Raw genomic sequence first — 51,085 nt, forward strand, 5'->3', positions numbered from 1 at the left:
TGATGGGCCCGGCAGGACGTCGAGTCGACGCCGACCATCGACCAGTCGATCCGCCCGGCGAGGTCGGCGTCGGCCTGGACCGACTGCAGGATCCGATCCCAGGTGCCGTCCGCCGACCAGCGGCGATGCCGCTCGTAGATGGTCTTCCACGAGCCATAGCGTTCCGGCAGATCACGCCACGGAACACCGGTCCGGACCCGGAACAGGATCCCGTTGACCACGGTGCGGTGGTCGTTCCACCGGCCGCCCCGGCCACCCAAAGGTGGCAGATGCGGCTCAAGCAACGACCACTCGCGATTCGTCAGATCCCCCCGGCCCATGACCCAACCAACGAGCGACCGGTCGGAAAGTCACATGATCCGCCGGACAGTGCCTAGAGTGGCATGGCTCTTCGTCGCTCATGCCTGCAACGGGTGAGCACCACCAGTCGGTACCGACGAGGTCACCGCACCTGCGCCGCTGGCTCCCAGACGGCGAGGCCCAAAACTGGCGCTCCCCCGCAGATCGTCAGTGGTCGTGTCAGGCGCCGATGCCGATGTAGGAGACGTAGGTGTAGGCGCCCCAGTCGGAGTCAAGTTCGGCGATGACATCGTCCCAGAGGTCTTCCATGGTGGCCAGGTCGCTGGCGACGAGGGCGTCGACGGCGTCGTCCCAGATGTAGCGGACCTGCCGGTGCTGGATCCTCAGGTTGTCGCGGCGGCGTGGCTCGTGGACGGCTGTCTGATTGACGGGGTGGATTTCGATGCGGGTGCCGCGGCCGCCTCGGTTGAGGTGCTGCTTGAGGGCGCCGGGGTTGGTGAGCACGTTGTGGGCTCGTAGGTTCCAGTAGGCGGTGTCGATCGCTTCGAGGTTGGCTGGGCGGGGGCGCTGGGTGCCGCGGGTCCAGGCTCGGATCGTTGTGGGGGTGGCGTGGATGCCGGCGTCGGCCAGGGCTTGGGGGCCGCCTTTGGTGGTGGTGAGGTAGCGCATGCGGGCTTTCAGGCCGCGGCGGGTGTCGACTGGGGATTTGATTCCGCCGTCGATGATCATGCGTTCGAGGGCGTCTTCGAGGGCGCGGGCGAGGGCGATTTTTCCGTGGACGTTTCCGGGGTCGCGGTCTGCGCCGTAGTTGCCGAAGTTTTTCCATCCGTCGGTCGACATCTATCGGGCGCTCTTCCTCGGCAGGGTGTATTGGTCTTTTTGTTTCATCTGGGTGGTGAGGCGGCCTTCGGTGAATACGGTGCGCCAGTCGCCGGTGACGTGGAGTTCGTCGGTGCCGCGGACGCGGACGACGGTCAGGCCGTTGCTGTGGGCGCGGTGGGATTTGTACCAGAGGTTGGCGAATGCCTGGGAGCGGATGATGTGCATCCAGTCGGGTCGGCGGATGTCGCGGTTGACGCTTGATTCTCCGATGGTTGAGGTGAATTTCGAGTACATGGCTTTGATGTATTCGACGGTGACCGTGTCGTCGGTTTCGAGGGCGTTGGTGCGGGCCTCGGTCAGGACGCGGCGGAATTTTTCCAGGAGGCCTTCGCTGGTGCCGGAGGTCCAGCATTCGGTGATGTGTGGGGCCTCGCACAGTCCGAGGCGGGCGCAGCGGATGAGGAGGCGGATGGTGGCGTCGTCGAGGAGGACGGGGCCGTCTTCGCGGCGGTTGCCGATGGGGTCGGGCAGGTCGGGGTGGTGCCAGGTGGGACGGGTGGGGAGGTGGTAGATGCCGGAGCGTTTGGGGTCGAAGCCGCCGTGGGGGTCGTGGATGAGGGCGCCGATGGGCAGGTGGGTCTTGAAGGCGGACAGGAAGCTGGCGTTGGTGTCGAGGGCGTTGACGGTGATCGGGGGGTGGGTGCCGTTTTTGAGTTCTTCCGTGAGGTGGGTGTTGGTCCAGTTGTGGCGGCCTTCCCAGATTTCGTCGGCGCCGTCCTTGGTTTTCTTCCGGAGGAATTCGAGGGTTTCCGGGTAGACGGTGTGTTCGTAATTTCCGCCGACGCGGGTCGCTTCGAACAGAGCCATTGCGTTCGGTACGGCCTTTTTCACCAGGGCTTCGGTCGCGGCGGTGAGGTCGCCGTCGCAGTCATGGAGGGCTTCGTCGACGGCGCGGGTGATCATGCCGGTGAAGTAGCTGTAGTCCCGGTTTGCGTAGCCGCCTTGGGGCGAGGGTGAGGCGGTGGTGCGGCGGGGTGATGGCCTGCGTGGGGCGGCGGTGTGGGCCGTCGGGGCGGGCTGGGTGGCCATGGGGTCCGGGGATGGGCTGGTGGGGGCTTGGAGAGGCGTCTGCGGGGTCGGTGCGGGGTCTTGCGGGGGCGTAGTCGGGGGCGTTTGGGGTGTTGAAGTGAGGGTGACGGGACTGGCGTAGGGGTCGGTGATGCGGGCGTGGGCGAGGTCGGCGTGGAGGGTGAGGGTGGCCTGCGGGCCGAGGTCGCGCTCGGTGACGGTGGCGTGGATCTGGTCGGCGTCGCGGGTCAGAGTGACGGTGATGTCGAGGCTGAGCGCGGCGATCACCTGGGGGTCGTCGGTGTCGACGGCAGCGAGGACCGGGAATTCGTGCGTGCGGGCCAGGTGGACGAGTGCCTGGGCGGCGTCGGTGATCTGGGCCGGGCCGGACAGCGGCAGCCGGGGGTCCTCGGTGGTCTGCAGGCGGTCGACCACGACAAGGGCCAGGCCCGGCAGGTCCGGGACGCTTTCGGTGATCGCGTCGGTGGTCAGGTCGGTGCCGTCGTCGATGTAGAGCGGGGCTTGGGCCAGGTGGTGGTGGAGGGCTGCGGTGTCGTCCTGTTCGGTGGGGGTGAGGCGGCCGGCTCGCAGGCGGCGGTAGTCGACGGGCAGGTGCGCGGCGACGATGCGTGCGGCGATGTCGGCGCGGGTGAGTCCGGAGGCGGCGTACAGGACGGGCTGGTGCTGGTCGAGGGCGCTGGTGCGGGCGGCGGCGGTGGCGATCAGGCTGGATCCGGCGCCCGGGGCGGCGGCGACGAGGTAGAAGCGGCCGGGCTGGAGTCCGCCGAGGACGTCGTCCAGGGCGCGGATGCCGGTCGACAGGCCCATCAGAGGCGTGGGCGTGGTGGTTTCACCGGTGGGGGCGGTGGTCGGGAGGACGGTGTCGAGGGCTTGGGCGAGTGCGGCCAGGCGTCGCGGGGTGCGCGGCGCAGCGATGGCTGGTGGGCCGCCGGCCGGGAGGGCGGGCTCGTGGCCGGTTCCGGGCATCGCGGGAGCGGGGGCCGGCGGGCTCGGCTCGGGCGGGGTCGAGGGGGGTTTGGGGAGGGCGGTCGGCGGTGTGACCGGGTGCTGGAGTACGGGATCGGCGGGGGTTGGAGCGGTAGCGGCCGGCGAGCCGGTGGGGGCGGTCGATGGGGCTGGGGTGGTGCCGGGTGAGGCGGGGGGCGTATGGGCAGGTGCAGGCGTGTCGTGGGCTGTCGGCGCCGGTTCCGGATGCGGTGCCGAGGACGTGGTGGGGGCAATGGCCGCTTTGGCAGGGGTAGTTGTCGGCGCGGGTGTGAGGTCTTTGGCGGCCTCGACTTCGGCTGCTGTGGTCGGGAGGGGGTTTTGGACTGCTTGCTGGCCCTCAGGGGGTGTTGCGGCGGAGTCTGGGGCTGCCGTTGCAGTCGGAGCCACGGTGTCGGGTGCGGGCTCGGCTTGAAGTGCGGGCGGCACGGGAGTGCCGTCCGCGGCTGCGGCGAGCAGGACGGCGACGGGGGTCTTGTGGCGGCGCAGTACCTGGGGGTGGCCCTCGGCGCTGTACTGGATCAGGTCTCCGAGCTTTTTGCGGGCGTCCGCGAAGCTGTGGGTCGGGGCTTGGGTGAGGTTCCAGCCCAGCTTGGCTGCGTGGGCGGGGGTGGTGAGCAGTGCGTGGTGCGGGCCGCGCGTCAGGGGCGTGGGTTGCCCTTGGATGGCTGCGTCGATCAACTGTTTGAGTGCGTTGCGGGCCCCGTGCAGCGTCGCCGGGCGGGTGCGCGCCATGGCGTGTGGTGTTTCCGCGTCAGGGGCGGTGGATGTTGTTCCCGGGTCCTCCACCATGCCTTCAACTGGCTTGGGAGTGTTCTCGCCGTGTCGGCGGCCGGCGTCTTCGGGGTAGCTCAGGGGCCAGTGGCCCGCCCAGCGCGGAGCGGGGTCGGACGGTTCCGTCGAGGCTGCGGGCGGAGCAGCGGGGGCGGAATTGTCCGGCATGGCAGCGCCGGAAGACGCCTCACTGGCAGTGCGGGATGAATGCGAGGAGGACATTCCGGGACTCCAAGAACAGACGCGGCAAGGGTTGCGAGGGGCAGGTCGGGCAGTCGGCTCGGGAGCGGCCGCCAGCGGCTGCGGAACGACCGAACGCCAAAAAATGTAACGCTGCTGCCCAGTCTAGCTGACGGTACATAATATTCACTGGAATTATGTACCGCCGGGGTGGGAGTCGCGGGTGATCACGGAACTGGTCCTGCTCAGGAGGATGGGTGGCGATGGGCGGAAACGGTAAGCCGGCTGTCCGGCGTGATCGGCAACCTGCCCTGTGGGGTGGCGCGCTCTACCAAAGCCTTCAACTGGGTTCGGAGGCGGCCTGCTCAGCGGCCCGCGCTTGTCTCTGTGCCTCGTCCTCCGGCTCGTCGTAGTCCTCGTACAGCCAGTCGTCCGAGGCCTGCTGCTGGAACAGCCTCTCGCGCATCCGTTCCTCGTAGTCCTCGTACGTCTCGTCCGGATGGATCTGGCCGGTGCGTCGCTTGATCTCCTCGTCGCGCTCGCGGCGTTCGAGGTACTCCTGCACGGCCGGGTCGGCGTCCGCGCACGCGTACCCTCTGCCTCGCCGGGTCGGCTCGGGCGGTCGCCGGCGGTCCTCGATGCGGTCGAGGACCGCGTGCCACTGGGCGGCGTCCACGACGCTCACGTCGAAGGCTTTCAGGAGTGCGGACAGCTGCTCTCGGCTGGGCAGGACCTTCCCGTTGAGGATCAGGTGGGCTGTCGAACGCGGTACACGGTGCCCGTCGGCTTTGGTCGCCTTCTCGATGGCGCTGTAAGAGGGCCGGCCGGCCCTCAGGCGCAGTCGCGTCAGTTCCCGGCCCAGGGAGGCGGGGGTGCGGACCTGCCGGGTGCGTCGGCCACGGCCAACCAGGTGCGGGCGGGCCTTCTCGATCGCGGCTGCCTTCCACAGGCTCAGGGCTGTCGCTTCCCGCCGCTGCGTGGAGTGGCTGCCGGGGTCGCCGGCAGCGCGGGCGTAGGCGAGGACGGTCTCGAGCGGGGGCAGGTGGGTGCCGCGGGCGGCCTGGCTGAGGGTGGAGGCTCCGCGGTACCCGGGCGCGCCCGGTGGGCCGGTGCGCTCGGACAGGGTGGCGTAGGTGGTACGGGTGTCGTCCTTGAGCTGGCGCAGGTAGGCGGCCAGGGCCCGCAGTCGGGGGCTGGTGCCGGCGGCGACGGGTTTGGTGGGGCGGCCCATCGTCACCGGCTGCGGCGGCGGGAGGGCTTGGCGACGTTGCTGGAGCGGCGGCCGGTGATCAGGTCGGCCACTGCGGCGGCCACCACGACCAGCGCGGCCGGGACGGGCCGGTTGCCGGCGGCCAGTCCGGCCGATGCCAGGACGACCACGACGATGACCACGACCTCGGGGATGCCCAGCCGACTCGGCTGGGTGCGGGCGGGGAGGTGGCTGGCGCAGAACGCCGGCGGCTCGGGGCTGGCGGCGGGCAGGGGAAGGGCGGACATGAGCAGCTCCAGGAAGGTAGGGGTGAGGCACCCAACCCGGGTGATTCGGGAAGGGATTGGTGCGAGGCGTATCCCGCCGTCGATGCCTCAAGGTTCCCTCGCCGACGCTCTCAAGGCCAGTCTGATCGGCGCCCGTTCAGGCTGACGTGTTCACCGTCGTGAAACGCAGGTACGTCGTTCGTCCCTGCTCAGACCACCTGGAAAATCGGGTTGACCCGAACCCGTCCAGGGCCTGCACCGTCCCTGGTGCAGCTGGCCGAGAGGCGTGTGAAGCGAAATTCCCGACTCAGGACACGAGGTCGAGTGGGCAACAAGGGCGTCTGGTTCCCGTTCTTTGGCTGGCAGCAGCCCGCCGGGGTGGGTGACGGAGAGCGGAGTACATATCCGCTTTCGGGGTGCAGAGAGTGTGTGGCTGCGACAATGAAGTACCGCAGGGGGCGGGTGGGGCGACTTCGCTGTAGGTGAGGGTGCAGGCCTCTTTGTGTGAAGGGGGAACGTGGGGGCGTGGTTTGAGCGCATGGCGGCTGTCCCTGGCCTTGCCTTTGCCGGGAGCCCGGGTGTCATGCGGGAGGCGCTGCCGGGCGCAGGGGTTCGTCCGGACGAGTCGTACGGCTCGCCGATGTGGCCGACCGCCGAGGGGAGTACGTCTGCGACACCGGCCAGCCGGCATGTGCCGTTCGACGCGCGCGGCGCTGAGCTGATCGCCCGTGTCTGGGAGGCGCTGGAGCTTCCGGGCTCGGCCAGGGACTACCACTTTGTTCTGCAGAGCGCGGTCGATCGGCTGTGGAGTACACGTCGTGCGGAGCCTGGGGCCCTCGCCGCGCTTGAGGTGTTCGCCCTGCTGGACTTGGAGTTGATGGAAGCAATCCCGCACGCGGTGTCCTTCGACACCACTGATGCTCCGGCGGCGTTTGTGCGGGTGTCCTCGGTGCCACGGTTGATCGGCCTGCTGGAGCGCGAGGGCGCCTTCACGGAAGCACTTGAGCTGGCGCGGCGGTTGGCCCGTTTCGGGCAGGGCGAGGATGTGGCGGCCCGGCTGTCGGAGAAAGCCCAGGCGCTGGTTGCCGAGGCTGCGGCACAGGGTGGATCGTCATGAGTGCGGGTCTTGAGCGACTGATCCCAGCTGCCTCCTACTTGGAGGAGGCGTTCTTGCGGTGGGTGCTCACGCCGGCCGTGGACGCGTCGATCGTTGCGCGGGTGCACAGTCAGCACCCGGTCACCGTCAACGAGCGCACTTACCGGCTGGACTACCTGATCGCGGGTGAGGCGCTGCAGTTGGCCGTCGAGCTCGACGGGTTCGCCTTCCACAGTGACCGGGCCGCGTTCACCTACGACCGGCTGCGACAGAACGATCTGGCCGCGACCGGTCTGACGGTGCTGCGGTTCTCCTACGACGCGGTGCGTACGGACACGGCGCGCTGCGTGGCCCAGTTGCAGGCGATGCTGAGGCAGGATCCGCTCCTGGCGCCGCTGGTGACTACCGTGCCGCGTATCGAGATCCCGGACATGGCCGGCGATCCGATGCGGGCGGCCGATCCGCCTGGCGGTGCCGAACTGCCTTCAGGCGGGACGTACTTCGCCGGTGTACAGGCCAGGGTGGACCGGGCGCCGCTGCGGGCGTGCCAGGACGAGGCATTGGCCGCGTTGGCGAACTACTACGCCTCCGGCGGCCGGCATACGGCTGCGGTGATGGCGGTGGGGTCGGGCAAGACGGCCTTGGGGGTGGCGGCCGCGTTGTCGTTCAGCAGACGGCGGGCGCTGGTGGTGACCCCAGGCTCGGTTATCCGCGGCACCTTCGCCAAGGCCCTCGATCCGGGGATGCCGGGCAACGTCCTGTATGGGCTGGCGGGCGGGCCGCTGCTGCCCGGCGCTCGCCCGCCGGCCACGCTCGTCCTGGACGCGGACGACGGGCAGATCAGCCAGGTCAGCCGTGAGCGGCTTCTGGACGCGGACATCCTGGTCACCAACTTCCATGCGCTGGGCACGGGCGACAGTGACGGAGACCTGCTGGCCAAGCTGGAGCCGGAGGACATCGACTTCATCGTCGTCGACGAGGCGCACATCGCGGCCAGCGCCTCCTACCAGCGGCTGTTCGCCCACTTCCAGGGTGCACGCACACTGCTGATGTCGGCGTGCTTCCAGCGTTTGGACGGCAAGCCGATCGACGCCGATGTCGTCTACCGCTACCGGCTGGTGGACTCCGTCGCGGACGGGTCGGCGAAGAACCTGCGGGTGCACCGGTTCGCTCCCGAGGTGGCGTCGACGGTGTATGAGGCGGTGTGGCCGGACGGGCGGCGCGAGCAGATCGTGGGCCGTGATGCTTTGCTGGCCACGCTGGGCGACGAGCGGAGGATGGCACGCATCACCGCACAGTCCGAGGCGCCGATCCGCCAGGTGATGGCCGTGACGCGGGCGTGTCTGGATGCGCAGGCCAAGCTGCTGGCGCCCGTCAAGCCGAGGGTGCTGTTCGCGGCGATGGGCCAGGCGCATGCTGAACAGGTCGCGCGGATCGCCGAGGAGTACGGGATTCCCAGTGCCACGCTGCACCACAGCATGCCCGCCTCCGCGATCGCCTCCACCCGGCGGCGCTTCGAGTCCGACGCCGGGGATCTGCAGGGCATCGTGCAGTTGCGGATGCTCGGCCAGGGCTACGACTTCCCGCCCATCACCGTGGTCGTGCCGCTGCGCCCCTATGGCAGCTTCGGCGAGTTCTACCAGTTCGTCGGCCGCGGTGTCCGCGTCCTGCGCCAGACCGCGGTGGCTGCCGACCAGCAGTACCTGGACGTGGTCTGCCATGCCGAACTCGGCCTGGAGGAGCATCTGGAGGCCATGTGCGCGGACAACGACATGGATCCCGCTGTGCTCCTGGATGTCCCGCTGATCGACGCCACCACCATGGAAGGGGATCTCCCCGGCCCCGGCGGCGCCGCGGAGGGGGCCGGTGGGGGTCTGGGCGGGGTGGACGCGTTCGTGCTGTACGAGCGGGGACGCGTCGAGCAGCGCGTGGTGCACGAGCTGGACCGTGTGGAGGCCCGAAGGACGGAGCGGGAAATGCAGCTGATGGCCCAGCGCTACGCCGTCTATGCGCAGAACACCGCTGCGCCGGTGCCGTTTGAGCAGTTCGTCGAGTACATGCGGAGGCTGACCGGTGGCCAGTGACCCGACACGCTGGTGGCAGCCGGCCGTGGAATGCAGTCCCGAGCAGGCGCTCGCCCTGGAGCGGGCGGCCGGGCAGCAGCAACGGTTCGCCGACATCGACGCCCTGGCGGCCAGACTGCTGGCCACAGGACTCGCCGGACGGCCGGTGGCCACCGTCGTCCCCGGCCGGGGACGCCACACGCCGGACACCGCCAAGGTGACGGCCCTCACCCGGGAAGAGGAAGTCTTCTGCGCCAACGCCTTCGGGGTCCAGGAGCAGCAGCGGCTCGGCGCGTGGTACCTGCCCCAGAAACTCTCGGTCAAGGCAGGGGCAGTCAATCTGCCGTATCTGCTGCGGGAACGCCCTGGCCACGCTCTGACGCTGGCCGCCGATGAGACCGCCCGCCTCACCGCTGTGGAGGACTGGGACACGGTGTTGCTGTGGGCGCTGCTGGTGCCGCTGTTCGAGACACTGCTTCAGCCCATCCGGCTGCGGGCGGCAGGAGAGATCTTCCCTCGCACAGAACAGCAGCGGTTCTGGACACTCATCGAGGAGCGTTACCGGCTGCTGGGCATCGACGAGAGCGCGCTGGAAGCCTTCCGCTTCGGCGGCGGCTGGCACCAGCTGGACCGTGCGGGACAGCAGCAGGCCCGCCTTCGTTTGCTGGACACCCTTGCCGCCGCCGACCTCGTGCAGCTTGCCGCACGTCACCGGATCCAGCGGTTGCAAGGGCTGATGGCTGGTTTCGCCAAGAAGGCCAGGACGGGAACAGCCCTGGCGCGCCGGGTGCTCACCAAAGAGCTGCAGCCGGTCGTCTCCGCGTACTTCGGGGGTGACTGGCTGGCTGTGCTGGATTACCTTCGGGCTCCCCCTCACCCGGATGAGGAGATCATCACCGCTCTGCCCGAGCCGCGTCTGTACGTCGGCATGGCCACGCAGACGGCCGGCATGGCGGCCGAGGCGGGCATCGCGGAGGACGAGGTCCATGCGATGCTCGCGGCCTTCCTCGGCGGCGGCAGTTCTCTGTCTCCAGTGGAGGAGCGGGCTGCGGCCCTGCGCGGCTGGTGGGCGGGCTTCGACCAGGCGCATGCCGGCCAGTCACGGGGAATGCCGTCGTTGTGGGGGCTGGTCGATCAGGATCTGATGAGTCTGAACCGGACCGAGCAGGGGCTGACCCCCCAGTTGTATCGGCAGCGTCTGCCCGCCGATGTCCTCGAACGGGTGGGGCGGCTGTGGGAGACGGTGACGCTCCCGCGGTATCCCGGCAGCATCGTCAGCAACCCGCGCCCGCACCAGACCATGGCCGAAGCCCTCGGTCCCGCGGCCGAGTTCTGGCACGGCGTGGGCCTGACCGCCTGGTTCGTGTGCGAAGGCCCCTACTCCCGCACCACCTTGGACCGCGTCGACCGCTACTACAGCAGGCCGCTGGCCGCCCTGCGCGCGGCCGGATGCCCGGTCGACACCGCCTTCTTCCGCGAACTGCAAGCCGCCGAACAACTCCTGGGGCCGGAGGAGGAGATCACGGACAGCGAGGACAGCACGGTCGAGACCCCGTACGGGCAGATGACGTTCACCTCCAGCATGAGTCACGGCGCCCGCCGGGACGGCTTCGAGCGGGTACGGGACCTCATCACACGACACCGGCGGGCCTGGGCCGAGCAGTATCTCGGTGCCTTCGTGGAGGGCCGCTGGCGCTCCCAGTTGGAGGAGGTCGCCCACCAGCATCACCGCTTCGTCGCCGCCAAGGGGCGTCCCCCCACGCTGCCCCAGTTCGCCCGGTTCGCGACCACGGCAGCCAACCACTGGACGGGCGGCGACCTGGGGGCGCTGTACACGGCCATCGGCGAGCCGGCGTCTTCCCCGCAGGAGCGGCCCGCCCGCCTGCTGGCCGGCGACGGCTACGACTTCGCCCGCCGGGTGTACCAGGAGCTGGGCGGCAAGCCCGTCGACCACGACACCTGGGTGAACAGCCCAGAGGAAACCCAACGGCAGTGGCAGCTCAGCCGCCTGGCCACCGAAAGCCTGCGCCACCTTCAACTACAGGAAGCACTCGGGCGGCCGCCGACCGCCAAGGAGTTCGGCACCCAGCGGCTGACCTGGCCCTGGCCTGGCGAGGAAACCGAAGGCTGGCCCATCCTCCAGCATGTCATCGCGGCTCTTACTGGTACCAGCCTGCCGCCGATCGCACCCCCCTCCCCCGCCGTCCCGGCCCGCAACGGCGAAAACCCTGCGGGGCAGTTGCTGGCCAAGGGTGCCAACACGGCCGTGGCCACGGAGCCGACGACGGTCCGCATCACCTGCACCGGCGCACCCGTCGATGTCTCCGCTGTACTTCTCACCCGCAACGGCAAGGTACGCAACGACCACGACCTCGTCTTCTACAACCACCCCAGTCACGACGGGGTCAGCGTCGGAGGAGACACCGTCACCGCCGATCTGAACCTCATCCCCGACGACATCACCTCCATCGCCGTCATCGTCAGCATTGACGTCGAGGCCCGGCCCACCGCCGTCTTCGACCAGCACACTCAGTGGCGAGCAGACATCATCCAGCCCTCCAGAACCCAACTGGCCTTCGCACCTGGGCCGTTCTCTTCGGGCGAGACCGTCACCATCGCGGTGGATCTCTACCGCCATACGACCGGCTGGAAGGCCCGTGGCGTCGGACAGGGCTACGACACCGGCCTCGCCGGCCTGGCCAGCGACTACGGCATCAACGTCGAAGCCTGACGCCCCCGGTCTGGTACTGGAGTTGGAACAGTGCTGGGATACGGGCGACGGTGCAACGCTCGCGAGCTCCACGATGGTCACGGCCTCCGCGGCGTTCGCGGCCGGTCGCGTCAACCAGCTACCAGCGTCGCGTTCCTCGACTCTTCAAGTACCGTCCTCGGCCCGCACAAGGCAGGATGGTCTTCGCACAGTAAGGCCGGGGGAGGCTCGTAGTGGGGACGGCGAATCCGCAGCTCGTATTCGTTCACGGGATCGGCGGACTCCGCAACGCGGAGACGGAACGACAGCAATGGCTCCGAGCGTTGGCCACCGGCGTGCGGGCCGCCGGACGGGCAGAGTTGGTCTCGGCACTCACCCAAGGCTGGCTGGCGGGTGTGCGTTTCGCCGACTACAGCGATCTGTTCAACACCCGAGGGGTCCAGGGAGGCGCGCCGGGTGGTGAGTTGGACTCGTCCGAAGAGCAGGTGCTCTCCGGCTTGTTGGAGGCGATGGTGGATGAGCTCGCCGAGCAGTATCCACCGGATACCGGTACACGCGACGCCAGGGTCATCGAACAGGCCCGGCACCATATCGATGCGCTCTCATCCGGCAGCCGCGCGCAGGGCGTGGGCGAGTTCGCACGGCGACTGGTCTGGGTGACCACGACGCTGCTCCAGCTGCCCGGTCTTCGCCAAGGTGCGCAATGGGCAAATGGTCAGGCGTTCGCGCTGCATCTCTCCCAAGTCGCACGCTACTTGAACCGACACGGTGACAGGGCCGCGCTGGGCTCGGCCATCCGCTCCCGGGTGCTGGAGGGACTGGATCCCGCGCGTCCCCTCGTCGTGGTCTCACACTCTCTGGGCACCGTCGTGGCCTACGAAGCCCTGCACGAGTACGAGGGCCCGGTGGCCTTGTGGGTGACGCTCGGCTCTCCTCTGGCGCTCGGCGGCGTGGTCCTGCAGCGGTTGGTGCCGCGTCCGCCGTCCTGCCCGGAAGGGGTGGGGGCGTGGCACAACTTCTGGGACCGAAACGACGTCGTGGTCGGACGTCCACGGCTGGCGGAGTGGATCGCGCCGAGCAGCAGGGGGGTGAAGGCTCAGACCGCGCCCGTGAAGTCCGGTGGGGTGTGGACCCATACAGCTACCAAGTACCTGGAACACGCGGAGGTGGCCGGGCCGATCGTTAAGGCTCTTGTGCCGTGACAGGCCTCGTCGCATCGGCGGCACCCCGCCATGTGCTGGTGGTCGGCGCCCAGTGCACCGGCGTGGAGGAACTGCCGGGTTTGGAAGGCGCGGCACGCCGTCTCCACAGGGCGCTGGTGGACCCGGATCTCGGTGCCTGTCTGGACCGGGGTGAGGGCGAAACAGGGTCATTGCTCGTGGGCACCGCCCTGGGCAGAGAGGTTGTCGGAAAGGCGATCGCCGCTGCAGCCGACCGGGCGAAGGAGGACCGCGGCCCGCTCGTCCTGGCGTTGCTGGGCCATGGAACAGGCGGCTGCGGTGGCCCGCTGTACTTCGTCGCCTCGGGCAGCACGCAGGACGGAGCGATCCGCCAACTGGATGTGGCGTCCACGATCGGTGCGGTGGCGAACGAGACAGGAGTCGATGGTGTGATAGCCATCGTCGACACCTGCCACGCGGCCGCCGCGCTCGTGAATCCGCAGTCCGCGACCGCCGGGCTCCAGCAGGGCAGTCTGCATCTGTCGGTTCTCTTCGCTGCTTCCGCTCATCTGCCGGCATGGGACATGAATCTGAGTGTCCAGCTTGCCGAGCTGCTGGAGAACGGGGTGGCGAATGCCGGGGAGCTCTTGGCCGTCGACGCCCAGTTGATCAAGGAGCTGCGCAGCCGTATCCGCGGCCAGGAGCCCGGCGGCTTCGTGTTCGACGGCGCTCCTGTATCCGGTGAATCACTGTGGCTGGCCCGCAACGCCCTGGCAGCCGTGAGACGCTCCGCCGGCTCTCTCGGTGCCGTGGCGTGCGAGAGGCTACGCAAGCTGCTGCGTCCGCTGGAAGGCACGGAAGGCATCCACAGCAGGGAACAGCTCACGGACTGGCTCGGCGGGCCGGGGCAGGAACATCTCGGCCATCCCGCCGTCCAACGCGTCCTGGAGTTCGATCGCGATCTGGGCATCTGCACGTGCGCCGTCGCCCTCCTTGAGGAGACCTTCGGGGGAGCTCTGACCGACGACTTGCTCCGCAAGGCGGCGGCACGCGCCGGATTCCCCCTGGGGGTGGTGGTCCGGGTGCCCTGCCCTTCCCTGCGTGACCTGGTGGAGCACGCGGTCCTCGACCAATCGGCCGTCACCCCCGCAGGACAGCGCCGGACGCTGGTGCATTTCGTCGCCGCCCTTGTTCACCTGATCAGTCCGCCAGGTGTTCTTCCGCGGCAGTTGGCCGTCTGGGCGTCCAAATCGGGAGCCACCATCGCTCTGAACAGTCGGCTGAAGGAACTGAGCGGGGCAACACCACGCCTGGTCCTGGTGGTCGCCGACGATGGCGGTGAGGATGTCGTCCGTGTGGAGGCATCGCTTCTCTTCGGCTCGGCCGTGGTGCACACCGCAGAATTCCCGTGTGGGCCCGGGCCGGTTGGCCTGGTGTCCGCGCTGGAAGATGCCCGCGGGTGGGCGCTGTCCTGGCTGGGGGCGGCGGGCGAGCGGCTGGTGCGGGTCGATGTGTCGGTCCCGACCTTTCTGCTTCTGGATTCCTCGCCGGAGGAGTGGCGAGTGGTCCGCAAAAGACGGATGTTGGGCGTCGATTACGACGTCACGACCCGCTGGTCAGGTCTGCTGACACCCCCGTCCGGTGTCAGCCTCGACGACATGCTGCACGCCGGGAGTCAGTTGCTGTCCTCCTTGCAGACCAAGGATCAGGCCGGACCGTCGTGGCTCGACTCCGATGACCTCAGCAGCGTTGAGGCGCTACAGGAGTTACTCGACCGTCGTCGTATGGGCGGCTGCGTTTGGGGAGTGAGCACCCTGCCGGAGAAGGACTTCGACCTCATGCTGGAGGAACTCCTCGTCCACACCCCGGCCTTGATTTGGCCCCGGCGTGGGAGTGTCGTCGACACGCAGGCGCTTCAGGATGCGGTCGCGGAGCACTGGGAGTCGCTGCCGGAGAAACTCGTCCACGCCTTCCAGGAGCAGCCGGAGAACAGCCTTGGCGAGGGCGTCCCCGGTCATCTGGCTGATATCCGCACGACATGGCACGACGCGCACTGGCAGGGCTTCTGCCAACGACGCGCCGGCCGAGCGGTCGTCGCCCCACAAGACGTGACGCCGAAGGAGCAGGCATGAACTGGACGCCGTATTACACGGGTACGGGGAGCATCCCCGAGCAGTCTCAGACGCTGCCTCCCCCGCCTCCGTGGCGCGCGACGACGGGCAAGGCCGACACGGCAGACGCAGCGCAGTCGCCTTCCCCGGCGAGCACCTACCGGGCAGACCCCGGACTGGTCGACGCGGTCAACGCCGCGCTTCATCTGCGTCGGCCCCTGCTGCTGACCGGGCCGGCCGGCTCCGGGAAGTCATCCGTCATCGAGCAGATCGCCGCCGAACTCGGGCTCGGGAGCGTGCTGCGCTGGCACATCACCTCCCGCAGCGCCCTCGCCGACGCGCTGTACCGCTACGACGCCCTGGGCCGCATCCACGCCTACAACCTCCGCGCCATCGACCGTCCCGCCGCCTCCAGGAACGGGCGGGCTGCGCGCCGCGCCACCCGTGCCGCGCGCGACGACATCGGGGACTTCGTCCAACTCGGTCCTCTCGGTACTGCCTTGGTTCCCGGCGGCCTCCCCCGCGCCCTGCTGATCGACGAGATCGACAAGAGCGATCTCGACCTGCCGAGCGACCTCCTCGACGTTCTGGAACGCGGCCGCTTCGAGATTCCCGAACTTGCCCGACACTCAAGGAGGCGAGTCACCGTCCGCACCACCGATCCAGGCATCCAGCATGAAGTCAAAGACGGCCTGGTGGAGTGCGAGGAGTTTCCGGTCATCGTCCTCACCAGCAACGGTGAACGCGACTTTCCCGCCCCGTTTCTGCGGCGCTGTGTGCGGTTCGACATGCCCGTTCTCACGGTCTCGACCCTCACCAGCATCGTCGAGGCCCACTTGGAGAAGGTCGAGGAAGAAACCACCCATACCCTGGTGAACGCATTCGTGGACAGGCTGAACCGCGGTGAGAACCTCGCCGTCGACCAGTTGCTGAGCGCCGTCCATCTCCTGCGCGGCAACCGCATCCAGGACGACGAGCAGCGGACCCGGTTGCAGGAACTGCTGCTTCAAGGGCTCGGGCGTGGCTGAGAACCGGGCCGCACGGCTGCTGGTCGCCCTGGCCCATGCCGGCCTGAGCGACCTCAGCGGCAGCGCGGAGGGCGACATCCGGGAGACCCTCGACGCTCTTCTTCTCGCCGCTGCCAGATCCGGCACCAGCCGGACCGGCGGCATCCCCACCGATCCGCCTCCGGCCGCCGAAGAGCCACCTGCCGACGCGTCCCTGCAACCCGAACCGGGAACCGATGGCTCCTGCGACGATCCGTCTGCCCCTGAACCCGGTCCGGAGGCAAACGCTCCCGGGACCGCCTCGGTCTGGCTGAAGGACGAGAGCAGCAACAACTCGATCCCCGGCCAGCCCTTGAGCATCGGCCGCGCCCCGGCCTTGCCGAACGCTCTCGACATCGGCCGTGCCCTGCGCCCGCTGCGCCACTTTCGGCCGTCCCGCGTTCACCGGCGTCTCGACCTGGACGCCACCGTCGATCACTACACCCGCACCGGTGTGCTCATCCCCCAGCTCACGCCTGCCGCAGAGCCCTGGCTGGAGGTCGTCGTGGTCGTGGACCGCGGCACCTCCATGGCGGTCTGGGACGAGACCTCACTCGCCCTTACCAAGGTGCTACGCACCCTGTCCGCCTTCCGCAGGGTCCACGTATGGCATCTCGAGCATCCGCCAGAGGCCCCGCCCGTACTTTGCAACCATCACGGCCGGCCCCTCCCTATAGACCCGTCCGACCCCCGACATATCCAGCCGGGTCACCGGCTCCTGCTCGTCGTTTCCGACTGCGCCGCTCCCGCCTGGCGCCAGAACGACTTGTGGCAGACGCTCCACACGTGGGGCCTGACGGCCCCCGTGGCCTTGATCAACCCACTTCCCAAACGCCTCTGGCAACGCTCCGGCCTCGACCTGCCCCGGACCACCGCAACCGCCTCCGTCCCGGCATCCCCCGGACGGCTCCTCGCCTACCGCCGTCCCCGCCTCTTCCGCGACGACGCCCCAGGGACACAGCCCTGGCAGGCAATGCCCGTGCTGCAGATGGATGCCCACCAAATCCTCGCCTGGGCACGCGCCATGATGCGTACCGACCCGAGCGGCTGCGAGGCCGTCCTCGTCCCGGCTTCAGGGCGCGTGCCCTCAAGGAGCCGCAGTCCGCGATCGAGTGCTGCCTCGCCCGGTGCGCCGGCGACCGAGACACACATCACAGCCGCGGCAGAAGCCTTCACGGACAACCTGCGCTCCCCCGCCGTCCGACTGGCGATCGCCGCCGCGTCACTTGACATGTTCACCCTCCCCGTTCTCGACGTGATCCGTGAACGCATCGTCCCCGACGCCGCCCTGGCCGACACCGCGGAGTTCCTCACCGCCGGACTGCTCACGGCTGCACGGCACGAGGACACGGACATCGTGTACCGGTTCCACCCGGCCGCGGCGGAACATCTGCGTGGGCTGCTGAGCCGCGACCAGGCGTGGGACACCCACTTCGCCCTCACCGAGCATCTCGCAGCCCACCCTCAGGCGCCGCACGGAATTGTCGCCGCGCTTCACTCGCCCACCAGCCAGGAAATGCTGCCCACTGGGCTCCGGCCTGTCGCCCAAGCGGCTGCGGCAACGGCGCGTCTCCTCGGGATCGAGTCCACCGGGTCTCGCTCCGACAACGTTGAACAGGCCGGCCTCGCGGTCGAGCCCTCCGATGACGAGAAGGACGACGCCCAGCAGACTGCTGCCCCAGATATCCCAGATGATCTCCAAGAGTTGGTATCGGACGTGGAAGTCGCCCCCGACGTCCTCCGGGGCGGCGGGGCAGCCATGCACCTGTACCCCCACCAGCGCGCCATGCTTGATCGTCTGAACACCGAGCGTGAGATCCACGGCCGACACCGTAACCTCCTGGTCGCTCCCCCCAGCACCGGCAAAACCGTCATGGCTGCCTTCGACTACAAGAACCTGTGCGAGCAGCACCAGCGGGACCTGCGCCTCCTTGTCATCGCGGACAGCCAGGAAACGCTGTACCAGGCGCGCCAGGCCTTCCAGCACGTGCTCATGGCCCCAGACTTCGGAGAGCCTTTGCATGGCGGCAGGTTGAATGCCCCGCACTGGAATCATGTCTTCGCGACAGGGCAGGCACTCAGCCAGGTCGTGGACAAACTGTCCCCCGATCACTTCGATGTGATCGTCATCGACGAGTTCCGCGAGGCAGCATGGTCGATGTACCTGAGGATCCTGGAGCGTTTCGTGCCGGAGGAATTGCTCGGCCTCTCGGTAGCGCCCGAACGCGCAGACGGCCTGAGCATCCAGGATGTGTTCTTCGACGGTCGTATCGCTGTGGAGATGCGTCTTAAGGACGCGCTGGAGAATGGCCTCTTGAGTCCTCTGCACTACTTCGGCATTGCGGACGGCACCGACTTCCGGGAGCTGGACTGGCAGCAGGGAACGTACGACCGGGCTTCGCTGAACGCTCTGCTGACTGCCGACCATTCACGAGCACGGCTAGTTATCAACGCCGTCCGGGACAAGATTTCCGACGTGAGGGCCATGCGGGCGGTGGGCTTCTGTGTATCCGTGGCACACGCCGAATTCATGACTCAGTGCTTCCGTGACGCCGGCATCCACGCCATGACCTTCACCACCTCGGCTCACCCAGAAACCCGTCAGGAGGTGCTTGCCTCTCTCAAAAGCGGCGACTTGCAGGTCATCTTCTGCGTTGCCGCGGTCGGTGAAGGCCTCCGCATCCCCGAGGTGGACACCCTGCTCCTGCTGCACCCGGTGTCGACCAGCACACAGTTCCTGCGGCAGGTGGGAGTCGGTCTTGCTCGCGCCCCGGAGAAGGCCGTACTCACCGCGCTCGACTTCATCGGGGCCCATCGTACGGAGTTCAGCCTCGGCAACCCGTTCCGGGCCATGACGAATCTGGCGGGAAGGCAGCTACTCGACCACCTCGAGCACGACTTCCTCCGACTCTCCGACCCCATGATCATCCTTGACGAGATGGCCAAAGTACTCGTCATCGACAGCCTCAGAGAGCAGCTGCGGGGCACCGCCACCGACTCGGCAGACGGCAACCGACAGGCGGATGGGGACCAACAGCCCTTCGGAGAGCGGCCGGTGGCACAGGTCAAGGATCTGCCGACAGACACCGATCTGCCTCCTGGAGCCTCGGCTACGGACCGAGTGCGGGCTTTCGATCCGTCCCTGCGTGTCGTCATGGTGCGGAGGACGCACGGCACGAACACAGACATCAATGCTGGCATCATGCTGACCCCCCGTCTTGTGTTGACGTGCGCCCACATGTCGGATGGAGAACGGCCGCGGATCGTACGCAAGGACGGCGCGGAGATCGCTTACCGAACCGTGTGGAAGGGGACGGGGGCCCTGGACGCCGCCCTGGTAGTCACGGACGAGGACATCCTCGATAGCGAGGATTGGGAACGTCTCCTGCCATCCAAGCTGAAGTGGGGGCGCATGCCCAGGGGGGTTATGTCACCCGTGCGCATCACCAGCTTCGGGCGGTCCGGCAAACGGACTGAGCTACGCGGGCAGGCACAGCCCCCCGCAGTGATGCTCACCATCGAAGTCACAGAGCCCGTCGCAGCAGGGGTGTTGGCTGGAATGTCCGGTGCACTGGTGTCCTGCGACGACTTCTTCGTGGGAGTGGTCGTCCTGCGGCATCTACAACGCCCGCAGCTCATGGCAGTGTCCGCGAGTTTCCTCCTCCAGGACGAGGGATTTCACCGGACACTGGCGGCATTCATGACCAGGCCGTATGAGCTGGAGGACATAGGAAGCGAGCCGCCCGCCGATTCCTCAATGAGGCCCTCTACCGTATGCCTTGCCGTTGAAGCGCATATTGTCAGTGACCGGAGGGGCACCCATGCTCCCCGCACAGGACTCGAGTTGGCGCACGACATCAGGGATTCTCTGACCACGCTCATGCGTCGCGCAGGTATTGACGGGGTAGTCGCCGAGGAAGCGGCGGCTGATACGAGAGCAGACCTGCTGGTGACACTGGACGGCCCGACGGCCGTGCAGGACATGGGCCGAGTGCTCGCCGAACTGCAGACCGCTGTCGCCGGCCACCCTGATGTGACGCTCGGGGTTGGGGCCTCTGTGGGTGAGGTGACAGACACTCACCTTGGTCTTACCGGTGGAGCCGTGTCGGAGGCGGCTCGGCTTGCGAGCAACGCATATTTGAGGGAGCAGCTGCACCAAGCGGCGCGCTTCACCGACTCACCCGTGCACTTCGCCATGTCCAACACCCTGCGCGCCCTGACAGCGAGAAGGCTGGACCCGGCCTTGGAGGGCCGGTTTGTGCCGCTCGAACCAACCTTCCAACCGGATCCCGAAGCCGGCTGGCTGTACGAGGGTTCCACTGAGCAACTGGGTGGAGCGCTCGCCGCTGTTTCGACACCGAAGAGTATGCCCAGCACGGTCAATTACTACAGGAGCCAGCTGGACAAGAAGAACAAGCGCCGCGACGACGCGGAGAAGAAGGCTGGCGAATTCCGAAGAAAGGAAGCCAACCGGCGAGCATTGGCCTCAAGAGAGCGGGCGTCCGCAGACAGGACGAACAACGCTAACACCCGGTCGAACAGACTGCGCAGCGCGCAGCGGCACGAGGACGAAGCGAACAAGGCCAGCCGCGAGGCGGGCACTTGGAGCGCGAAGGTGGCCCAGTACTCCAAGGAGGCGGCGGGCCTGGCGGCCAAGCTCGCCAAGGCGGAACAGGCCGCATGGCGCACTGCTGCCAGTGAGGCCGCGATCGAGGACCGTCTGCCGACGGCCAAGGGAAACGTACGCACCGTGTTCAAGGAGGTTCGGGCCCCAAAACCGGAGAGACTGCGAGTGCTGCTGCTGAGCGCCGCCTCTGACGACGACCTGCGAGTCGAGCGGGAGCAGCAGAGGATCCATGCGGCCGTGAAAAGTGCCACGCACCGCGACCTGATCGAGCTCGAAACCCACACGGCTGCAACCACCGACGTGTTCCTGTACGCACTGAGCCGGTTCCGCCCGCACGTCGTGCACTTCACCGGCCACCGCACACAGGACCTGACCTCCTACGAGCAGGACGAGGACGGCTTCCACGACCAAGCCGTCCTCAGCGCAGACGCCTTCGCACGGACCATCGCAGCCGTCGACGACAAGCCGCTGATCGTGCTGCTCGACACCTCCTACTCCGCAGCCCAGATCACCCGCCTCGTCAACACAGTCCCGTTCGTCATCGGCATGTCCGACTCCATCGGTAACGGCGGCGCCATCACCTACACCGCCCGGTTCTACGCCGCCATCGCTGATGGCCAGTCCGTCCAGGCCGCTCACCTCCTCAGCCGGGCCGCCGTCGAATTGACCGGCCTGCCCGACCACGACCTGCCAGTCCTGAGCCATGCAGCAGACGTCGACTCCCGCGCTACGAAGCTTGTGACGCCACCTCCGGTGTAATGCTGCCGGGACGAAACGAGTCACGCGAGGCGGCGCGCATTGGCTCACCGCGGCGGAAGGGAGGCGAGATGAGACCGCACGCGTCGACTGAGCTGGGCTGCGCAACGGGTGTCGCGTACGAGCGCGGCAAGGTTGTGCCACACAATCTGGCGGATGTTCTCGGGTGTCGTCCGGTGGTGGCGTGCGAGTATCTGCTCCACGAGGGCGACGTTGCCGGGCAGCGGTTGGTCGGAGCTGCGGTCGCCGAAAGGGTGGTCGGTCTCGGTCAGGACACGGTCGAGGGGGATGGCCTCCAGCAGCGCGGTCTTGCGTACGGCGGAGGCGTTGAGGGAGAAGTAGCAGCCGAGGCTGACGGCACGGGTAGTCAGAGCCAGGTCGCCGAGCCACCAGTGGAGGACCATGCCGGGTACCGGGGCCTGTTCCAGTTCGTTGAGGACCTGCTCGCAGGCGGCGTAGCTGTGGATGCTGGCGATGCGCGGGGTGCGGGCGAGGATGTCGAGGACCCGGCGGAGGGTGGCCTGTTGGCGGTCCATCGGGACGCGGCTCTTGCCGTCGAGCCCGATCTCGCTGACCAGGGGGGTGCGGTCGATCAGCTGGGTGAAGGTGTCGGGGTCGAAGCCGGTGTGGCTGCGGGCGAGTCCGGGGTGGATGCCGACTCCCCAGATGATCCGGTCGTCGTGCCGCTGGACGGCTAGGGCGGCCTCGGTCAGGGAGCGGGTGGCGGCGAAGACGACGGCGCCCAGGCCGGCGAGGTCGTCGGCCGGAACGCTGGTGTCGATGTGCGCGTGCAGGTCCAGCGGCGGCAGTGCGCTCGTCCTCATGGGTACAGCAGCTCCAGTTCCGCGATGCCCCGCCTGCACAGCTCGTAGGCCTGGCGGGTGGGGTAGTCGGGGGGCAGGTTCAGGGTGGTGATGTCAGCTGGGCGCAGGCCGCGGGCGAGGAAGGTGCGTAGTGATGGTTCGACCGACTTGCTGTGCAGGTAGGTGTTCAGTTTCTCGTCGTGGCGGGTGTGGAGGTAGTCGGTCGAGTCTTCGAGCTGTGCCGCACGGAAGGAGGCCCGGCGCAGCAGGCAGCCGAAGCACACTCCGCAGTGGGTCCGCACGGGGATGCGGTGGCTGCGGTGTCCGGTGTGGGCGCAGGAGTGGGTGCGGCTGAGCAGCCGTGCGGCTGGGGCGGTGCCGACCAGTTCGGCGGCCTGGGTGAACATCTCGCCTTTGGTGTGGGTGGCGAAGGGGTTGTGGATGACGGCGTGGGCTCCGGCGTCGCTGGCGATGGCGGCCAGGGTCTGCAGGAAGAAGGGGTGGGTGGTGCGGGTGGACAGGGCGCCGCGCTGGTCGGCGGTGAGCGGCACGTTGAGGGATGCGAAGCCGTTCTCCGGGATCCACAGCGGTACCTTCTCCACCGCTGCGGCAGCAAGGCCCAGGGCGAGGAAGAGCAGGGAGCGGGTGCGGGTGGAGTACTCGTTGGGCAGTTTCTTGCCGGTGGGCTGACGGTTTTTGCGGGAGAAGCGCAGGGCTTGGTGGAGCTGCGGGGGTCCGTCGATGAGGTGGGCGATGTCGGCGGCGATGTTCCGCTGGATCGGTGCGAGGGTGGTGGCGCCGACGTGGGAGAGCAGCAGATGCTGGCCTGGGCCGAGGTCGTGGCGGGAGAGCAGGGCTCCGATCGCCGAGTCGGCGCCGCCGCTGAGCAGGACCACGCGCCGTACCCCGGGATGTGGTGTGTCGCGGACCGCTTCTTGCGGGGTGTCGGCGCGGCGGAAGCGGATCGACCACCGGTCGCCGGACAGGAATCCCAGGAGGGTTTCGAGCCGTTCGCTCAGCGCGTTCCAGCGGGCCGGGGCGTAGACGGGTACGTTCAGTTCGAAGGTGCGTTGTGTCCAGTTGGAGCGGGCGGCGCGGCGGGGTGTGGTGCGGTCGGCGGCATAGACCAGGGCGGCCAGGCGGACCAGTTCGATGTTGGGCTCGGGGACCGGGCCCAGTGCTCCCAGGCGTGGTCCGAGGGTGGAGACGAAGGAGCTGCCCGGGCCGGGGGGCCACCAGAACGGGGTGATGCCGGCGGGCTCGGGTCGTGAGGTGTCCGCGGCGTCCAGGTGCAAGGTGTAGGCGGGCATCAGGGCTCCATCCAGATGGACCGCATCGCGTCGATGCCCTCTTCGACGGCTCGGGTGATCTCGGCGGTGCTGGGGCCGGTGATCGTGAGGGAGGCCCGGCCTGCCAGGGCGCGCGCGGTCTCGCGCAGTTGGCGTTCGCCGTCGGCAGTGGCCCAGGCGGGACGGGAACCGTCATTCATCTTCGCTGCGGTCTCGCTGATGACCGCCTCGAAGATGATCAGGGCCAGGGTTTCCCGGACGACTTCTTCGGAGCTGGGGGGTGTGCTGTCGGTGCCGGCCTCCAGGACCCATTGGGCCACCTCGCTGGCGACGAAGCGACGTTCCTGGTCCTCGATGGTGCCGTCGGACAGCGGCCCGCAGGCGGCCTCCACGATCCGGCGGGTCCAGTCGATCGGGTCGCCGGCCGCGGCCCGCAGTTCCGCGTAGTTGAGGCCGAGTTCCTGCAGCGCCTGCACGTCGCCGGTGCGGTAGGCGTAGGCCGCGGCCGCGGCGCGGCCCGCCGTGCGGGAGGACTGGGTGATGGTGCGCTGTGCTCCTCCCCCGGTGCGGCCTCCTCCGGCGCCGCCTGCTCCTCCGCCGGGGCCGTCCGCGTGCCCGCCGGAGGGCCTGAACAGGCCGAGGGCAGGCATCAGTTGATCCGGGTTGAGGTTGTGCGGGGGTCCACCGGGGCCGGAGCCGGCCAGAGCGTTGAGCCACTGTGTGACGTTGTGCTGCAGTTGTTTGCTGGCCGGTGTGCCGTTTCCGGTGTAGGAGCCTTTGGTGCCCATCAGGGACGGCTTCCTGTGTCCAGGGCCATCTCCAGGGTGCGCTTGATCCGGTCCGGGTCGGCCGGGGCATGACTCTTCCAGTGCTCCAGCACACTGCGGAAGGCGGCATTGGCCGGGAGGGCCAGGATGGTGGCCGGTTCCAGTTCACCGGCCGGGATGGACTGCAGGAGCCGGGCGGCCCGGTCGGTGGTGGCCGGGTAGGCGGTGGCGATGCGGATCAGGCCGCGTACGGCTGCGGTCTGTTCGGTTGGGCGGTCCCGGCCTGCCCGGCCGAGGTACTCGACCAGGCTCAGGGCGTCGTCCTCACCGAGCGCGGTGATGTCGGCGTCGGTCACCCGGCGCTGGTCAAAGCGCACCGTGGACAGCAGGTTGGCCGCGATGTCCCGCAGCCTGCCCGGCAGCCCGGCGTCGAGGAGTTGCTCGCCGGAGAACGCTGCCGCCAGGTAGAGGTAGGGGGCCAGGTCCACGGTCTCGAGGCCCGGGGGAAGTTTGGCCCATCGGATCAGTTCGTCCTCGAAGGCCACCGGCTCGGTCTCGTCCGCATCCGGCGCCGGGTTCTGCTCTTCCTCCGAGGATTCGGCGTCATCGGGTGTGGAGGGCTCCGGCGCGGGCCGGCCGGCGGCTGCTTCCAGCTTGGTCATACGTGAACGCAGTTCGCCGCGGGCCAGCCAGCCCAGGACGGTGGTGAAGGCGTCGGGCAGAAGCTTCTCCAGCACCATGAGCTTGGCCACGATGTCCGGTTCGAGCACGATGCCGCGATGGCCGGCGACGGACTGACGTACCCGCAGGTCGTTGAGGAAGCGCTTGATGCGGCGGGGGCTGCCTTGGAGCTTCTCGTAGAGGATCGGCGTCATCCGTGAGGCAAAGGCCAGTTCGGCGGAGATGTCATTGCCGTCCACGGCTGCGGCCAGGTCGTCGAGCAGACCCTTCTCCCGCCGGAGGAGTACACAGGCGTCGATGTAGGGGGTGAGCCCTTCGACAGGCAGGCGCTGGGAGAGCTGCAGCAGGACGAGGAACGCCTCGGTGTCGAAGCGGCTCAGAGTGGGCAGCGGCACCGTTGTCTGCACGATCTTGTGCAGGTAGAGGCCGGCGGGTTCCTCGAAGTACCGCTCGCCTGCACCTTGCTGCCCGTTGCCGGGATCGGGGAAGCGGACCCGCAGAGCATCGGCCACCCGGTGCTCGTCGGCGGCAACGACGAACGCCATCTTCGGCACCGCCAGAAACAGCCGGATGGTCTCCAGCGTGTCTACGACCGTTTCGGGCAAGCAGCGATCGAGATCGTCGACGAGCACGACCACCCGCCTGAGATGTCTGAGCTCCGCAGACTCCATCAGTGTGCGGAACTCGCTGCGGAACTCCTCAAGCCCTCGTGAAGGAGGGTCTGTTGCGTCGGCGTCCTGGTTGTCCGGCTCGGTGTTGATCAGGCTGGTGAGATCGTCGACGGACGGCAGTTGCAGGGTCAGTGACGTCCTTGCCGCCAGTTGGAGCGCCTTGGCCCAGTCGACCCGCTTCCTCAGCTTGGTCAGTAGTACCCTGGTGCGGCTCGGGGGCTGGTCCGGTTCTTCTCTGCTGGCGAGTTCGGCGGCGACGGCGGTGAGCACCTCGCCGATCAGCGTTTCCTTGGCGCCGACCCCAGGGTCGTAGCGCCACGGATCCGTACTGATCACGAGAACGGTCGTGTCTGTCTCGGGGGGCTGCGGGGCAAGCGCATCCTCGATCAGGCGGAGCACCGTGGTCTTGCCGCTCCCCCAGGCACCCGATACCCCCACGGTCACCGGATCAAGGGCGTCATCGAGCACAGCCTGGACCACGGTCTTGGCCACCGCGTCGAAGGACAGCAGATCCAGGCGTGTCGGCTCGTCCGACCACAGCCGTGAAGACACACCGCTCATGCCATCCCCCAGCCTGCGACGCCTTCGTCGCAGTCAGCCCTCTTGCCGAATCACCACGCACCCGACTGATCCCGAATGTGTAGCGAACGCACACGATAACTCTCGAATCCCCCTCAACAACAGCAACAGACACATTCGTTGCCGGCATCTGCCGGGACACCAAGAACGTCCCCCCGCTCCGCAGGCGCATCCCAGCGCCCTGATGAACCGCCGGCCCCCAGGGGTTGGGTGGACCCACCCGTGCTAGTCAGCCGTCCCGGCGCGCACCACCACGCGCCCTCCTCGCGGCGGTGTGCCTTGGTCCCTGGAGGGCCTCACGGACCGCCGCTGAGGCGACCGGCAGCCCTCTCCCGCGCTCCGGAGAACAGCACCAGCGTCTCAAGGTGGCCGGCGCGCAATACCTGCACACACGCACCGGCCGGTCAGATCGTGTCGCCCTCCGCGGCCTGCCAGCCGAACGGGTCCGTGTGCTCGATGTCGTCCGTCCAGTAGCCGTACCGGTCGCCGAGTACCGACAGCAGTGCCTGAGGGTCGAGCGCGCCGGGGCGGACGGCGAGGCCTAGGCTGCGCGCGGTGCTCACGGCAGCTGCGGACAGGTGTGAGCGCAGGGCTTGTTCGGTGAATGCCTGGGCAGGAACAGGCGGGTCGTCGGGGTGCTCGGGGGCCTGCATGGCGGCGAGGATGCGGGCTCGGTGTTTCTTGAAATCGCCCGGGGAGGGGCGCAGGCCCTGCTGCTGGGCGCGATGGTTTCCGGCGGCGTTGGCGATGGCGGTCAGCAGGTGCCAGTCGCGCCACCCTTCCTGCCTCAACTGCGTGGCCGTACGCCGGAAGCCGGGGTCCGCGGCCAGGCGGGGAAGGGTGTAGCGCACGATGGGGAGCAGGTTGGCATAGCGGTTGCGGACGGTGCCGAGGGCTGTCTCGTGCTCGTAGCCGGGCCCAGGCCCGGTCCGGGCCGGCAGGGCAGCCGGTTTCGCCTGGCCGCGCGGCGTGCCTGCTCCGACGGCCGGGTCGGCGAGCGCAGCCATCGTCTGGTAGTCGCCGACTCTCAGGAAGTCGGCCAGTTCGTCGTAGGGGCGGCCGACGAAGAGCTTGTGCCAGAGGCCGCCGGCGAGCGTCTCTTCGACGAGGTGCATGAATGCCTCATCGGAGAGCAGTGACTGGGAGAGCACCACCTTGACGAGGGCGGTAAGGAGACGGGACGGTTCTGTTTCCAGGTCCGCGGGGGCGGTTGTGGGCAGGCGCAGCCTCCACCGGTTGGTGTCACGGTCGGTGCTCTGGTCGCAGACGGCGGGCTGGTCGTGGGGCAGGGTGGCGTCTGCGCGGATCTCGACGCTCAGGCTGCCGGGCAGGAACAGCGGGTCCCCTATGGCGAGTTCACCGAGGAACACCTGGAGTGCTGCGGTGTAGCGTTCCGCGGCCAGCACCGACAGCCGTTCGTTCGGGCAGATGATCTCCCAGTCGACGCCGAGCGCCTTCCAGACATGGCGGCGTGTGCGGCCTGCGTCGCTAAAGGGCCGTCCCACGCCGTGGGTGTCGGCCTCCTCGGCGTACGCCTCTTCGGTTGCTGTGGGGTCGTCGGCGGTCGGGGCGAGCAGGTCGTCGATGACGGTGTCGATGCCCACCGAGGCGGTAATCTCGCGGAGCAGGGGGACGAAGCCGGGCCGCACTGCGCCAGCTATGCGCAGGGTGAGCGCCTGGTCGGCCATCATCTCCCAGACGTACGGGTAGCGTTCGTTGTTGTACGGCTCGTCGCAGTAGGCGTTCTGTGCCATGAGGCCGATGCAGGACAGGTGGGTGGCGGAGATCCAGTTTCCGGCCTGGCGGTCGTACTGGGCGGCGAGGATGATGCCGCGGGGGATGAATCGGCTGAGCTCCGGGGCGGGTGCGGACTTTGCGGCGGTGGCGGCTGCGAGCGCGTACTGCTTGGCGGCGATGGGCAGGCCGAGTTCGCTGTAGAGGCGCGCGCACAGCAGCAGCATGATCAGGCCGCCCTCGAGGGTGTCGCCGCGCAGCCAGTTGGCCTTGGCTTCGTGGATCTCCTGAAGTGCGTGCGGAATGCGACCGCTCTTGATCAGGGCGTGGCCCCGGGACTGGGCGCGTTCGCCTCGTGCGGTCTGGCCGGTGACCCGGTCGGTTGCCTGATCGAGCAGGTCACGGACCTCCCGGTACAGCGGGTGGTCCACCAGCACGGGGGTGAGGTAGTCGAAGAGGTCGGCAGTGTGCTCGATGGGGAACAGCGGCGCATTGTCCAGGTGGCGGCCCAGCCGCAGCAGGATACGCATGCCGGTGTCGAGGTCCGTGAGCGGTGGCCCCGTCTGCAGGGCAGGTATCGGTTCACCGGCTTCCACCGCTTCGACGACGGATGCGGTGACCTCCGCGACGGTCTGCAGGTCCTCGGGCACGGATTCGAGGTGGGCGGTCGTCATGTCGGTGTGCAGGGCCAGGCGGGCCCGCATGGCCAGCAGATGAGCCATGGCGTTGGCGGGCGGGTCCGCGTCCAGCAGGCGGTCGATCTTGTCTGCCAGCAGGCGCTGCCAGCCGCACAGGTCCTCTACGGTCAGCGCGGTGAGGCGGCGCACCAACGCCCCGAATCCGTATCCGAGGAGCACAACGGCGTCCTCGAGGATTCCGGGGTCGGTGAGGGTGTCGTCGGCGGTGACCGTGTCGAAGAAGTCGCGGGCCAGTTGGTCCGTCGGGTGCATGTCGCCGAGGCCGCGCAGAGTGGCCACGACAATCTCGTAGCGGGCGCGCAGGGCGGTGTGCTCTCCCGCTGCGGCGGCCAGCAGGGCACGTGCGTGGCCGATCCATTCCGGCAGATCGGCCCGGGCCTCGTCGTGGAAGGTGGCGTGGCGCAGCGGGCCCCGCAGGTCCACCAGGTCGCCCAGGGTGCGGGCCGGCTCGTCGTTGGCCTGCCATCGCTGGCGGGCTTCGACATACCAGTCGGGCAGTTCACCGGCTCCGTCCGGGCGCGGTGGAGCGAGGTCGGAGGGCAGGTGGAGGTACTGGACGGCGAGGTAGAACAGGTCGTAGTCAGCGAGGTGGAGGGCGAGGGCGGCCGCGTCCCAGATCTCCAGTTCGACCTGGTGTGTCCGGGTGGCTTCGTCGATCAGGTCGTGCCGCTTCCTGGTGGGCACGGCGGTCACCGTGAAGTAGATGACGCGATCAACGGGGGTGCCCTGCTCGCAGATCGATGCCAGGTCCTTTCGGATCTTGCCGGGGATGTCGGCAGCCTGGATGGTGCAGGCCATCACCACCCGCTGGGTGGAGGCCAGCGACGCGAACAGGGACGTGCCGGGCAGCTCCCGGGGAATGTTGCTCCAGTGGCTTTCGGCGTCCCGGCCCTGGTCTCCGCCACTACTGACGGGGCCGGTCGCCGGCAGCAGATTGCTGGTGATCCTCCGGCGGGCCAGGCCCAGGCACAGGGCCTCGAACTCGTGGTGGCTGTTGCTCTCGCCGAGGATGCTCAAGGCGAAGCGGATACGCTTCTCGAGCTGGACGGCATCGTCACTCACGTCGTTCCCCCTGGTCTCGCTGCCGCAGTTACGCACGACCAGTGTCCAGTACCCCACTGACATCCCGGGGCCATGCACGCGTCTGCCGGTGCTGAGCGAACATGGGTTCAGCCGCCGGGCGCGTGCTCATGCGCGTCACGTACCGGCACCCGCGTGGGCTGAGTCTCAGCACCGCGCGGTGCGCAAGGATGGAGCAATGGCTGAGGACCCCGCTGACCCTGTTGCGCGCCCGGTACAGATCCCCGCGCGGATCCACGCAGTGGGGCCGGGCTGGCGGGGGCTGCTTGGAGCGTCTGCATGAACAGATCCGCGCGGTTTTCCCGGCTACCGTCTCCTCGATCTCAAGGAGAAGCTCGGCGGCCTGCGCGTCTACGTGGAAGGGCCGCCGGGCAGCGGCGACAGGCTGAGGAGCCTGATCCCTCTTGCCGAGGTGGAGGCGGAGCGCACCTGTGAGTTCTGCGGCGCACCCGGCCGCATCCGCACCCGCGACGACTGGCCGGGAGGATGGCGCAAGAGCGTGTGCGACAGCTGCCACAGCGACTGGTCGGCACGCCGCATCGTGATCGTTTGTGGTGTGGTGCGCAACCGCGGGTGAGGGCAGGCCGCTGCGGGCGCGTGCCGGTGACTGCTCATTCGCGTTGGCGGCCGGGCTGTGCCCGGGCGTGGACGGTGTGCTCGGTCAGGTGGGCGAGGACGGCGTGGTTGGCCTCCCAGCCGTCGGCGACCTTGGAGGCGGCTCCGGGGTGTGCGGGGTCGTTGGAGGGGTGGGCGTCGAGGAGTTCGGCGATGCCGGCGCGGGCCACGACGATGCAGGCGTGGCGGTGTCGTGAGGTGAGGACGCACAGGCGGCCGGCTTCCAGGTGGAAGGCGGAGGCGTCGCCTCGGCCGGAGAGTGGGTGCAGGACGATGGTGAGCCTGAATTCGCAGCCTTGGAGTCGGTTGGCGGTGTCGACGGTGACGCCGTGGAGTCGGGGGTACTGGCGGGCCAGGAGGGCGCGGATGTGGTGGGCCTGGCTGCGGTGGGCGGTGCCGATGGCGATGTCCCCCGGCTGCAGGACGTGGCCTTCGGGGTTTTCCTCGCAGGTGGTGGTGGCGCGCCGGGCCAGCAGCCGCTCGGCGATGCCGAGGACGGCCTGGAAGGCTTCGATGTCGTGCTGGCCGGTGATGCGGGCTGGTAGTTCGAACAGTGCCCATCCGGTTCGGGCGGCGTGTTCGATGACCTCGTCGGTAGGGGTACGCATGCCGCGGATGGAGAACGTGAGGGTGCGGTCGGCTTCACGGCTTCCGGCGTGGAAGGGCGTGAAGGGGTAGAAGGCGTCGCTGATCGGGGGGACGGCTGTGGGCGGCAGGCGCCAGGACACGGGCAGAAAGTGGACGGGCAGGTCGCGGTTGTTGCCGAGCAGGACGGCGACCGCGCTCTTCATGGGGTCGTGGGGCAGGCCTTGGAAGCGGTCGGTTTCGACTGCGGAGAAGGGGTCGAGTTGGCCGGGATCTCCGACGAAGAGGGCCCGGTCAAAGAGGCCGGCGGTCCACAAAAGCATGTCGGAACGCATCTGGTAGGCCTCGTCGATGATCGCCCATGGCCATCGGCGGTCGGTGACCGTGGCCCATTTCATGGCGGTTCCCACGATGACGTCGGCCGTCTTCTCGAGGGTTTCGATGCGGGTAGCGATACGGATGCCAGGATGTGCCTGCAGATCGTGCGGGACTGAGTGTTCCGTTGCGGTGAGCCGTGCGGTGCGCAGATGCGGGTGGTGCCGGGCGAGTCGTCGTACGAGTTGGTCGACCTGGCTGTTGGTCTGGGCGATGACGGGGCAGGGGGCGTTGGACTGCGCGAGGGCGTCGGCGGCTCGGGCGACCAGGGTGGATTTGCCGGCGCCGGGCGGGGAGTGCACGACGATTCCGCGGTGGGTGAGCGTGGGCAGTTGCTCCAGGATGGCGCGGGCGGCCGTATCCATCTGCTGCTGCGGCGAGGGCTGGTGGGGAGGGGTCACTGTGCTTCCTCGCCCTCGTCCGCGTCCTCGTCCGCGTCCTCGTCGCTGTCGTTCGGATGGTCGGCAGGAGGCCCGCCATGGGTCCAGGGGGTCTGTTCTCGTGAGGGAAATTCCGGCATCCGGTAGAAATCCGGTGCGATGGTGAACACGAGGAAGGCACCGGCTTCGGGCAGGACGTCGTAGGTGGGACGGTCGGCGTGGCCCATGCCTGCGGTGATCTCGAGTTCGACAAGAGTGTCGCCGTCGGCGGGAGCGATCTCGCAGACCTTATAGCCGGCCTTGCGGTAGGCGTGGCAGGTCAGGAGCTGGCCGGGTTCCATGCGCAGCGGGTCGGAGGTGGACACGGTGAACCGCGGCCGCCATTGTGGCCGTCCGGTGGGCCCTCGCAGGGTGTGCTTCGAGTCGATCGCGGTGACGGTGCCGCCGAAGGCTTCGCCGGTGGTGCGCAGTTCGGCTCGTGCGAAGGGGTCGTCGGCGGTGCGTTCGGCGGCGAAGACGGCTGCTGCGTGTTCCATGTGGGCCAGGCGGACGGCGGCGGCGACGGCTTGGTCGCGGGCCGGCCGGGGTCGTCCGTCCTGGGCCAGGTGCAGGCATTCGTCGGTGAATGCGGTGCGTTCGTGGTCCCAGCGGCGTGCGGTGCTCTTGGCTTCGGGAAGGGCCTGCAGGAGTGCGTAGGCCTGCCACATGAGGTCCCAGGTGGGCTGCAGGTAGGTGGCCAGCAGACGGTTGAGTTCTTGCAGGGTGCGGGTCTGCTCCTGGGCCAGGGCTTGTCGCCGGGCGCGGGCGTAGGCGTCGAACAGGGGCGCCATGTGGTCGTTGTCGAAGGCGGCGTCGGTGACCGGTCCCGCCGGGCGGTGGGTGGCCGGGTCTTCTGCTGCCAGTGCGGCGTCGCGTCCGGAGGCGGTGTGGCGGGGCGGGTCGATCCAGGCCAGCAGGGTGGCCAGGTCCTCGTCCTCGAGGGGGCTTTGGCCGCTGATCCAGTGCATGCCGAGGAGGCTGGTCATGGGGATGAGTGCGGCTGAGCCGGCCAGGTCGGCGCGGTCGGTGAGATAGGTGAGCCAGTGTCCCAGGCGCTGGACGGCCCGGGAGTCGGGATGGTGGTCGTCGGTGCTGCGGAACCTCAGGTCGGCTCCGAGGTCTTTCAGGTGCTGCACGGTCTGGGGGTTGGGGACGAGGATCTGGGGGGCGTCGGTGTAGCGGCGGCGGGCCGGCTTGCTGGAGGTGGCGGGCAGGTGTTCGCTGTGCCGCTGGCAGGCGTCGATGTAGGCGGTGACGGCGTCTGCCAGGGAAGCGAGCATGGGAGTGGTGCTGCCTGAGGGCGGGACGAGCAGGAGTTGGGGGCGGTGCGGGTCGGTGCCAAGCATGACGGCCAGCGGTCGTGCGGCGGGCCCGGTCTGTTTCAGCGCCAGCAGCATCAGCGGCTGGTCGCTGAGGTGGAGGTGGCGCAGTTGGCTGGCGCGTTGGGCGTTGCCGGTGGAGGCGGCGCGCATGCGCAGGAGTGAGGTGAGGCGGATCATGCGGTGTCCGTCTGGAGGTCTGCGTGGATGCGCTGTGCGTGGCGCAGGGCCTGGGTGAGGTCTTTCTGGCTCCGTGAGGGGTGCAGGTACCCGTCGGTGAGGGCCAGGGCCGTGGCGATGGTGTCGATTCCCGCGAGGTCGTCGCGGACTGCGGTGCCCAGGGCGGCGGGCTTGCCCTGGTTGCGGGCTTCGGTGCGGCAGTGGAAGGCCAGGTCGCAGTGGTGGCGGCAGCCGGGGGTGTAGTTGGGCCGCACGGTGGCGAGCGCGGCAACGAGTTCACCGCGGGGCCGGGTCGGTTTCTGGTCGAGGCCGGGCGCCAGGTCGAAGGTGGTCTCGAGGGGAACTTTGTCCAGCAGTTCGGGCAGGCGCCGCAGTCTGCCGAGGTGGCGGCTCAGGTTCTTGATCTGCTTGTGGGCGCTGAAGGGCGTGGCGGTGGGGTGGCGGGTGAAGTTGCGCGGGTTGACCAGGACCACGGTGTCGGAGACGCGCTCTGGCGGGAGACCGTCCTCGGCAAGGAGTTCACGCAGGGCCAGGACGTAGGCGGCGGCCTGGGTCAGCGCTGCGGTGGCCTTGATGGGGTCGGGCTGTCCGTGGATGACGGGGAAGGATTTGATCTCTACGACATAGAAGACGCCCTCGCGCTGGAAGGCGATGATGTCGGGTTCGAGGTAGGCCTGGTGGCCGGCGACAGTCAGACGCAGTACGGGGTGGTCGAGCAGGGTGCGGGGGTCCGACCTGCCGTGTGCTGCTCTGCGGATGCGGGAGCGGGTGTGGACGCGGCGCAGCCGCAGAGGGGACTTGTCGTCATCGCTGCCGACGCTGTTGACGTCCTCGTAGGACACCTCCGGCACGCTCAGGCCCAAGGCTTGGCGAAGCAGCGGCACCAGCGGGGCTCCGCCTTGGGCAGTGACCTTGCGTTCGAAGGCGAGGCCGTAGTCGAGGGCGAGCTGGGATTTTCTCAGCGGCCGCGGGAGGCTCAGATGGGCGGCGAGGGCGTCTTTGTCGATACCGGCCGCATCCAGCAGGGAGCGGCGCTCGCAGCTCGGATTGGCGGTCAGCGCCGCCAGGGTGCGTGCATTGTGCGGGATGGGCGCAGCGGTTCCGCGTAATACGCCCAGTCGTGCGTCGAGCGAGCTCACTGATTTCCTTGGCGGGACAGGGCAGCCGTGCTGGTTGCAGAGGCGGGTTTACGAAGTACGGCGCAAGCGGGCGGTGTTGCGCAGGATGTTGCCGAAGATCTGCTCCGCGTCGCCGAGTTGCTGCCGTGCGCGCTGGGCCGCTTCGGCGCGGGTGTCGGCGTCGTCGTCGGCGTGGATCTCCAGTTCCGCTGCGGCGGCCCGGCGCAGCGCGTCCAGGTCGAGCGGGCCCCGGGGGGCGTCGCCGTGGATGTTGCGGCTGTAGTGCAGCAGCAGCTGCTGGACAGGCTGCGGCATCCCGGCCTCGCCGGCGAGGTGTTCGGCAGCGTCCGCGAGCCGCAGGGCCGAGGTGAGGAAGTGGACGCGCTGGGTGAGCGGTCCCACCAGGCGCTGCTCCAGTGGCCAGGTGCTCAGGGCGAGCAGCGCGCGGGCCGGTGAGAGCAGATCGGAGGTCAGCGCAGGACAGATGTAGTAGGCGCGGCCGTAGGGGGCGGAGCGGAAGGAGCGTTCCTCGTCACGGCGCAGGGTGGTCATGCGTGCCGTGTTCAGCGGGGTGGAGAAGAACGCTTGGTGGACCTGGCTGAGCAGTTTGGGCGAGGCGGGGACGGTGAGCAGGGCGAGCGCCTGGTGGACCTGGTCGCGTACGGGCACGTCCTGGTTCGGCTCGACGACTGCCAGCGCGGGCTCCGGCCGGACCCCTGGCTGCACCTCCGGCTGGCCCGTGTCCGGGACCTCACTGATCCCGCACAGAACGTTCCACGCGTGTCGAGTGCGCGTCAACTCCTTGCCCAGGGAGTTCACTTGGGCGGTGTCGTGTTGTGTGAGCGCCTGCCGGAGCGCCTCTTGCAGCTGCTGCATGCGCTTCTCGAGTGCGACCAGATGCTCATCCATGCCCGCATGCTAGCAGCCACTCGGATATCCCAGTTTTACTCCAGGAAAATGTGAAGGCCGGCACCTGATGGATCTGGTCGCACACAGGCGGGAGCAGGTGGGGGCTCGGGCGACCGGAGGAGTGACCGTCGGCTGGGCCGCGTCCCGGGACATCGCGAGCTGCACAGAACGTCCCAGGCGTGCCGGGTGCGTGTCAAATCCGGACAGAGAAGGCGCACTTGGAAAGTATCGTGTGGCGTGAGCGCCCGCCGGACCGTCTCGTGCAGCTGCTGCATGCGCCCCTCGAGAGCGGTCATGCGTTCATCCATGCCCGGGACGCCAGCAGCAACTCGGGGCGCCCAGTTTTATTCCAGGGAATTTGGTGTACAGTCCCGGGCTCATAAGGCACCACCGGTGCCCTCCTACGCCTCGCTTCCCCAGAAGGGCGCACGACGGCATGAGACTGCTCCACACTTCCGACTGGCATTTAGGCCACGTCTTTCACGGGCACCCGCGCGAAGAGGACTTCGACGCCGTCCTGGCCGAGATCGTGGCCATCGCCCAGGAAAGCCGGCCGGATCTGATCGTCCACAGCGGCGATCTGTTCCACCATTCCCGTCCCACCATCCGGGCCATGTCGCGCGCCATGGACACCCTGATCGAACTCGCCGCCATCGCCCCCACCGTGGTCCTGGCCGGCAACCACGACTCCCCCGCGTACTTCGAGTTCTTCGGCTCCATGAACGGCCCCTTGCGGGGCCGGGGCCTGTTCTTCGCCGACCGGTTCCGCCCCGCGGACGACGGCGGTGTCCTCACCTTCGACGCCTGCGGCGGTCAGCAGCGAATCCGCCTGGCAGTCCTGCCGTTCGTGCATCCGAACCGCTTCTGGCAGCACTCCGCGACCGGCACGTCGTACGCCGACTACGCCGAGGGGATGCGCGAGCTGCAGGCGGAGCTGATGAGGGCCATGCACGAGGGGTACGACCCCGACCGGGACATCCTGCTGTTCGCAGCCCACGTGTACGTCACCGGCGCCAAACGCTCCCCGAGCGAACGGGCCGTGGACGACGGCTTCGAAACCGGCCCCGAGAATCTTCCGGAGGTTTCCTACGCCGCCCTCGGGCACATCCATCGCCCGCAAATAGTACGGGGCGCCAAGTCCACCGCCCGCTACGCCGGGAGTCCGCTCGCCATGGACTTCGGCGAAGCCGACGAATCCAAGAGCGTTGTGATCGTCGACGCCGACCCCGGACGACCGGTCCGGGCCCTGCCTCGCCGGCTCTCGAGCGGACGGCGCCTGACGCAGTTCACCGGAACCCTCGACGAACTCAGGACCTTCTCTGCCGAGTACGACGGGACCTTCCTCAAACCGGTGATCACCGGCGAGGAACCCGACGCGTTCCTCAGCCACAAGATCGCCGAGATCGTCCCGGACGCGATCCTCGTCAATCCCGCACCGGCACGGGAGGCGGCCGCCGACGCTGTCATGGACGGTGATCCCGGCGAGGAGCCGGGGCTCCCCGACGCCTTCCGCGCCTACCTGGCATCCGAGGGGCTGAGCGGCGCTGCCGCGGAGTCCACCGTCACTGCATTCACCCACCTGCTCAACGAGCTCGACGACGAGACGCTGCCCCCGGTCCTGGCCGAGGAAATGCTCCGCGCTGCGCTGGAAAACACCTGGACGGAGGCGTCGTGAAGCCCAGCCGGCTCATCGTCAGCGGAATGCGCAGTTACCCCGGCACCTGCACCATCGACTTCACCGGGAAGCGCCGGTTCGCCATCCTGGGCCGTACCGGCGCCGGCAAGTCCACTGTCCTTGAGGGGTTCACCTTCGGCTTGTACGGGGCGAGTTCGTGGTCGAGCAAACCCGAGGAAGCCTACGAGCTGATCAGCACCGGCAGCCCCAGCATGCACGTGACGTTCGAGTTCTCCGTGAACGGCCGCCCGTGGCGGGTGCGGCGCACCCTGTATGCAAACCGCAGGAAGCCGCAGGCTGTTCTGGAGTCCATGGCCGAAGGCGGCGCCGACCTGCGGGTCGACAACATGCGCGCGGTGACAGAAGCCGTCACCCAGCTCATCGGGCTGGACTGGAGGGGCTTTGTCAGTACGGTCCTGCTGCCCCAGGGGAAGTTCGACAACCTGCTCAAGGCGAACAGGGGCGACCGCGCCGACATCCTGCGGCATGTCTTCGGCATCAACGAACTGGAACGTGTCCGCAAGCACGCCGGCGTTCGACTGGAGCGCTTGAGCGCGGGCATCCTCGACGCCAGGAGTGCCCGGGCGGACCTCCTGCGAGACCCCCATGCCGTCGCCACACAGGCGGCGCTGGGTGTGGAGCGTACGCGTGGCATCGTGGCCAGCCGGCGCGAGCGGCTGGCCGCTCTGCGCGCGGCACAAGGGCGGGCCGTCGCACATAAGCACCGCAAGGCCGCTCTGGACAAGGCGGCACGGCTGCTGCGTGAGCGCAGCGTCCCGGATGCGGCTGTCACCCTGGCCACGCTGGCCAAGGTGAAGACGGAGATCGATGCCGAAGCCGCAGCGCAGGAGGCGGCCGGACGCGATCTGAGCCTGAAGCTGGACGCGGCGCAGGCCGCGCTGGAGGCGGCCACGCAGGCCGGTGACACGGTCCGGTCCCTGTCCGGTGCGGTGACTGTGCTGTCCGGCCTACCGCGCCGTACAGCCGGTTTGGACACCCTGATGCAGCGGCTTGAACAGGAGCAGCTGCAGCACGGCGAACATGAGCAGGAGCACACGCAAGCACAGCAGGGGCTGGCCGAACACGAGCAGCGCCTGGCGGTTCTCGTCGAGGAAGCCGATCTGGCACAGCATGCCGTCACCCAGGCCCGCGCACACACCGACCAGATCCAGGAGGTCGTCCGGGGCCCGCTGCAGGAGGCCACCGCCGCGGCGGCACATCTGCAGTCGGCCAACACGGCGCTCGCAACAGTCGAGGAGCAGCGTGGCCGCGTCGACAGGCTCGAAACTGAGCTACGTCAACTGCGCGGGGCACGGGAAGAAGCCGAGGAGGCACTTGCTGCGGCGCAGCGCGGCGAAGCCGCCCACACGGCGGGTTCCGCTCTGGCGCCAGGGGACGCCTGCCCGGTCTGCATCCGGCCCCTCCCGACCGACTTCACTCCCCCCTCCCCCCTGGACGGCAAGGCGCTTGGCAAAGCCAGAGGTCGGCTCACCAAATCCTCGAAAGCCGTGAACACAGCCGTAACCGCCGCGGCGGAGGCAACAGCCCAGCTGAGCGCAACCGAGCAGACGGCCCAGAAGCACCAGCTTGCACATCTGGCCGCCCTCGAGCGCATGGACACTTCACTGCTTCAGCTGCAGGAGTTGGTCGACACGATGCGGCCGAACGTCGTGCCGGGCGTGGCCACGACTCTGGACACGCTGAGCCGGCAGACGGCCGCGCAGGCGCGTTCCCTCGCGGGCAGCGACCCCAAGAACCGGGCCCAGATCACCCGTGCGGTCAAGACACTCGTCAAGCCGCTGCGCGACACGGAAGCAGAAACGCTCGCAGCCCACACGAGCGCCCAGGCAGAGCTGGCGACCGCGCAGGCCGAGCAGGAGGCGGCCGGGGCCGACCTCAAACGCCAGCGCGGCCGCTTGCAGCGCGAACGCAAACGGCTGGAGAAGACCCAACTTCAGTACGAGAGCGACCTGCAGACACTACTGACCGAGGTCACCGGCCTCCCGGCCTCGATACGCCCCACCCAGGACACATCACAGGACCTCCCCTCCCCGAAGGACATCGCCTCAGCGCTGGAGACAGCCGGTCAGCGCCTCGCACAGATCGAACAGACAGCACAGGCACGTGACGAAGCACAGCAGGCCCTCACCGAGCACACCGAGCACCGGCAGGCCCTGGACGGACGCCGCCGGCGCAAGGTGGAGACTCCCACCCGCAATCTCATCAAGAAGCTGGAGCGTTGGGCGGACGCCGCCACTGACGCCGAAAGTCTCCTTGCCAGCGAGGCGCCCAAGGAACTGCCTCCTGCCCCGGACGGATCCGACCTGGCCTTCGTCGACGCCTACTACCAGGCCCTCGTCGCCCTGAGCTGGCATCTGGCGGGCGCACTGAAACAATCCGGGCAGCGAGCCACGGACGCAATCCACGCGTTCGAGAAGGACCTCACCCTCCAAGCCGGGGCCGCCGCCGACGCAACCGATCACGACCCGGGCTTCCCGGTGCCGGAGAAGAGCGACCTGCTGGCACCCGCCCTTCTCGACCCGCTCAGCCGCAAGACGAGCGACGCGGAAGCAGCGCACGACAAGGCCAAGTCCGACCTGCGTACCGCGCAGTCCCAAATCCCCTACGCCGAGGCACTGGATGCTGCCATCACCGCCGCGGATGAACAGGCCGCAGTGTGGAGGAGAGTGAGGGACCAGCTCACCGACACGAAGTTCCTCACCTATCTCACAGATCAGCGCACCCATGCGCTGCTCCGCTACGGGAGCCGGATCCTCCAGCAGATCTCCACCGGGCTCTATGGGTTCACCGAGGACTTCAAGATCGTGGAGTCCGCCACGAATCTCACGCGCGGCCGAGAAACTCTCTCCGGCGGGGAGAAATTCCAGACCTCCCTCGCGCTGGCACTGGCATTCGTGGAACTTCACAACCGCAGCAACAGCAAGCTGGAGAGCCTGTTTTTGGACGAAGGGTTCGGCTCGCTGGACTCCGACCGCCTGGAGGCCACCCTTCCCGTCCTGAGCAACGCTGCAATCCAGGACAAGACCCTCGCGGTCATCAGCCACCTGTATCCGGTAGCCGACGCCGTCGAAGACGTGCTGTTCGTCGAAAAGACCGCCCAGGGCTCCACAGCCACCTGGCTCACGGCGCAAGAACGCGCCACGATCATCCGCGACGGGATCCGGCGCATGCTGGAACACGCCTGAGCAACACCGGGCCGGCCAGCAGTGGCGCCAAGGAGCCCTCCGCCCCCAGGGCAGCACCTTGGGACACCGGTGGCTCTGCTCCCTTCCTGCGCCCGGCCAATCCGGTACTTCCTCCCGGCGCATGCAGGCGCCCCAGAAAGCCCTGCGGTCGGCGCTGACAAGCATTCAGCTCAGCGCCGACCGCGGCCTTCCACCCCAGGTGCCGCAACAGGACCGGCCAGCGCCGGGCCGCCCCCGATGCCCCGGCATAAGCCTGCACCTTGGAGCAGCCGGGCCTTCGAGAAGCACGCCCCCCTCCCAGCGAAGTTGCCGACGCTCGCAGCCGGTTCGGGCTGACGGCTCCGCGCCGTACCCGCCCTCCCCCGGCATGACGCCGCCTCACGGCCCTGACAAACAGCCGGGAATGCCAGTGCCGTTCCCCCTCTGGCACCGCCAACACCCAGCGCAAGCACAGCACTTCCGGTCCTTTCCACGATTCCTATCCATGTAGGGAGCAGACCGCATGAGTGACTCTTCTGCCGGCCCGCAGGGTGCCGGCAAAGCGGTGTTCACCGCCCGCTCGGGGCGGCTGGCCGCGCTGCCGCGGTTGCTGTCGCTGGACCAGAGCGGCGAGCTGACCAGCGCGCACGTGAAGCTGGTGGCCACGGCTGTGGGCCGCTCGGAGCGGGCGGTGTGGCGGTGGGTCGCCGAGGCGCGCGCCACCGGGCACGTCGATGCGGCGTCCCGGGCACGGTTCAGCGTCACCCCGGAGCTGCGGCGGCTGCTGGTGGTGTGGGGAGGCAACGCCTCCGCCGTGCACCGTGAGCTTAAGCAGCGGGCCCTCGCCGATCCCCGGCTGCCTGCGGCTCCGTCGCTGTCGACGATCCATCGGGCGCTGCGCCGGGATCTGACGCCCGGGGAGCGGGCCGGGCTCGCCAAGGGGGAGGCCGCCCGGCGGGCCTTCGATGTGTTCGGGCAGCGTCCGCCCGCGCACCGCAACGCCGCCTGGGAGGGCGACCACAAGTGTGTGCCCGTGCGGGTGTTGCTCGAGGACCAGCTCATGCAGCCCTGGGTGACCTGGTTCATCGACTGCCACACCAAGGTCATCACGGGGGTGGCTGTGACGCCCCATGCGCCCAGCGCGGATGCGGTGCTGGCGGCCCTGCGGATGGCCCTGGACCGTGCCGATCCCTTCGGGCCGGCCGGCGGCCTGCCGGGCCTGATCCGGGTGGACCGCGGCAAAGAGTTCCTGTGTGCCACCGTCGCCTCGGCCCTGGGCGCCTTCGCCGTGCCCGTCGTCGATCTCCCGGCATACAGCCCGCATCTGAAGGGCACCATCGAGGCGCTCAACGGTGCGGTCGAGGACATGCTGTTCGTCTCCATGCCGCGCTACGTACACCGGCAGACGCTCACCGGCGGGCGCACCGCGGATCCGGACGAGCCCGCTCTCTCTTTCGAGGCGTTCGTGGAACTGCTGCTGAAGTGGGTGCGCTGGTGGAACACCGAGCACCAGCCCAGGGCGCTGGGCGGCCGCACCCCGATGCAGGCGTGGTCGTGCGACCCCACTCCCCTGCACGACGTTGCCGCCGAACAGCTGGCCCATTTCGGGCTCGAGGACGACGGACGCACCCGCACCATCACCACGCAGGGCGTGCGGTGGCGCAACCGCCACTACATCGCCCCCTGGATGGTCGGCCAGGCCGGCGTCCGCGTCGCGGTGCGCCACTTGCCCCACCACGACATGACCATCGAGGTCTTCGGCCTGGACGGCGTGCACTTGGGCAGCGCCGTCCTAGCCGAGGCGGCCAGCGAGGAGCAGGTCAACAAGGTCCGCAAAGCCCGCACCGCCAAGGCGCGGCGGCTTCGCGCGGACATGAAGGCCGCAGCGCGGCTGCGCCGTGAGCGCTTCGAGGCCGTCACCACCGCCATCCCTCCCGAGCGTCTGGGTGCGCTGACCGAGGCGGAGGCCGAGGCAGAACTTGCCGAGTCGGACACCACGGACCTGCGGCGGGCCGATCCCGGCTTCATCCCGCACCAGCCCGTCCCGGACGGGTGGGCACGCCCGGTCCCGCCGGCCGCGGACGGGCCGGACGACGACACCCCTGAGGAGAACGCGTGAGCGGCGACATGGACTGCGGCAGGCTGCCCGCAGAGGACGAGGACCACTTCCACCGCCTCGATGCGCATCTGGTGGCCACCGACACGCTCATGACGACCCTGGACGACGTCCAGGCGACGATCGACGCCAAGGCGATGATGGTCGCCTACGGAGCGGCCGGATACGGCAAGACGATGTCGGTGAACTCGGCGCTGCGCAAGATCGCCCCCGACAACACCTACCGCCTGGAGCTGCGCTCGGGACCGACCCCCCGCGACATCCGCCACGGACTGTTCAACGCCCTGGGGCTGCCCGGGGAACCGCCGACCCGGCCGATCGAATTCGACACGCTCCTGAAGGAGACGCTGTCGCAGACGTTCCGTGTGCTGGTGTGCGACGAGGCCCAGTGGATGGGCCGCAGTTCGTTCGAGTACTGGCGTCACCTGTGGGACGACCGCAACACCGACATCGCTGTGATCTTCGCCGGAGGCGATGGCTGCTACAAGGTCCTCAAGCGGGAACCGATGCTGGCGTCACGGATCTTCATCTGGCAGAAGTTCACGCGCATGCCCGAGGCCGAAGTCGTCGGCACGCTGCCGGCGTTCCATTCCCTGTGGGCCGGGGTGGACCCGCAGATGATCCGCAACATCGACCGGGCCGCGGCCCACGGCAACTTCCGCAACTGGGCCACCATCACCAAACACACGCTCAACGGCATGCAGAAGAAGGGCCTGACCGAGGTCAGGCAGGACCTCGTCAACTGGGTGTACAGCAAGCTGGGCGGCATGTAGCAGCGCCCGCGCATGCGCGGCGGCCCGGGAAGCGCGGGTCACCGCCGACGACTTCGCACGCCGCGCAGACCGGTCCTGGCGTCTCCGTATGCGGACCGATTGTGCGGTGCGCGGCTAGAAGGGAGGCGGTGGCGTTGGTCTACGGCGACGTGACGATCGTGGTGGACGAGCGGGACGACCTGTTCTACACGCGGGCGGCGCTGCAGGCGCACCGGCCCGGTGAAGGCCGCGTCACCGTGCAGCCGACGCCGGCCAGCGGCAGCCCGGCCGCGCTGGCGCACGACATGCTGTATGCGCTGGGCAAGCGGCTGGCCCCCGGGCCCCACTCCCCCGATGTGTGGCTGGATTCGGTGAACGCGGCCTGGCTTGCCGCGGCTGCCTGGGGTGCCGCGATCGGGGTGCGGCACGTTGTGGTCCCCCGGGCTCACCTGCTGACCATCCGGCGCATCGACCAACTGCTCGCCTGGCGCGAGTCGACGGGGGCTCAGCTGACCCTGCTGTGGCAGACGGCCTCGCGCGGACTGCCGCTGGTGCTGGCCCGCGTGGAGCGCCGTATCAGCGGCCGGGACCAGTTCGAGGCGCTCCTTGCCGAGCCGGGACCGATACCCGCGCGCCCGTTCTTCCCTCCCGCTCCACCGATGGCGGGGCCGGCGGTGGTGGCGGTGGCTGCGGGGCAGTCACTCGCCTGGCAGCCGCGGGAGACTCGGGCTGCGTCGCTGAGGCCCGGACGGCTAGCTCCCCCTTGCACTGGAGCGATGGCAACGGCGCAGCTGGTCCAGACCGCCCCTGCTCTCGAGATCGCGTCCGAGGAGGCCGCCGCTCTGGCCGCTCTCGCGCACCCGCTCATCGCCGGAGCGCTAAGCGTGCTGGCCTTCACCCGGGCCGGCCTGGGCAGCCTGCGCTTCACCCGCGATCTCGACATCACCGGCGATGTCTGCGCCATCAAGCTCCATGGAGTCGGGCATCGGTACTGCCCTTTGCACGCCGTGCCTGCCTGGGCACGCCCGCTGCTGGCCGGCGCGCGCGCCCACCACCGTCTGACGGCCCACCCGCCCGCGGACGGCGTGTTCGCCCCCGTCATGCTTGCCGAAGCCCGGCATCTGCGCGCGCACGCCGGACGTCTGCCTCAGCTCGACCTGTCCCTGCCCGCCGGCGCCCTCGTCCCTTGAGCCGTGCGCAGCGAGGCACTCGCCCTGCGCCAAAGACGCGGCAGCGTGTTGATGCCGTGTTCGCAGCAGGCCACCGGCTGGAGCAGGAAGGCAGGGGGCCGGGCACGCCCGGCCCCCTGCCTTCCTGCTGGCCGCTGCCCGCTTCTGGGAGGTCAGGAACTGCCGGACACGTGCACGGCTTTCAGCAGACCGGGGAGTGCGGGGAGGACTTCGTCGTAGAGCGTCTCCTGTTCGCAACCGTGCCCGTCGGTCCGGGCGATCTCTTCGGCCAGGTCGCGCAGGGCCTCGATGCCGTCGCACGCCAGCTGGGCGGCGAGCTTGCGGTTCTCCTTCAGTTTCGTGGGCTCCTGGCGGTACTTGGTGCCGCCCCGGTAGAGGTCGACGCTCATCGCGACGGGTGTGACGTGCCGCCCGATGCGGTCGGCGAGGTTGCCGATGATGCGGATGCCGTGGGCGTCGAGGTCGCCCCATGCCGCAAGGGGCAGGCCGTCGAGGCCGCGGAGGAATTCGGCCAGGCCGTCGGTCGCATAACCCTTGCCCCAGATGCACAGCCAGGTGTCGGCGATCTCCGGGATCTTGCAAACCTGTTCGAAGGTGTCCTCGTTCTCGACCAGGAAGACGCCTCGGGCGTCGCAGGAGATCATGCCGAGGGCGCGGACACCGCGGGCGGGGAGCGCGAGCCAGGGGCGGCAGGCTGCCGCGTCGGCGATGACGGTACCGACGCGCCACTGCAGGGGGCCGCGGATGCGTAGTTCGGTGTCGGCCTTGTCGACGGCCTGGTCGAAGGGGATGCCGATCAGGTTGGAGAAGGCCTGCTGCCGGGCGGGGGTCCAGGCGCTCTTGGTGTCGCGCAGGCTGCGTCCGGCGAGCTCCTTCGCGGTGATCTTGCGTGGTGCGCCTTGGGCGGGCCACCAGACGCCGGCGGCCCGGATGGCGATCTCGTATACCCGCCAGTCCTCGGCCCTGGTGGCGGTGTCTTCGGGGATCTTCAGGACCCGTCCGGGCGGGGTCGTGGCCAGCAGGGCGTGCTCATGGGCGAGCTCAGGGATGCCGGACATGATGTCGAGGAGCTCGCGGTGCAGGTCCTCGGGGTGCTGGCGGCCCTGGAGTTCGGCGAGTTTGTCCTCGGCGAGTTCGGCCCATGACCGGGTCAGGGTCCATGAGCGCGGACTGTAGCCGGTGGCGTTGACGACGTCGCAGCGCAGGATGACGGCGCCGCAGCGGATGAGGTCGGCCACGATCTGCCAGGCGTTGTCGCCGAGGTCGGCCTGGATGGTGGGCCAGCGTTTGGCGGTCTTGGTCTGCAGGACTTTGATCAGTTGTCGGGTGGTCAGGGTGGGTGGCGGGTCGTAGGGGCTGACGGGGTGGTCGGCGACGAGGTCGACCTGCCGGGGGCTAACGCGTCGTCGGCGGTCTCGGGGGACGCGCACGTGGATGGTGTCGTCGCTGTCCTTGGTGATGCGCGGCAGGGTGACGGCGGTGATGCCTGGCGGCAGGTTGCGCAGGGGAACGGTCTCGCGGCCGTGTGCCTCGCCGATGAGGAGTGGAGGTTGGGGGGTGAGGTCAGGCATGGGCGCGTCCTGCGGTGATCCAGTCTTCGGTGAGTTGGGTGCGGGCGCCGTTGCTGTCGAAGGCCCATGCGCTGGTGGGCTGGTTGATGATGTCGGCTGGTGATGCGTGGACGAACCACAGCAGTTCCCCGCAGACGTCGGCGGCGTCGGCGAGGACGCTGTCCTGGCAGGTGCCGAGGATGGTCAGGTGCTGGTCGCGTGCGACGTCGCGCAGGGCGGTGAGCATGTCCTTGCGGTTGACTTCCCCGAGGCTGTTGCCGAGTTCGTCCAGGATCAGGACTCTGCCCTGGGTGTGGGAGTCGGCCAGGAGCGCCGCGAGGACTAGCAGGATGGCGTGCACCTTGACCTGGGCGCTGTTGGCGTTTTCTCGGTAGGAGACGTATCCGCCGCTGCGGGAGCGTTTCCATCGCGGGATGACCTGCCACTGCCAGTCCCCGGCGCCCTGGGGGCGGATGCTGATGTGCTCGAGTTTGGCTCCGTGGCCGTCGCTGCGCAGGTCGAGGTCGTGGAATGCGGCGCTGATCTGAGCGAAGAGGCCGTCGAGGTGCTTTTCGATCATGTCCTGGAGGGTTTCCAGGTTGCGGGCGCTGGTGGCGACGCCGTCGGTGAGTTCTGCGATCGCCTGCTGTCGGGCGTGCTGGTCGTGGGTGATGCGCGCTGCGGCGACCTCGTCCTGGTCCCGATGGCCGGCGAGGCGGTTGTCCAGCGGGGCTGCCACGTCGGCGAAGGTGAGGGAGGGGAGGCCGGCGGGATCGGTGTCGGCGAAGGACTGCATCATTTCCTGGCCCGTGCGGAGGTCTTGGCTGACGTCCGCGCCCGGGGTGCCGTCGACGCCGTAGTGCTCGTAGGCCCGGCGCAGTTGGTCTTCCGATTGTCGGCGCAGGGCTGCCGGCCGGGAGGAACGGGTCTGGTCCGATGCCTGGTCCAGGAGGCGGGTGGCGTCTTCGAGGGTTGCGCCCCACTGCCGCTGCCACTGGGATGCGGCGACCTGCTCGCGCTGGCGTTCGAGGGCGGCCAGGTTGCGCTGGCGTTCCTTGAGCGCCTTGCCGGCCCCTTCCAGGGTGAGCTTTGCGCTGGTGAGTAGCTGCTTGTGGGAGGCGTGCCGGGCCACGGCGTCCTGCCAGACCTGCTGGAGCTCCTGCTCGTCGCGAGCGGCGTTGGCGGAGCGGCCGGCGAGATTGTCGATCTTGGTCTGGAGGTCGTTCTCCTGGGTGCCAAGGTGTGCGAGTTCTTCAGCCGCCTGGGCGGCTGCGTGCAGGGTCTGGGCCAGGGTGAGGGCAGCGGTGGCCGCGGTCATGGCTTCGGTGGCCGCGGTGCAGGCGTGCTCGGCGGCTGCGAGGTCGGCGCGAGCCTGCCGGAGTTGGGCTTCGCGTCCGGCCAGGGTGGTGGGGAAACCGCCCGTCACGGTCAGCGCCAGTGCCTGGTCACGGACGGCCAAGCCGTCGGACGAGGGAATCAGGCGCTGTTGGAGGGTGGCGAGGAAGCGGGTCACGTTCAGGGTGCTGTGGATGCCCTCGGGCAGGGCTTTCTGCCCGGTGTCGGAGGAGATGATCTGGGCGCCGGGCAGAGCGGCATGCAGCAGGCGGCGGGCCGTGTCTTCATGCTCGGGTTCGACGACGATCGCGTCCTGCCAGGGGGCCAGACGCGGTTCCCACTCCGGGCGGGCGGCCTCGTCCACGTTGAGCTGGTCGAGCAGGCCGTGCGCACGGATGCGGTGTTCGCCCAGCAGATCGATGGCGCGGCCGGCTTGACCGCTGCGGCCCTGCTCGACGTCGTGCAGGTGGGTGCGGGCACGGGTGACGGCGATCTCGGCTTCGTCGCATTGCAGCTCTGCCTTGGCGTGCTCGCGTTGGCGTTGGTCCAGGCGGGCGGCCGTGGCGGTCCAGTTGCTGCCGTCCCAGCCCTGCGCTGCAGGTAGCAGGGTGGCCCGCCGACTCCGCAGCATCGCTTGTTGCGTAGTCAACTCCGTCATTCTCCTGGACAGTTCGCCGACAAGTTGTTGGGCGTCGGACCATGCCTGGTGGGCTGCGCCTCTTTGGGTGGCGAGTTCTTCGGCGGACCCGAGCAAGTTCAGACGGTCCTCGGCGTCCTGCACCAGGACCGCGGCTGTCTCGGCGGCCTGCCTCTCCTCCTCCATGAGCGCGGCAACGCGCTGGTCACTGTGGTGGGCGTCGCGGTAGGAGGCCGCGAGGTAGCGGTGCCATGCCTCGTGGCCGCGCTGGAGGGCGAGGCGGGCGGTCTCGCGGGCGCGCACACCGCTCATCACCTGTTCTTCGGCGAGCAGTGCCTGGGTGTGCTCGGTCTGGGCCTTCTCGAGGCTGATCCGATGCTGCAGGGCCTGGCCGCGCAGGTCGTCTTCCTCCTCCAGCAGGGGGGTCATGCCTGACAGGGCGATCAGGGAGCGGCCGATGTCGTGGGGCTCCATCTCGGTCAGCTGCTGGCTGAGCAGTGAGGGCACGGGCGGGCGCAGGGCCGTGTCGAGGTAGGTGAGGCAGCGCGGGGCGGTGCCGTAGAGCTTCTCGGCCATGGCGCGGGCGGACAGGAGCTGACGGGTGCCCAGCTCGCGCCACAGGGCGTCGGCCTGGATGCTGCGCTCGTGATCGGTGGGGGCGTCGGCGACGTGCAGGCCTTCGGTCCAATTGGCCTGCAGATAGGGGGTGGTGGTCGCGATGCGGACCCAGACGGTCAAGGGGTTCGCGGCCGGTTCGTCGGGGTGGGCGAAGACGCCGACGATGTAGCCGTGGGTGACCGGGGACGCCTGGTGAGCCTGGTCGACGCCTGCTGCGTCGGGGCGGAACAGGATGCCGCTGGCGTGCCGGCCCCCGTTGGTCTCCAGGCGCCACTGCGGATCGGCCAGCAGCAGGGAGACCGCGATGAGGAAGCTGGTCTTGCCGGAGCCGTTCGAGTCGTCTTTGGGGCCGAGACCCGAGACGGCGATGAAGGTCTCCGGGACGATCGGGACGGCGTGTGCCGTGAGCCGGGCAATGTCGAAGGCCTGGACAGCGATGAGCTGGCGGTCGCCGACGATGCCCCGGGACGGGTCGGAGGTGGGCGGGGTGGTCATGATCTGTCATGCACCTCGTGATCAAGAGCAGTGGCCGTCGGCGCGGTGGGGCGGGCGCGGCGCCGGCGGATCGATTCGGCAAGAGCACTGTCGGGATCGGCGAGCAGGATCAGCTGTTCGAACAGTTCGGCGCCCACAGCCGGCGTCAGCCGCAGGAACTGGTGGCCCAGGACGTAGCCCGTTCTGGTCCGGCGGACCAGGTCGGCGTCGGTGAGGCGCTGCAACGCGCTGGTGAGAACGACGTCGGACACCTGGCAGGCCCTGAGCTGGTCCCTGGGCACGGGGGTGCCCTGGGTCCATAGCCGCTCGGGCAGGGCGGTGCCGGACGCTCGGGGAATGGCGACGCTGAACAGCAGGATCAAGGTGAGGACGGCGCGGTCGTCGCGCGGCAGGACTCCGATTCCTTCGTGCGCCAGACGTTGTCTGATCTCGTCGGTGTAACCGGAGAGGTAGCCGCCGCCGACCGCGAGCAGGGTGCGTCCGGATGCGGCCAGGACCTGTTCCACCACGATGCGCAGCGGGATCTCGGCGAGGGCACGGTAGTGGACGGACGGTACGGGGACCACGGCGGTCTCCACGGCGCAGACCGCCGCTCGGACGTCGGCCCGCCGGTTGTGGGACAGGGCTTGCAGTGCCGGTACGTCCACGGGCTCACCCCTTCCTCGGAGCGGGCAGGATGTCGTAGCCGTTGCGCAGTTCGGCCACATCGCGCTCGGACCACAGCGCGACCATGGGTCCGAGGCGGATCATGCCGTCGCCGACGTCTGCCGCGAGGTGTCCGCATGCGCGCAGAAACCGCAGGGCCGTCAGGAAGTGCCCGGTCTGCCCCAGCACAGCCGCGCCGTCGCGGGGCGCGAGGGTGTCCTGGAGAGGAGTCAGGGCGGCGAGGACGTCCTGCTGCGCGGCGGGTTGTCCCGGGTACAGCGGCTGGCTGGCGTCGGGCCAGCAGTGGCGGATGCAGCAGGCCAGGGTGAGCAGGCGGACGGTCGAGGCGGTTCGGTGGACGTCGCTGTCGCCCAGCGCGCCACTTGCCGGTTCCACATCGGGGGCCCAGCCGGTCATCAGCTCCTGGGTCCCGTCGGGGGTGACGACATCGACCAGCCGGCGCTCCACATCGTCGGCGGCGCAGCGCAGCTGGGTGAGTTCTGCGCGGTCCGCCGGGACAGGGACCGTGCGCAGGGCTCGGGCCCGTGCCAGCAGGTAGGGGTCACTCATGAGGGCTCTGCGGTGCGGCTTCGGTGTCGTCGTTCATGTCTTGTGGGCTGTCGGGAATGCGGTACACAGTCACTGGCGAGGCGTAGGTGACCGGTCCTGCGGCGTCGACGATGACCTGGCGGGAGATGTCGAGCATGAGCGGGATGGCGGGGTCGGCTGCAGCGCGCAGCATGTCGACCAGGTGCTTGACCGCTGTCTGCCAGGGCAGGGCACGCAGGCGGACGGTGACGTCGGCTTCGTCCTTTCCGGCCATGAGCAGGGTCACGGTGGCCTCTCGCCGCTGCCGTGCGAGCGCGGCCTTGGCGCGTGCGGTCTCGACCGGATCCGGGCCGGGCGGCTGCGTCGGGGGGCGCGGCAGGCGCTGCCGCGGCGGCGGGGGCTGGTGGTCGGCTGCGGCGGTGAGGATCTGGCCCGTGGTGATCTGGACGTGGGGCGGATCGAAGACGGTCGTGGCGAACACCTGCGCGAGCGTTTCCGTGGAGGAGCGAAGGGCCGCAGTCAGGTACTGCTCGGGTAGGAGCATGCTGAAGTCGCGCCGGGTGGTGGCTTGTTGCATGAGCCGGTCGTGGAACTCGTGGACGGCTCCTGTGTAGCGCAGGGCTTCCCGGATCAGGCGGGTGCCGCCGGAACGCAGTGCGGGGTACTGCTCGGCGACGGCATGGACGAGGTGTTTCGCTTCCTCGAGCGATGTGGTGTGGGCGTGGTGGTGACGCTGGCCGAGCAGTTCTTCGATGGGCCTGGTGCGCACCAGCCGCAGCAGGTGGTTGGTGTAGTTCGCAAGGCTCCGCCGGGCCTGGGCGATCTTGGCGGCCAGTTGTTCCTCGGTCAGGGAGCCGTTCAGGAGGCCTTCGCGGGCCCGGTCCAGCAGCATGGTGATCTCCTGGACACCGCCGGCCTCCCCCAGACGCTCGTACACCAGCAGTGCGGCACCGCTGGTCGGGTTGAACACATACCGCTGGTCGTATGACTTGCCGTGCAGCGACTCCAGCAGACGAAGTTTGATAAAGACCCGGAATCTTGAATCGAACTCGTCGGCGGAGGCCACCGCGGCGCAGGCCTGGGCTATCTCCCCGCGGCTCAGGCCGTGTTCGGAGCCGAAGTCGCCGAACACGTCCCGGACGGCCTCGGCGATGCGCAGTGCCACCGGATCGCGTGTCACTGCGCTCGGTGCAGCAGCGACCGGTGCCACGAATGGCGCTATGTGCTCTAGGCCGTGTTTTGGAACTGAGCTCTTGAACACGCCTCAGGCCGTGATGATCTCGGTGTGGGGCGTGGGGACCTTTCGGATGATCAGTGGTTGG

General features: G+C 68.9%; 32 protein-coding genes. 13 read left to right on the forward strand and 19 right to left on the reverse strand.

Annotated elements, in window-relative coordinates:
• The 5 genes from ACIF9R_RS33620 to ACIF9R_RS33640 all read right to left on the reverse strand — a co-directional run.
• On the reverse strand, positions 1–320 hold a 320-nt coding region (locus ACIF9R_RS33620; RefSeq protein WP_399986206.1), incomplete at its 3' end, for an IS5 family transposase.
• A 199-nt stretch (positions 321–519) separates the two neighbouring features.
• Positions 520–1,140 (reverse strand): hypothetical protein, encoded by a 621-nt coding sequence (locus ACIF9R_RS33625; protein WP_399986207.1) that lies wholly within the window; start codon positions 1,138–1,140, stop codon positions 520–522.
• On the reverse strand, positions 1,141–3,177 hold the full coding sequence (locus tag ACIF9R_RS33630) for a DnaB-like helicase C-terminal domain-containing protein (RefSeq protein WP_399986208.1): 2,037 nt from the start codon (positions 3,175–3,177) through the stop codon (positions 1,141–1,143).
• Positions 3,178–4,489: 1,312 nt separating this feature from the next.
• Positions 4,490–5,380, reverse strand: coding sequence for a helix-turn-helix domain-containing protein (locus ACIF9R_RS33635; protein WP_399986209.1), 891 nt, complete (start codon positions 5,378–5,380; stop codon positions 4,490–4,492).
• A 2-nt stretch (positions 5,381–5,382) separates the two neighbouring features.
• On the reverse strand, positions 5,383–5,646 hold the full coding sequence (locus ACIF9R_RS33640; protein WP_399986210.1) for a hypothetical protein: 264 nt from the start codon (positions 5,644–5,646) through the stop codon (positions 5,383–5,385).
• Positions 5,647–6,208: 562 nt separating this feature from the next.
• On the opposite strand from ACIF9R_RS33640, the gene ACIF9R_RS33645 reads away from it, so the two are divergent.
• The 7 genes from ACIF9R_RS33645 (at position 6,209) to ACIF9R_RS33675 (ending at position 21,197) form a co-directional block, all read left to right on the forward strand.
• Positions 6,209–6,742: a hypothetical protein gene (locus ACIF9R_RS33645; protein ID WP_399986211.1), complete on the forward strand. Its 534-nt coding sequence runs from the start codon at positions 6,209–6,211 to the stop codon at positions 6,740–6,742.
• Complete coding sequence (locus ACIF9R_RS33650; RefSeq protein WP_399986212.1) at positions 6,739–8,805, forward strand: DEAD/DEAH box helicase family protein; 2,067 nt, start codon at positions 6,739–6,741, stop codon at positions 8,803–8,805. Before ACIF9R_RS33645 ends, ACIF9R_RS33650 begins: the two co-directional genes overlap by 4 nt.
• Positions 8,795–11,515 (forward strand): TerD family protein, encoded by a 2,721-nt coding sequence (locus ACIF9R_RS33655; protein WP_399986213.1) that lies wholly within the window; start codon positions 8,795–8,797, stop codon positions 11,513–11,515. The genes ACIF9R_RS33650 and ACIF9R_RS33655 overlap by 11 nt, the downstream gene beginning before the upstream one ends.
• Before the next feature lie 212 nt (positions 11,516–11,727).
• Positions 11,728–12,696, forward strand: a complete 969-nt coding sequence (locus ACIF9R_RS33660; RefSeq protein ID WP_399986214.1) for a hypothetical protein — start codon at positions 11,728–11,730, stop codon at positions 12,694–12,696.
• Positions 12,693–14,786 (forward strand): hypothetical protein, encoded by a 2,094-nt coding sequence (locus tag ACIF9R_RS33665; RefSeq protein ID WP_399986215.1) that lies wholly within the window; start codon positions 12,693–12,695, stop codon positions 14,784–14,786. The genes ACIF9R_RS33660 and ACIF9R_RS33665 overlap by 4 nt, the downstream gene beginning before the upstream one ends.
• Positions 14,783–15,793 carry an AAA family ATPase gene (locus tag ACIF9R_RS33670; protein ID WP_399986216.1) on the forward strand — a complete coding sequence of 337 codons (1,011 nt, stop codon included), beginning with the start codon at positions 14,783–14,785 and terminating at the stop codon, positions 15,791–15,793. The genes ACIF9R_RS33665 and ACIF9R_RS33670 overlap by 4 nt, the downstream gene beginning before the upstream one ends.
• Positions 15,786–21,197, forward strand: coding sequence for an SAV_2336 N-terminal domain-related protein (locus ACIF9R_RS33675; protein ID WP_399986217.1), 5,412 nt, complete (start codon positions 15,786–15,788; stop codon positions 21,195–21,197). The genes ACIF9R_RS33670 and ACIF9R_RS33675 overlap by 8 nt, the downstream gene beginning before the upstream one ends.
• Before the next feature lie 44 nt (positions 21,198–21,241).
• Here ACIF9R_RS33675 and ACIF9R_RS33680 read toward each other — a convergent pair whose 3' ends face one another.
• From ACIF9R_RS33680 to ACIF9R_RS33700, 5 genes are all read right to left on the reverse strand, one after another.
• On the reverse strand, positions 21,242–22,018 hold the full coding sequence (locus ACIF9R_RS33680) for a TatD family hydrolase (protein WP_399986218.1): 777 nt from the start codon (positions 22,016–22,018) through the stop codon (positions 21,242–21,244).
• Entirely contained in the window at positions 22,015–23,307 is a 1,293-nt protein-coding gene (locus tag ACIF9R_RS33685) for a hypothetical protein (protein WP_399986219.1), read from the reverse strand. The genes ACIF9R_RS33680 and ACIF9R_RS33685 overlap by 4 nt, the downstream gene beginning before the upstream one ends.
• Positions 23,307–24,074, reverse strand: coding sequence for a hypothetical protein (locus tag ACIF9R_RS33690; protein WP_399986220.1), 768 nt, complete (start codon positions 24,072–24,074; stop codon positions 23,307–23,309). The genes ACIF9R_RS33685 and ACIF9R_RS33690 overlap by 1 nt, the downstream gene beginning before the upstream one ends.
• On the reverse strand, positions 24,074–25,966 hold the full coding sequence (locus ACIF9R_RS33695) for a P-loop NTPase fold protein (RefSeq protein WP_399986221.1): 1,893 nt from the start codon (positions 25,964–25,966) through the stop codon (positions 24,074–24,076). The genes ACIF9R_RS33690 and ACIF9R_RS33695 overlap by 1 nt, the downstream gene beginning before the upstream one ends.
• 422 nt (positions 25,967–26,388) lie before the next feature.
• A complete protein-coding gene (locus ACIF9R_RS33700) occupies positions 26,389–29,478 on the reverse strand; it encodes a hypothetical protein (RefSeq protein WP_399986222.1) in 3,090 nt (1,029 codons plus the stop codon).
• Between the two features lie 373 nt (positions 29,479–29,851).
• On the opposite strand from ACIF9R_RS33700, the gene ACIF9R_RS33705 reads away from it, so the two are divergent.
• Positions 29,852–30,073: a hypothetical protein gene (locus ACIF9R_RS33705; RefSeq protein WP_399986223.1), complete on the forward strand. Its 222-nt coding sequence runs from the start codon at positions 29,852–29,854 to the stop codon at positions 30,071–30,073.
• A gap of 34 nt (positions 30,074–30,107) precedes the next feature.
• Here the strand turns inward: ACIF9R_RS33705 and ACIF9R_RS33710 are convergent, their stop codons facing one another.
• From ACIF9R_RS33710 to ACIF9R_RS33725, 4 genes are read right to left on the reverse strand one after another with little or no spacing between them, the layout of a single operon-like run.
• On the reverse strand, positions 30,108–31,472 hold the full coding sequence (locus tag ACIF9R_RS33710) for an AAA domain-containing protein (RefSeq protein ID WP_399986224.1): 1,365 nt from the start codon (positions 31,470–31,472) through the stop codon (positions 30,108–30,110).
• A complete protein-coding gene (locus tag ACIF9R_RS33715) occupies positions 31,469–32,989 on the reverse strand; it encodes a hypothetical protein (RefSeq protein WP_399986225.1) in 1,521 nt (506 codons plus the stop codon). Before ACIF9R_RS33715 ends, ACIF9R_RS33710 begins: the two co-directional genes overlap by 4 nt.
• Positions 32,986–34,128 carry a hypothetical protein gene (locus ACIF9R_RS33720; protein WP_399986226.1) on the reverse strand — a complete coding sequence of 381 codons (1,143 nt, stop codon included), beginning with the start codon at positions 34,126–34,128 and terminating at the stop codon, positions 32,986–32,988. The genes ACIF9R_RS33715 and ACIF9R_RS33720 overlap by 4 nt, the downstream gene beginning before the upstream one ends.
• A 48-nt stretch (positions 34,129–34,176) precedes the next feature.
• Positions 34,177–35,016 (reverse strand): hypothetical protein, encoded by an 840-nt coding sequence (locus tag ACIF9R_RS33725; RefSeq protein WP_399986227.1) that lies wholly within the window; start codon positions 35,014–35,016, stop codon positions 34,177–34,179.
• A gap of 436 nt (positions 35,017–35,452) precedes the next feature.
• Between ACIF9R_RS33725 and ACIF9R_RS33730 the strand changes: the two genes are divergently transcribed.
• The 5 genes from ACIF9R_RS33730 to ACIF9R_RS33750 all read left to right on the forward strand — a co-directional run bounded on the left by ACIF9R_RS33730 (position 35,453) and on the right by ACIF9R_RS33750 (position 43,934).
• Positions 35,453–36,691 (forward strand): exonuclease SbcCD subunit D, encoded by a 1,239-nt coding sequence (locus ACIF9R_RS33730; protein WP_399986228.1) that lies wholly within the window; start codon positions 35,453–35,455, stop codon positions 36,689–36,691.
• The gene (locus ACIF9R_RS33735; RefSeq protein WP_399986229.1) at positions 36,688–39,897 is read left to right on the forward strand and encodes an AAA family ATPase; all 3,210 of its coding nucleotides are present in this window, start codon (positions 36,688–36,690) and stop codon (positions 39,895–39,897) included. Before ACIF9R_RS33730 ends, ACIF9R_RS33735 begins: the two co-directional genes overlap by 4 nt.
• A gap of 502 nt (positions 39,898–40,399) precedes the next feature.
• Positions 40,400–41,995 (forward strand): Mu transposase C-terminal domain-containing protein, encoded by a 1,596-nt coding sequence (locus ACIF9R_RS33740; protein ID WP_399986230.1) that lies wholly within the window; start codon positions 40,400–40,402, stop codon positions 41,993–41,995.
• Complete coding sequence (locus ACIF9R_RS33745; protein WP_399986231.1) at positions 41,992–42,765, forward strand: AAA family ATPase; 774 nt, start codon at positions 41,992–41,994, stop codon at positions 42,763–42,765. Before ACIF9R_RS33740 ends, ACIF9R_RS33745 begins: the two co-directional genes overlap by 4 nt.
• 128 nt (positions 42,766–42,893) lie before the next feature.
• Entirely contained in the window at positions 42,894–43,934 is a 1,041-nt protein-coding gene (locus ACIF9R_RS33750) for a hypothetical protein (RefSeq protein WP_399986232.1), read from the forward strand.
• A gap of 152 nt (positions 43,935–44,086) precedes the next feature.
• Here the strand turns inward: ACIF9R_RS33750 and ACIF9R_RS33755 are convergent, their stop codons facing one another.
• From ACIF9R_RS33755 to ACIF9R_RS33775, 5 genes are read right to left on the reverse strand one after another with little or no spacing between them, the layout of a single operon-like run.
• Positions 44,087–45,505 (reverse strand): Wadjet anti-phage system protein JetD domain-containing protein, encoded by a 1,419-nt coding sequence (locus ACIF9R_RS33755; protein WP_399986233.1) that lies wholly within the window; start codon positions 45,503–45,505, stop codon positions 44,087–44,089.
• The gene (locus ACIF9R_RS33760) at positions 45,498–48,569 is read right to left on the reverse strand and encodes a hypothetical protein (RefSeq protein ID WP_399986234.1); all 3,072 of its coding nucleotides are present in this window, start codon (positions 48,567–48,569) and stop codon (positions 45,498–45,500) included. Before ACIF9R_RS33760 ends, ACIF9R_RS33755 begins: the two co-directional genes overlap by 8 nt.
• On the reverse strand, positions 48,566–49,216 hold the full coding sequence (locus tag ACIF9R_RS33765) for a hypothetical protein (protein ID WP_399986235.1): 651 nt from the start codon (positions 49,214–49,216) through the stop codon (positions 48,566–48,568). The genes ACIF9R_RS33760 and ACIF9R_RS33765 overlap by 4 nt, the downstream gene beginning before the upstream one ends.
• Before the next feature lie 4 nt (positions 49,217–49,220).
• On the reverse strand, positions 49,221–49,784 hold the full coding sequence (locus ACIF9R_RS33770) for a hypothetical protein (RefSeq protein ID WP_399986236.1): 564 nt from the start codon (positions 49,782–49,784) through the stop codon (positions 49,221–49,223).
• A complete protein-coding gene (locus tag ACIF9R_RS33775; protein ID WP_399986237.1) occupies positions 49,777–50,928 on the reverse strand; it encodes a hypothetical protein in 1,152 nt (383 codons plus the stop codon). The genes ACIF9R_RS33770 and ACIF9R_RS33775 overlap by 8 nt, the downstream gene beginning before the upstream one ends.
• Positions 50,929–51,085: the final 157 nt, after the last annotated feature.

This window comes from Streptomyces sp. NPDC086080, from assembly GCF_044540255.1.
Lineage (GTDB): Bacteria > Actinomycetota > Actinomycetes > Streptomycetales > Streptomycetaceae > Streptomyces.

Bases quoted from the DNA above. Each gene is read 5' to 3' on its own strand.
- ACIF9R_RS33625 (WP_399986207.1), bottom strand. From the start codon at position 1,140: ATGTCGACCGACGGATGGAAAAACTTCGGCAACTACGGCGCAGACCGC.
- ACIF9R_RS33630 (WP_399986208.1), bottom strand. From the start codon at position 3,177: ATGCCCGGAACCGGCCACGAGCCCGCCCTCCCGGCCGGCGGCCCACCA.
- ACIF9R_RS33635 (WP_399986209.1), bottom strand. From the start codon at position 5,380: ATGGGCCGCCCCACCAAACCCGTCGCCGCCGGCACCAGCCCCCGACTG.
- ACIF9R_RS33640 (WP_399986210.1), bottom strand. From the start codon at position 5,646: ATGTCCGCCCTTCCCCTGCCCGCCGCCAGCCCCGAGCCGCCGGCGTTC.
- ACIF9R_RS33645 (WP_399986211.1), top strand. From the start codon at position 6,209: ATGCGGGAGGCGCTGCCGGGCGCAGGGGTTCGTCCGGACGAGTCGTAC.
- ACIF9R_RS33650 (WP_399986212.1), top strand. From the start codon at position 6,739: ATGAGTGCGGGTCTTGAGCGACTGATCCCAGCTGCCTCCTACTTGGAG.
- ACIF9R_RS33670 (WP_399986216.1), top strand. From the start codon at position 14,783: ATGAACTGGACGCCGTATTACACGGGTACGGGGAGCATCCCCGAGCAG.
- ACIF9R_RS33680 (WP_399986218.1), bottom strand. From the start codon at position 22,018: ATGAGGACGAGCGCACTGCCGCCGCTGGACCTGCACGCGCACATCGAC.
- ACIF9R_RS33685 (WP_399986219.1), bottom strand. From the start codon at position 23,307: ATGCCCGCCTACACCTTGCACCTGGACGCCGCGGACACCTCACGACCC.
- ACIF9R_RS33690 (WP_399986220.1), bottom strand. From the start codon at position 24,074: ATGGGCACCAAAGGCTCCTACACCGGAAACGGCACACCGGCCAGCAAA.
- ACIF9R_RS33695 (WP_399986221.1), bottom strand. From the start codon at position 25,966: ATGAGCGGTGTGTCTTCACGGCTGTGGTCGGACGAGCCGACACGCCTG.
- ACIF9R_RS33715 (WP_399986225.1), bottom strand. From the start codon at position 32,989: ATGATCCGCCTCACCTCACTCCTGCGCATGCGCGCCGCCTCCACCGGC.
- ACIF9R_RS33725 (WP_399986227.1), bottom strand. From the start codon at position 35,016: ATGGATGAGCATCTGGTCGCACTCGAGAAGCGCATGCAGCAGCTGCAA.
- ACIF9R_RS33730 (WP_399986228.1), top strand. From the start codon at position 35,453: ATGAGACTGCTCCACACTTCCGACTGGCATTTAGGCCACGTCTTTCAC.
- ACIF9R_RS33740 (WP_399986230.1), top strand. From the start codon at position 40,400: ATGAGTGACTCTTCTGCCGGCCCGCAGGGTGCCGGCAAAGCGGTGTTC.
- ACIF9R_RS33755 (WP_399986233.1), bottom strand. From the start codon at position 45,505: ATGCCTGACCTCACCCCCCAACCTCCACTCCTCATCGGCGAGGCACAC.
- ACIF9R_RS33760 (WP_399986234.1), bottom strand. From the start codon at position 48,569: ATGACCACCCCGCCCACCTCCGACCCGTCCCGGGGCATCGTCGGCGAC.
- ACIF9R_RS33770 (WP_399986236.1), bottom strand. From the start codon at position 49,784: ATGAGTGACCCCTACCTGCTGGCACGGGCCCGAGCCCTGCGCACGGTC.